We start from the raw sequence: 52,914 nt of genomic DNA, 5'->3' as shown, positions 1-52,914 counted from the left end.
CCTCCCCCGCAGGAGGGCGCGGGCTCGCCGGTGCGCGGCCCGTCCTTCGACGGCGGCGGCAGGCCGGGCGGACCGGGCCCGCGGGGTCCCTCCAGCGGCACGGTGGACATCGTGAACGCGTACGAAGCCACCGCGGACTGCACGGGCGCGGTGACCCAGAGCCAGACCGTCACCTTCGAGGTCTCCAGCATCAACTCCGACGGTGAGGTCTCCACCGTGAAGGGCACCACCGCCTCCACGTCGGAGCTGGTGGACGGCGCTCCGCCCCGCCAGAAGAGCACGCAGGCGGACGTGATGCGCACGCGCACGGACGCGGACGGCACGGTGGTGAAGTCGGTGCGGCTGGAGGGCTCGCTGTCCGTCGCGTTCTCCCCCGACACGCCGCCGGTGCGCACCATCGACGGCGCGTACACGGAGACGGCGCTCGACGGCACGCAGGGCACCGTCATGCTGGCGGGCATCGTCCGGCCGTCGCGCGACGTGTGCCCCTGGCCCACGGGCGGCACGCTCACGCGCACCACCGCGGACGGGGAGAGCCACGTGCTCGTCTTCGGTCCGGAGTGCGGCGACGCCACGCTCGATGGCGCGGAGCTGAGCCTGCCCGACCGCTGCGAGCGCGGCGGCGGCCGCCACTAGCCTCACGAGGTGTCGCGGTCCGGGGGACCTCCCGAACCCCTCCCCCGAACGTCCCCCGGGCCGCGAGCCTCAGCCCCGCTTCGTCATGTCGAACAGCGCGCGGGCCTGCGGCCCCAGGAACCCGTCGAACCCTCCCGAGCGCTGGGCAATCTCGAAGTACGCATACGGCCATGCGCGCGTGCCTCCGCCCCGGAGCGTCAGGGGCAGCGGGGCCGCGTGCGTGGCCGTCTGCCTCAGCGACGTGCCGGGCGCGCCCTCGATGTCTGTCTTCATGGGCACGCCCGCCTCGCGCATGCGCCGCTGCCACGCCTCCACGTCATCCACCGCGCCGGTGAAGTGGTTCACCTTGCGGCCGAAGGCCAGCAGCCAAGCGCCGTACTGCGTCTCCTTCTCCAGCTCCAGCAGCGCGGCCTCGTCCGGAGGCGGCGGCGCCGTGAACCACGCCGCGAGCGCCTCCACGTCCTCCGGCGGCGGCGGATCCACCGGCAGCGCGGCGAGCAGCTCGCGGGCGCGCGGCGACAGCTCCTCCGACTTCAGCTCGGACAGGAAGACGCGAGGCAGCCCTTCCGGGTGCGCCAGGTAGATGGCGGACAGGTGCGCGTCCGGGAACGTGTACGCGCCGGCCGGCCGCCAGCCGAGCCGTTCGAACACGCGGGAGAAGAGGGCGATGCCTCCCTCCGGCCGCGCGAGCGTGCGGAACGCGACGTGGTCGTTGCGGAAGCGTCCTCCGGACAGCGCCACGAAGGTGCGCGCGAAGGGGACTTCGGAGGCGTAGCGCTCCCACAGCAGGTCCAGCAGCCGCGAGGCGTCGGAGGCGGAGGTCGTCATGCGCGGCATCCTATGCCGCGGGTCCCTCCCCTCAAGGGCCACGCGGCATGCCGGCGCGTGTTCAGCGCAGCTCCACGCCGAGCCCGCCGAAGGTCATGGCCTCCAGGTGGCCGCCGTCTCCGGAGTGCGTCATCGGCGCCTCCGCGAGCCCCACCGCCACCAGCGAGTCCCCGTCCGCGTCCACGCCCAGCAGGTGGAAGTGGCGGTCCTGTCCCTCGGGGCCGGGCCGCTGCGTGCGCACCGTCTGGCCGTCGGCGGACGCGAGCGCGAGCAGGGCCCCGGCGCCGCGCGAGATGCTCATCCCGCCGTCCCACCGGTCCCACCCGGAGGCGCCCACGGCGACCAGCCCCGCGTCCGTCCAGCGCAGCGCGGAGAAGTGGTCCGCGCGGCCCGTGTCCACGCGGTGCTCGAAGCGCAGGGCGCCCGAGTCCAGCGCCCACACGCCCAGGTAGCCGTCGTAGGGCGTCATCCGGTCCTGCATGCCCGGCGCGGACGGGTACCAGGCGATGGTGCCATCCGCCGCTTCCGTCACCACGGTGCCCGCGAGCGCCACTTCGCCGCCGCGCACCGCCATGTCGAAGACGACGAACTCCGCCGCCCGGGTGGGCACGAAGACGTGCGTGCCGACGCGCGTCCCCACGGGCGTGAAGGCCGTCACGGCGAAGGGCTGGCGTTCGGTGTCCACCGGGCTGGTGACGTCTTCACCGGAGCGGCAGTGCACGGAGGTGAAGTCGTTGAACGTGCGGCTGGAGGCCATGCAGCGGGAGCTGTTCCAGGTGCGGCCCACCGCCAGCTGGCCCTCCGCGTCCACGGCGAGCAGGGGCCGGAGCGCGGCCTCGCGCCAGCGGAACTCGTCGTACGCCCAGGCGGCCGGCTGCGTGGAGTGACGTCCGTCGACGACGCGGGTCCACTGCTCGCGGTAGCGCCCGTCCGTCCACTGGAGCGTCATCAGCCCCGACGCCAGCTCCTGGGTGTCAGGCCCGCCTTCCGGGACGGCCACGAGCGACAGGAAGGCCACGGCCACGTCCTCGCCGCGCGCCTCCGTGCGCAGCCAGCCGTCGGTGAGGGCGTGGACCCAGGGGGACTTCATGCGGAACGCCGGGGAGGGCAGGGTGCCTCCCAGGTCGGAGCCGGGCAGCGTCGCGGGCGCGGGCAGCGGCTGCCGCGACAGCACCTGCCCCTCCGCGGACAGGCGCACCAGGTCGAAGGCCTCCGCCGTCGCGCTGGTGCGCTCGACGCCCAGGGTGCACTCCCCGGACGGGTGCACGGTGAAGTCGCTCAGGAGCTCTCCCGCCGCGGCGTCGAACCGCCACAGCGGCGTGCCGTCCCGGGCGGACACGGTGAGCCGGCGGGTGTCCCGGCCTTCCGCGTCCCGCGTCGTCTCCAGCACGAAGGTGCGTCCGGAGGCCCGCCGCACCTTGAGCCCACCGAACCCCGTGCGCGGCTTCACCGCCGAGGACGGCGTGCCCTGCTCGAACGCCCGGGTGAGCCCGGGCACCGCGCAGTCCGCGCCCTCGCAGGGCGACGCGGTGCCGTCCGTTCCGTGGCAGGCGGAGGCGCCCCACGACAGCAGGGCGCCCAGCAGGTACCGCGTCCGACGGAGGTCCATGGCTCGCATGCCTCCTCATACGGAGGCACGCGGCCCGGCGGGTCGTGCCCGCCGGTCCTTTCGCCTGCCCGGGGGGGCCACCGCCCCCGGGTTCATGCGTCGCGAACCGGTCCGACTGTCGGACAGGTTGGCGCGAAGGGTTCCCGGGGCGGGGGGCGTCGTTCCGCGCCCCGGGAGGGCATCCGCTACGGCACCGACACCGCCTGGAGGGCGGCGCGGCTGGGCGCCTCATCCCCCGTGACGCTCACCACGAGGCGCTGGAGGCAGCCCGCGAACTCCTGCTTCAGCGCGTCCGCCGTCACCGCCTGGAGGTGCGCGGGCGCTGGGCCAGCGCCTCCACCGGGAAGCCGCGCACGCGCGCCTGCAGCAGCGCCGTCACCCAGGCGTCCGTGGAGATGAACGACACCGCCTGCTGCGCCAGCAGCCGCGCCCGGGCGAGCTCCAGGTCCTGCGCGGACACCTCCTTGGAGAACGCCGCCAGCGTCTCACGCAGCGACCCCACGCCCTCGCTCAGCCGCTGCGCGTCCAGGCTGCCCTCCAGCAGCAGGTGCGCCGCGCCGCCCCGGCCAACCCAGGGCTGGGCCCCGAAGCCGTACGACGCCCCCGTCCCGGAGCGCGTCCGCTCGTAGACCGCCACCTCCAGCAGCTCCGCCATCAGCGCGTAGCGCGCCTCCAGCTCCGGCGTGGCCGTGGGCAGCCGGCAGGCCAGCTGCACCTGACCCTGGGAGGCCCCGGGGCGCGCGGTGAAGAGCGTGCTCACGTTCGCGGACGCGGCGGGCAGCACCGGCGCCGGCGGCACGGCCACCGGCTGCGGCTTGCCCCGGCTCCAGTCGCCCAGGTACTTGCGCACCAGCGGTTCGACCTCCTTCACGTCGAACTCCCCCGCCACCACCACCACCGTGTTGCCAGGGCGGTAGACGTCCTCCAGCCACGCCTGCGCCTCCGACCAGGACACCTTGCCCATCTGCGCGCCCGTCGCCTCGTTGGCGTAGGGGTGCGTGCCGTAGAGCGCGTGCATCAGGTTCCGGTGCGCCAGCACCTCCGGCCGCGTGTCCACCGCCTCGCGCCACGGCTGCACCTGCTCGCGCCAGTAGCGCACCACGTCCTCCGACGTGCGGGTGGTGGACAGGTCCTCGGCGAGCATCGCCAGCATGTTGCCCACGTTGCCCGCCGTGCCGGCCATGTCCACGCGCACGTGGTCCAGCTCCGTGCGGGTGCCCGAGTGCAGGCCCCAGTCGCTCAGGTGGCCCTCGAAGTACGACTCGCGGAAGGCGCCCCACTTCGCCAGGTCCGCCACGCCCGGCTTCTCCCCGTGCGCCGTCCCGCCGCCCAGCGCCGCGCCCACCCGCACCACCGGCAGGCCCGGACGCGGCACCAGCAGCACCTCCATGCCGTTCTCCAGCTTCAGCACCTGCACCGGGGCCGTGGTGGCCGTCAGCATGGACGGCGTGACGCGCTCGCCGCCCTCCACCGCGGGCTCGCCGCCGGGCAGCTTCGCCAGCACGGGGACCGCCGTCGGGGCCGCGCTCTCCCCGGGCCGCACGAGGAGGGCGTGCGCCCGGTCGCGCTGGAGCCACTGGTACGCGAAGTCCGTCACCTTGCCGCCGTCCAGCCCCATCAGCGCCATCTGCGAGCGCGTGTACGAGCGCACGTCCGTCGTGAAGTGGGTGAGCAGCGCGCGGCTCTTCGTGCGCGCCAGCAGCCGCTCCGACTCCAGCACCATGCTGGTCACCACCTGGCGGCGCAGGGACTGGAAGTTGAACTCCTGGCCCAGCACGTTGCCGGCTTCAATCTCCCCGGTCCACGTCTTGTAGACCTGGTCCAGGACCTTCTCCGCCGAGCGCTCCGGGTGGTCCCCGCGCGACAGGTGCACGCGCACGATGAGCAGCGACGCGCGGGTGCCGGGCACCAGGCTGGTGGAGATGCCCGCGATGTCGCCGTCGTTGCGCACCGCCTCCCAGAGCTTGTTGTCCAGGCTGACCTCCACGAAGTCGTGCAGGGCGCTGGCCTCGTCGAAGGCGCGCGGCAGCACCCACGACAGGTACAGCTCCGGCGACGGCACCGCCGCCGCGTACACCGGCAGCGTCTTGCTGACCGGCGCGACCGGGGGCTCCGCGCGCTTCGCGGGCATGCGCGCGTCCTGGGCCAGCGGGGCGCCGGTGCCCACCCACGCGGACGGCAGGTTCTGCTGGAGCGTGGCCTCCACCTCCGCCAGGTCCACGTCCCCGGAGATGACCAGGGTGACGTTGTCCGGACGGTAGTGGGCGCGCGCGAAGCGGTGCGCGTCCGCCAGGGTGAGGGCGGACAGCGACTCGTGCGAACCCGCCACGGGCCTCGAGTACGGGTCCCCCGCCGGGAAGGACGCCGCGTGCACCCAGCTGTACACCTGGCCCACGTAGCCCGTCTCGTTGCGCTGGCGCAGCTCGTTGCGCACCACCTCGCGCTCCACCGCGAAGACCTCCGGGCTGACGTTGGAGAGCGGCGACGACAGCCGCTCGCCCTCCAGCTTCACCAGCGTGGCCAGCGACTCCTTGGGGGCCACCTCCTCATAGGCGGTGTAGTCCAGGCTGGTGGAGGCGTTGGAGTGGCCCGCGCCGGAGGCGTTGAGCCGCGCCCGCACGGACGGGCCGTTGGCGGGACGCGCGCGGAAGGCCAGGTGCTCCACCAGGTGCGCCAGCCCCTCCTTGCCGCCCGGATCGCTGGAGCTGCCCGCGCCCACCACGGCGACCACCGCCACCACCGGCGAGCGCGCGTCGCGCTCCACCACCACGCGCAGGCCGGACGGCATGCGGAAGTCGCGCAGGGGGAAGGACACGTCGCGCATGACGACCTGCCCGCGCGGCGGAAGCGTGGCGCAACCGCCCAGCGTCAGGGACAGGGAGGTCAGCGCGGCCACGGCCAGGCGCGACGCGCGGAAGGGACCCGACAGGAAAGACATACGACTCCAGGTACGGACCCGGAGGCAGCCCACGCGGGGCGCACGGCCCCACGCCTCCCCCCGGGCGGGAAATGAATGGATGCAGGTGTGAATGGCCGGGGAGACAAAGCCTGACGGAAGACAGGCCGGAGCGGCAAAGGCAGACGACGGCCGGTTCATAGCATTCCCGCCACGGGCTCGTCACCCTCCCCCCCTTCCCAGCAGGGGATGGCAGGAATTGCAGGGAGCCCGGGCTCCGTCGTGGCCACGGTCCTCCGGCTAGGATGCGGGCCATGTCCCGTCCGCCGCGCACCGTGCTGCCGCTGCTGGCCTGCGCCCTCTGCGTCTCCTCCTGCTACTGGCTCGACACCCTGCCCAGGGCCTCGGGCGAGTGCGTGGGCACGCATCAGGGGCGGCGCGTGCACTGGCCTCTGCGGGAGGAGTCCTCGCTGGCGCACCGCTCCGCGCAGGGCGCGCTGCCCGACACCTTCATCGACCTGGACTACACGCCGGACGGCGAGCCGGTGCTGGAGGGCTTCGGCGTGGACATCCACCTGGTGGAGGGCGCCCGGGTGGAGGAGGACCGGACGGTGGGGCTCCGCCCGCGGGAGGGACAGCTGGTGCCCGAGGAGCCGTCGCTGGTGACGCGGTGGGTGGGGAACATCGGCGGGGCGTCCGGCTACCTCGCCTCGCCCGGGGTCCCGGTGGAGGGCTCGGTGACGCTGGACGAGCTGTCGGGGGTGGCCGCCGAGGGAAGCTTCCTCTACCGCTACTCGGATGGCGGCGCGCTGACGTGCACCTTCGAGGTGATTGAAGCCTCCAGCGAATGACGCGGTGGGACTGACGGGACGGGTGGGGGGCCTGGTTAGGATGGGCGGATGCCTCGACTCCTGTCCCGCACCGCGCTGCCGCTGCTGGCGTGCGCCCTGTCCACTGCCGCCTGTGACTCCGTTCCGAAACCCGAGGGTGAATGCCGGGGCTCCCACGGCGCCCAGAGCGTGGTGTGGCCCATCGACACGAACGCCGTGATGTCCGCGTACTCCCACTACGACGGGACGCAGGGCACGCAGCTCAGCCTGGCGTACACGCCGGACGGCGCCCCCGAGCTCGCGGGCTTCGGCGTGGACATCCTGATGCCCGGAGAGCCCACGGTGACCGCCGGGGCGTCGACGCTGAAGCTCCTGCGCCAGGGACAGGCCCTGGTGGCCGAGGACCCGTCCCGGATCCGCGAGTGGCGCGCGCACGTGGGCCCCGCCACGGACGGCTTTCCCGCCGCGTCCGGCGTTCCGGTGGAGGGGACGCTGACGCTGGACCGGCTGGTCCAGGGGGATGGCGAGGCCCAGGGCCGCTTCGTCTACCGCTATGAGGACGGCGGCGAGCTGACGTGCACCTTCAACATCACGGACCGGGTCTACACCGACGACAGCGATTGGGGCGGCGGCGGCGGTGGGGGCTGGGACGACGACGATGACGACGACTGAGCCGCGCGGCGCGGCCTGCTAACCTTCCGGCCATGGGCGTCCACGACTACCGATGCAGCGTCTGCGGTCCTCCCACGTCGTACGCGTGCGGTGAGAAGACCGGCAAGGAGTGCGAGGAGGACGGCATGGGCGATGACGAGGCCATCCTGGACCTGTTCTTCTTCGCCGCCGCCGAGGCCCCGGAGGACGCCGACGCCTTCGAGGAGGCCCGGGGCCGCGCCCGGCGCACGCGGACGCAGCCCTTCGGCTACGACTGGGGCGAATGGGAGTTCGTCCCCAGCCTCAACTACCGGCAGCTGCTCATGGATGACGACGACGCCACGGGCGTCTGGCGCATCGAGCCGTTCGACGAGGACGAGAGCGACGGCAACCCCGTCTCGCTGGTGGTTCCGGAGGACGAGCGCGTCTGGGTGGTCAACTACTGCTCCAACTGCCATCCGCTGTTCGCGGAAGGAAAGCATCCCCCGGACGAGCCCTGTCTGGAATACCTCCGCGCCGTCGCGGAGAACCTGGAGCTGGACTTCGACGGCGTGAAGGGAAGCGCGGACAAGGCGGGCTTCATCGCCACCGTGCGGGAGCGGGTCGCGCGGAGGCGGCCGGTGTCCCGCTGAGCGCCGCTCACCCGGTGGAGACCCGCGCGGCGGCGGCGCGGAGGTCCTCCGGGAGGTTGGCGACCCAGTCGGTGACCTCCTCCAGGTGCAGCGTCTCCTCGCGCAGGACGTCGCGGAAGGCGTCCACCAGGTCGGGCGGTCCCAGCTCCTGGGCCAGGTCCACGAGCAGCGCCCAGCCGGCGTTGTTGAGGATCTCCGAGATGAGGACCGCGCGCAGCGCGTCCTGGAGCGTGGCGCACGGGTCGTCCACGGCCCGCAGGAGCCCATGCGTCCGCGGGTCGGCGCCGTCCCCGGGCACCGTCAGCTGGGCCGCGTCCATCCCCAGCCGGTAGAGGCACTCACGGATGAGGTTCAGGTGGTCCAGCTCCTGGTTGTGCAGCTCCACCAGCCGCTCCGGCGTGGGGCCGCCCGGGTAGCTGCCCAGGGCATGGGTCTTCACCAGCAGGCCCGCGTAGAGCCGCGAGCTGGTCCGCTCGAAGGCGAGCCGCTCCCGCAGCTGGGCGACGAAGATGAGGGGCGTGGGGTGATCCGCGGCCTGGAGGGCACTGCCCACCACCTCCTTGAAGTCCGGCAGGTGCAGCTCCCCCAGGTGCCCCGCGATGCGCATCAGGTTCACGCGCAGGAACCTCACGGCGCTGCCGGAAGGCGGCAAGGGCGAGTGACGGAACAACTCCTCCCGGGCCACCTGCTCCAGCTCCTCGACGCTGAGCCGTGTCGCCGTGTGCTTCAGTCCCCAGTCACCCTCTTCACCAGAAGACATCGCGGCCCTCCCCACGGGCATGCCTTCCAGCGCGATGGCCCGGAAGGGGGGCACAACGTGGAAACGATGCGCCGCCTCCGCCATTGGTACTGGGGTGCTATCGCGCCGCCGCCGGGGCGGAGCCCAGGGACTCGCGCAGCCTCGCGATGTCACGCGAAGGTGGCGCACCGAACATCCGGCTGTACTCGCGGCTGAACTGGGACGGGCTCTCGTAGCCCACGGAGTGGCCGGCCATCGCCGCGTCCATGGCCTGCGCCAGCATCAGGCGCCGGGCCTCCTGGAGCCGCAGCTGCTTCTGGTACTGCAGCGGGCTCATCGCGGTGACGGACTTGAAGTGGTGATGGAGCGCGGACGGGCTCATGTGGACGGCGCGCGCCAGCCGCTCGATGCGCAGCGGCGCGGTGTAGTGCTCCTTGAGCCAGTGGATGGCGCGGGTGACGGACTCCCGGCGGCTGTCCGCCACGGCGATGCGCCGCAGCCGTTCGGAGTTCTCCCCGGACAGCAGCCGGTAGAGGATCTCTCGGATGACCAGCGGCGCGAGCACGGGGATGTCGCGCGGCGTGTCCAGCAGCCGCACCAGCCGCGCGGTCGCGTCCAGCAGCGGCGCGCCCACGGGGCCCAAGGCCAGGCCCCGCACCATGTCCGCGGGGCCGGGCGCGTCCAGCTCCGCCTCCATCATCAGGCTGCCCAGCTGCCCGGGCTCCAGGTCCAGCCGGAAGCACAGGTAGGGCGCGGCGGGCGAGGCCTCCACCACCTGCCCCGTGATGGGCAGGTCCACCGAAGCGACGAGGCACTGGTCCGGGCCATAGACATACAGCTCCTCGCCCAGGAGCACCTGCTTGCGGCCTTGCGCGACGATGCAGAGCGCCGCTTCCTGCAACGCGTGCAGCGGCGTGGTGGGCCGGGAGGCGCGGATGAGCACCACGCGGGGGATGGCGGTGGCGTGGATGCCGTCCGTGGGGGTGTGGCGCTCCAGGAGCGTCGCCAGCTCGGACAGGTGCGGGCCCAGGGCGGAGTCGGGACGGATCGTCGGCATGCACGCCCGTTCTAACCCCGGTCCGGACCGGGTGCTCGTGCAGGAATGGGCAAGAGTCCGCGAGCATCCGGATACCGCCGTCCCCGCGCTCCTTGAGAGGGTGCGTTCATCCCCGGCGCCCTTCGTGCCGGGCCTTCAAGCGAGGACGAAACGATGACGACGGACATCCAGGGCAAGGTGGTGGCCATCACCGGAGCGAGCAGCGGCATTGGCGAGGCGACGGCCCGGCTGCTCGCCGCGCAGGGCGCCAAGGTGGTGCTGGGCGCGCGCCGCACGGACCGGCTGGAGACGCTGACGGGCGAGCTGCGGTCGAAGGGCGGCGAGGCTCGCCACAAGGCGTTGGACGTGACGAAGCGCGAGGACGTGGACGCCTTCGTGGCCTTCACGCTGAAGGAGTACGGGCGGCTGGACGTGCTCATCAACAACGCGGGGGTGATGCCGTTGTCGAAGCTGGACGAGCTGAAGGTGGACGAGTGGGACCGGATGATCGACGTGAACATCCGGGGCGTGCTGCACGGCATCGCGGCGGGGCTGCCGGTGATGAAGCGTCAGAAGTCGGGACAGTTCATCAACCTGTCTTCCATTGGAGGGCACTCGGTCGTTCCGACGGCGGCGGTCTACTGCGCCACGAAGTACGCGGTGATCGCCATCTCCGAGGGGCTGCGCCAGGAGGTGGGCGCGGACCTCCGGGTGACGGTGATTTCGCCGGGAGTCACCACGTCGGAGCTGGCGGAGAGCATCAGCGACCCGGCGTCGCGCGAGTACATGCGCGAGTTCCGCAAGGACGCGATCCCCGCGGACGCCATCGCCCGCGCCATCGGCTACGCCATCAGCCAGCCCGCGGACGTGGACGTGAGTGAGATCATCATCCGCCCCACGTCCAGTCCGTACTGATAGTGGATTGGCGGCGTGTCAGCCGTCGTATAGGGTGGCGGGCGTCGTTCAGAGGGGGAGCCCATCCAATGCCAATGCTGAAACGCCCGCTGTCTGCCTTCATGCTCGGTGCCTGCCTGTTCTCGCTGGCTGCCTGTGATTCCAGTGACGAGCCCGCCCCTGACGCGGGCAGCACCGTGGACGCTGGCTCTGGCCCGGATGCGGGCTCGGACGCCGGCACGGTGGAACAACCGCCGCCGGTCATCCCGGGGGGCCATACGCTGCTGACGCCTTCGTCGGAGAGCCAGACCCTTGCCTGGTCCGGGGATCCCGGGGAGGAGAGGTCGCTTCAGTTGGCCTTCGTGGCCCATGCCGGGCGGCACTATGACTTCACCACGGAGGGGCGGAGGCCTGACTTCTTGCTGTTCTTGCGTGACGCGGCGGGAGTCCTGCTCGACCGGCTCGACTACACGACCAACACCCCCGTCACCTGGCACTGGTCCGGACTCACGGAGGGGGCCGTCTACACCGTGGAGCTCAGGCAGCTTTATTCCGAAAGAGGGGATGCGCTGGTCTTCCGCTTCGTGGACCAGGGCCTGGATGACCATGGTGACCTGCCTCTCACGGCGACTCCGTGGGGTCCCCTGGCGCAGCCCCGGACGGGCCTGGGCGAGCATTCCGGTGAACAGGACGTGTTCTCCTTCGAGACCCTGGCGGACCACGTCTACGCCAGCGACTGCACCTTCCCGACCGAGGGCTGGAGGCTGACCTTCTTCAACCTCGACGGGCGGTATTACAGCGTCGTGGACGATGTCCTGCTCGAGCGGACGCAGGCCACGGCCTTCAAGTCCCCAGGCGGGCCGCACCTCGTCGCCATCCAGAACCGGGGCCCGGCTCCGTCCTCCGAACCGTACAGCTGCCTGTTGAAGGACCAGGGCCCGGAGGACCATGGAGACAGGGTCGAGACGGCGACCGAGCTGCCCCTCGGGACGGCGTCCGTGCCGGGGGAGCTCGACTTCGTCGAGGACGTCGACGCCTTCCTCCTGGGCGTCCTGCCCGGGCACTTCTACCGGGCGTCCTGCACCCTGGAGGGCTCAACGCCTTGCAGCGTCCATGTGGAGAACGGGTTCGAGCAGCCCGAGCCGCAGCCCCAGGTGTCCTTCAAGGCGTTGGCGTCCACTCATCACGTGTGGACGAATGGCCCCCGCGCCGCTCCGGCCCGGTGGGTGGATCTCCCCTACACCCTCCAGTTCGAGGACCTGGGCGCGGATGACCACGGCGACACCGCGGCCACGGCGACGCCGCTCCCGGCGCCGCCACGGACCATCCAGGCCCACTTCACCGCCCGCATCGACCGTGACGTCTTCTCCTTCCAGGCCACCGCCGGTCAGCACTACCAGTTCAGCTCGCCGTGGAGGGAAGGCCAGGGGCAGGTGCTCTCCCTCATCACCGCCGCGGATGGCTTCTCGGAGGAGGCGCCCCGCACGCAGGTCGGCTCGCGCTGGGTCCAGGACTTCACGGCCCCGAGGACGGGGACCTACTTCATCGAGCTCTATGGGAGGGTCGAAGAGAACGTGGGCGATTACACCTTCCAGTTCGAAGCGCTGACCCCCTGATGACCCCAACCCTGCCCGTGATGAAACAACTCCTGTCTGCCTTCATGCTCGGCGCCTGTCTGTTCGCGCTGGGCGCCTGTGATTCAAACGCCAACCCCTCACCTGACGCGGGACCTGGCGTGGACGCCGGGACCGTCACCGAGCCGGATGCGGGCCCGGATGCCGGTTCGACGGTGGTCATCCCGGAGGGCCATACGCTGCTGACGCCGTCGGAGACGGAGGTCCACAGCGTTGCGTGGGATGGCGTGGAGACACCACTCCGGTTCGCCTTCGTGCCCCAGGCCGGGCACCACTACGACCTCATCGTCGAGACCGGTTCGGATGGCTACGTCCTGGAGCTGCGGGACGGGGCAGGGAAGTCGCTCGACTACGGCATCCCGAACCGGGGCGTCAGCTCCACCCCCCATGCGTGGCATTGGTCCGGGCTCACGGGGGGCGCAGTCCATACGGTGGAGGTCACGTGGTACTCCGAGTACTCCGAGGCCCCCGTGGCGCCCTTCTCCTTCCGCTTCGTGGACATGGGCCCGGACGACCACGGCGACCTCTATGCCACGGCGACGCCCTGGACGCCCTCGGAGCAGGTCCTGACGGGGTCCGGTGAGCACTGGGGCGAGCGGGATCTGCTCTCCTTCCAGACGGTGGCGGGCAACGTCTATGCGCTCGAGTGCACCTTCCCCACCCCTTACTGGGAGCTCGCCATCCTCAACTCGCGCGGGCAGGACTACGGCCCCACGGACAACTTCGCCACCGAGGAGACCCAGGCCGCCACGGCCTTCAAGTCTCCGGGGGGCGTGTTCTACGCACTCATCGAGGACCAGCAGGACAACACCTCCACCCAGCCCTACACCTGCGTCTTGAAGGACATGGGGGCGGAGGACCACGGGGACACCGTGGAGACCGCCACCGTGCTCGCGGCGGGCACGGCGTCCGTGCAGGCGAAGATGGAGACCTTCACGGACAAGGACGTCTTCTCCCTGGGCGTCGTGGCCGGTCACTCCTACCGGGTGTCCTGCACCATCGACGGTAACAAGCAATGCGAGGTCTGGAACATCGAGCCGGGCAGCACCTCCCCGGGGCCGTCGGGCAGCGACCGCACCGTCACGGTCTTCACGGCGTCCCAGGCCACGCACTTCGTGCGCGTGAACATCAGTCCGGTCGTCCCGACGCGCTGGGTGGAGGGCCACTACACCCTCCAGTTCGAGGACCTGGGCACGAACGCCCCCTGATGGACCCACGCCGCGGTCCCGGGACACCTGCCCGGGACCGTGGCGCTCGCGTCACATGTTGCGACGGTACTGCCCGCCCACCTCGTACAGCGCGCGGGACAGCTGGCCCAGCGTGCACACCTTGCAGGCGTCCATCAGCGCGCCGAACACGTTGCCGTTGTCCAGGGCCGCGCGGCGCACGGCCTCCAGCGCGGCGGGCGCCGTCTTCGCGTTGCGCTTCCAGAAGGCGTCACGCGCGGTGATGGCGTAGTCCTTCTCGTCCTTCGTCGCGCGAATCACCTCCGGCGGCGTCACCGTGGGCGAGCCCTTGGGGTCCAGGAAGGTGTTCACGCCGATGATGGGCAGCGTCCCGTCGTGCTTCTGCATCTCGTAGTAGAGCGACTCCTCTTGAATCTTGGAGCGCTGGTACATGCGCTCCATCGCGCCCAGCACGCCGCCGCGCTCGGAGATGGCGCGGAACTCGTTGAGCACCGCCGCCTCCACCAGGTCCGTCAGCTCCTCGATGATGAACGAGCCCTGGTTGGGGTTCTCGTTCTTCGACAGGCCGAACTCCTTGTTGATGACCAGCTGGATGGCCAGCGCGCGCCGCACGCTCTCCTCCGTGGGCGTGGTGATGGCCTCGTCGTAGGCGTTCGTGTGCAACGAGTTGCAGTTGTCGTTGAGCGCCAGCAACGCCTGCAGCGTGGTGCGGATGTCGTTGAAGGCAATCTCCTGCGCGTGCAGGGACCGGCCGGACGTCTGGATGTGATACTTCAGCTTCTGCGACCGGTCGTTGCCGCCGTACTTGTCCCGGATGGCCTTGGCCCAGATGCGGCGGGCCACGCGCCCCAGCACCGCGTATTCCGGGTCCATGCCGTTGGAGAAGAAGAACGACAGGTTGGGCGCGAAGTCGTCGATGTGCATCCCGCGCGACAGGTAGTACTCGACGAAGGTGAAGCCGTTGGCCAGCGTGAACGCCAGCTGGGAGATGGGGTTCGCCCCGGCCTCAGCGATGTGGTAGCCGCTGATGGACACCGAGTAGAAGTTCCGCACCTTCTGGTCGATGAAGTACTGCTGGATGTCGCCCATCACGCGCAGGGCGAACTCCGTGGAGAAGATGCAGGTGTTCTGCGCCTGGTCCTCCTTGAGGATGTCCGCCTGCACCGTGCCGCGCACCGCCTGGAGCGTGGACGCGCGGATCTTCGCGTAGACGTCCGCCGGCAGGACTTCATCACCGGACACGCCCAGCAGCAGCAGCCCCAGCCCGTCGTTGCCCTGGGGCAGCTCACCCTGGTAGCGCGGACGCGGCAGGCCGCGCTCCTGGTAGAGCGCGTCGATGCGCTTCTCGACCTCGTCCACCTTGCCGTTCGCGCGGATCCACTTCTCGCACTGCTGGTCCACCGCGGCGTTGAGGAAGAAGCCCAGCAGCATGGGCGCCGGGCCGTTGATGGTCATGGACACGGAGGTGGACGGGTCCGCCAGGTCGAAGCCGGAGTAGAGCTTCTTCGCGTCGTCCACGTTCGCGATGGACACACCCGAGTTGCCCACCTTGCCGTAGATGTCCGGCCGGTGGTCCGGGTCCTCGCCGTACAGCGTCACCGAGTCGAACGCCGTGGACAGGCGCTTCGCCGGCAGGCCGCGCGACACGTAGTGGAAGCGCTTGTTGGTGCGCTCCGGGCCGCCCTCGCCCGCGAACATGCGCGCGGGGTCCTCGCCCTCGCGCTTGAGCGGGAAGACGCCCGCGGTGAACGGGAAGGCGCCCGGCGCGTTCTCCCGCAAGAGCCACGTCAGGATGTCGCCCCAGTCCTCATACTTCGGCAGGGCAATCTTCGGCACGCGCAGGTGCGACAGCGTCTCGCTGATGAGGTCCAGCTCGATGACCTTGTCGCGCACCTGGAACTGGTACTTGGACGCGGCGTAGCGCTTCTTCGTCGCGGGCCACTCGGCCAGCAGGCGCCGGCAGTCCGCGTGCAGGCGGCTCTCCAGGTCCTGGTACAGCGCCACCAGGTCGCCCAGGTACGCGGGCTCGCCCTCCACGCGCTCCGTCACCTGCACCACGTCGCCAGCGTCCTTGGGCTCGACGATTTCGAGCTTCTTCTTGCCCACGTTCTGGCGCAGGGCCTGGATGGTGCCGTGCAGCTGGTACATGCGCCGGGCGATGGCGGCCTGGGCGCGCACGAAGCCGTCGTAGCCCTCGCAGGCTTCGACGATCTCCGCCAGGTAGCGCGTGCGCTCCGGGGGGATGATCCACTTCTTCTCGCTCATGCCGGGCGTGAGGGAGAACCGGCTGTCCAGCGTCGCGCCCGTCTTCTTCACCAGCGCGTCGATGATGGCCCGGTACAGCGTGTTCATGCCCGGGTCGTTGAACTGCGACGCGATGGTGCCGTACACGGGCACCGCGTCGTCGTTCAGCGTGAAGGCGTTGTGGTTGCGCTTCCACTGCTTCTTCACGTCGCGCAGCGCGTCCAGCGACCCGCGCTTGTCGAACTTGTTGATGGCGATGACGTCCGCGAAGTCGAGCATGTCGATCTTCTCGAGCTGCGTCGCCGCGCCGTACTCGGCCGTCATCACGTAGAGCGCCACGTCCGAGTGCTCGGTGATTTCCGTGTCCGACTGCCCGATGCCGGAGGTCTCCACCACGATGAGGTCGAAGCCCGCCGCCTTGCAGACTTCAATGGAGTGGGCGACGTGCCGGGACAGCGCCAGGTTGCTCTGGCGGGTGGCCATCGAGCGCATGTAGACGCGCGGGTTGTCGATGGCGTTCATGCGGATGCGGTCGCCGAGGAGCGCGCCGCCGGACTTGCGCTTGGACGGGTCCACGGAGAGCACCGCCAGGGTCTTGTCCGGGAAGTCCGCCAGGAAGCGGCGCACCAGCTCGTCCACCAGGCTGGACTTGCCGGCGCCGCCCGTGCCCGTGATGCCCAGCACGGGCACCCGGGGGGCGTCCGCGACGGCGGTCTTCATCGCGGCGCGCAGTTCCTCGCCCGCGTCCGCGAAGTTCTCCGCGATGGTGATGAGCGACGCGATGCGCTCCGGCTCGCGCGGGAGCGGCGTCTTCAAGAGGCCCTTGTAGTCCGCCGGGCGCTTCTCGAAGTCACATTGGGAGATGAGGTCGTCGATCATCCCCTGCAGGCCCATGGCGCGGCCGTCGTCCGGGGAATAGATGCGCGCGACGCCGTACTGGTGCAGCTCCTCGATCTCCGAGGGGAGGATGGTGCCGCCGCCGCCGCCGAACACCTTGATGTTCGCGCCGCGCTCGCGCAGCAGGTCAATCATGTACTTGAAGTACTCGACGTGGCCGCCCTGGTAGGACGTGAGGGCGATGCCCTGGGCGTCCTCCTGGATGGCGCAGTCCACGATTTCAGCCACGGACCGGTTGTGGCCCAGGTGGATGATCTCCGCGCCGGAGGACTGCATCAGGCGGCGCATCACGTTGATGGCCGCGTCGTGTCCGTCAAAGAGGCTGGCGGCCGTGACGATGCGGACGTGGTGGCGGGGCCGGTACGGCTGGGGAGCGGTGGTCGGTTGGGGGTGTCGCACGGGCGTACACTAGGAGTGCGGTGCAGGCCCGGCAAGCGATTGAGACAGGCGTTGGCCTTTGAACGACGCGGTTTGTCAGGCCTGCGATTGCGGCAGGAACGCGCCCAGCACACGCAGTGCGGCGGAGGTGGGCGTCGCGCGTCCTTCGCGTACGGCCTGCTCCAGGACAGGCACCAGGGCGGCCACCTCGGGGTGCGCCCGCAGGGCTGCTCGCAGGCCGTCGTGCACCATGGCCCACATCCAGCCCACCTGCTGCTGGGTGCGCCGGTGCTGCAGTTCTCCAGAGGCCTCGCGCTTCGCGACGACGTCCTCCACGGAGGCCCACAGCGTGTCGATGCCGGTGCCCTCCATGGCGCTGCACGTGGTGACCACCGGCTCCGCGCCGGGGCGCATCAGGTGCAGGGCGGCGCGGTACTCCGCGCGGGCCCGCGTGGCGCGCGGCAGGTTGTCGCCGTCCGCCTTGTTGATGGCCACCATGTCCGCGACTTCGAGGATGCCGCGCTTGATGCCCTGCAATTCGTCCCCGGCGCCCGCGAGCATCAGCACCAGGTAGAAGTCCACCAGGTCCGCGACCAGGGTCTCGGACTGGCCCACGCCCACCGTCTCCACCAGCACCACGTCGAAGCCCGCGGCCTCGCACAGCAGCAGCGTCTCCCGCGTCTTGCGCGCGACGCCGCCCAGCGTGCCGCTGGAGGGGCTGGGGCGGATGTACGCGGCCGGCTCCCGCGCCAGCCGGTACATGCGCGTCTTGTCGCCCAGGATGCTGCCGCCCGTGATGCTGCTGGACGGGTCGATGGCGAGCACCGCCACCTTGTGGCCGTTGCCCACCAGGTGCATGCCCAGCGCGTCGATGAAGGTGCTCTTGCCCACGCCGGGCACGCCGCTGATGCCCACGCGGCGGCTCCTGCCGGTGTGGGGCAGCAGCTTCGTGAGCACCTCCTGCGCGAGCCCGGCGTGCTTCGGGTGCTCGCTCTCCACCAGGGTGATGGCGCGCGCGAGCACCGCCCTGTCGCCCGCGCGCACGCCGTCCACGTAGGTGTCCGCGGGCAGCAGCTTCACGCCGCCTCCTGCTCGGCGGCCAGCTTGTCGAGCAGCTCGATGGCGGCCTTCGCGATGACGGTGCCCGGGCCGAAGATGGCGGCGGCGCCCGCGGCGCGCAGCGCGTCGTAGTCCTGGGGCGGGATGACGCCGCCCACCACGACCATGATGTCCTCGCGGCCCAGGGCCTTGAGGGCGTGCTTGAGCTGCGGCACCAGCGTGAGGTGGCCCGCGGCCAGCGACGACGCGCCCACCACGTGCACGTCGTTCTCCACCGCCTGGCGCGCGGACTCTTCCGGCGTCTGGAACAGCGGGCCAATGTCCACGTCGAAGCCCAGGTCCGCGAACGCGGTGGCGATGACCTTCTGCCCGCGGTCATGGCCGTCCTGGCCCATCTTCGCGATGAGGATGCGCGGCCGGCGGCCGAAGCGCGCCAGGAAGTCATCCGCCTTCGCCCGCGCCTCCGCGATGCCCTGCGCCTGTCCCGCTTCCGCTGAATACACGCCCGTCACCCCGCGCACGGTGGCCTCGTAGCGCCCGTAGACCTTCTCCAGGGCGTCGCTGATTTCGCCCACGGTGGCCTTCGCCCGAGCCGCGTCGATGGCCAGCGCCAGGAGGTTTCCCTCGTTGCGCCGGCCCGCCTCGGTGAGCGCGTCCAGCCGGCGGCGGACCTCTTCGCCATTGCGCTCCGCGCGCAGCTCCCGCAGGCGGGCAATCTGCGCCTCGCGCACGGCGGAGTTGTCCACCTTGAGGATTTCGATGTTGTCCGCGCGCTCCGGCGGGTACTTGTTCACGCCGATGATGGCCTGGCGTCCGGAGTCGATGCGCGCCTGGGTGCGCGCGGCGGCCTCCTCGATGCGCAGCTTGGGCAGGCCCGCTTCAATGGCCTGGGTCATGCCGCCCAGCGCCTCCACCTCCTGGATGTGGCCCCAGGCCTTCTGCGCCAGCTCGTGGGTGAGGCGCTCCACGTAGTAGCTGCCGCCCCATGGGTCGATGACGCGCGTGGTGCCGCTCTCCAGCTGGAGGTAGAGCTGGGTGTTGCGGGCGATGCGCGCGCTGAAGTCCGTGGGCAGCGCGATGGCTTCATCCAGCGAGTTGGTGTGCAGGCTCTGCGTGTGGCCCTGCGTCGCGGCCATGGCCTCCACGCAGGTGCGCACGACGTTGTTGTAGACGTCCTGCGCGGTGAGGCTCCAGCCGGACGTCTGGCAATGGGTGCGCAGCGCCAGGCTCTTGTCGCTCTTGGGGTTGAAGCCCTTGATGAGGCGGGCCCACAGGAGGCGGGCCGCGCGCATCTTGGCCACCTCCATGAAGAAGTTCATCCCGATGGCCCAGAAGAACGACAGGCGCGGGGCGAACGCGTCCACGCCCAGGCCGGCGGCGAGCCCGGCGCGCACGTACTCCACGCCGTCCGCGAGCGTGTAGCCCAGCTCCAGGTCCTGCGTCGCGCCGGCCTCCTGCATGTGGTAGCCGCTGATGCTGATGCTGTTGAAGCGCGGCATCCGCTCCGCCGTGAACTTGAAGATGTCCCCGATGATCCGCATCGAGGGACCGGGCGGATAGATGTACGTGTTGCGGACCATGAACTCCTTGAGGATGTCGTTCTGGATGGTCCCGCTGAGCTGCTCGGGCTTCACGCCCTGCTCCTCGGCCGCGACCACGTAGAGCGCGAGCACGGGGAGGACGGCGCCGTTCATCGTCATCGACACGCTCATCTGGTCGAGCGGGATGCGGTCGAACAGGATGCGCATGTCCTTGATGGAGTCGATGGCGACGCCCGCCATGCCCACGTCACCCGCGACGCGCGGGTGGTCGCTGTCGTAGCCGCGGTGCGTGGCCAGGTCGAACGCGATGGACAGGCCCTTCTGACCGGCCGCGAGGTTGCGGCGGTAGAAGGCGTTGGACGCCTCCGCCGTGGAGAAGCCCGCGTACTGGCGCACCGTCCACGGCTGCTGCACGTACATGGTGGAGTAGGGGCCGCGCACGAAGGGCGGCAGGCCCGGCAGCGAGCCCAGGTGCGCCACGCCCTCCAGGTCCTCGCGGGTGTAGAGCGGCTTCACCGGGATGCCCTCGGGCGTGTCCCAGGCCTCCGCGGCGCGCCTGGCAGTGCGCGCGTGGGCGCGCTGCTTCTCGACGGCCGGCGCGGGCGTCTGGGTTTCGGGGGCGTCGAAGGCGACGCGGGAGAAGTCCGGAACGGTGGGGCGCATCAGGCCACTCCCAGTTGCGTGTGCAGCGTCTTCAGGAGCTGGAACAGGTCCGCTCCCGCGTAGAGGAAGAGGTCCACGCCGGCCGCGCGGAAGGCGGCCTCGTGTTCACCGGGGCGGCCCGCGACGGCGACCGTGCGGGCGCCCTTCGCCTTGAGGGCCGCGACAAAGACAGGCACGGCCTCCGGGTAGAGGGCATCCGGACCGGAGAGGACGGCCAGCGCCGTGCCCGCCTTCGCGAACAGCTCCGCGGCGGCGTTCGCGTCCGCGAAGCCGTGGTGCTCGTCGGGCTCGATGCCGCCCACCGCGAGCACGTTGGAAATCCACGTGGAGCGCGCGGTGTGCTCGGCCACGGTGCCCAGGTTCGCCATGAAGGCGCGCGGGCGGACGCCGTGCGCCGCGTGGTAGCAGTCGCTCGCGTCGCGCAGGGACTCGAAGGCCTCCGCCACGCGGACGGGCTGGGGCGGGGTGACGGCGCCTTCACTGTTCGCGGGCGCGGCCGGGCGGGCCTCGCGCTGCACGGGGGCTTCGTGGAGGTGGGGGAACTCGCTGACGCCCACGATGGGGAGCTTGCGCGTGCGCACGGCCTTGTCGCGCGCGGCGCGCGTCTCCGTGAGGACGCGGGCCACGTCGCCCTGCGCGATGGCGCGGGAGAGGCCGCCCAGCGCTTCGATGCGCTGGAGCTCCGTCCAGGCCGCGCGGGCGAACTCGCCGGTGAGCTGCTCCAGGTAGTAGCTGCCGCCCGCGGGGTCCGCGACGCGGTTGAGGCTGGACTCGTCGCGCAGGATGAGCTGCGTGTTGCGCGCGAGCCGCCGGCCCAGCTCGTCCGGCGTGCCCAGGGGCTCGTCGAAGGGGGACGTGCTCACGCTGTCCGCGCCCGCGACGACGGCGGCGAAGGACTCCGCGGTGCCGCGCAGGATGTTCACCCACGGGTCGCGCCGCGTCTTGGTGGCGCTGGCGGTGCGAGCGTGCAGCGCCATGGCCTGCGACTCCGGCGCACCGCCCGAAGCGGCGACGACCTTGGACCAGAGCAGCCGCGCCGCGCGCAGCCTGGCGATCTCCGGGAAGAACTGCCCGCCCACGGACAGCGCGAACTGCATGGACCGCGCGGCCTCACCGGGGGACAGGCCCGCGCGCTCCAGCTCGCGCAGGTACTCCACGCCGGTGCGATGCTCCACGCCAGCTCGTGCACGGACGTGGCGCCCGCGTCCGCCCAGGGGCGCGACGACACCAGCAGCGCGCGCAGGCCCGGAGCGTCCTTGAGCAGTGACGTGACGAGGGGCGCGGCCTCCGCCAGCGTGCGGGCCACGTCCACCTTCGCGGCGCCGTGGCGAGCGAGCGCCGCGATGGGGTCGATGCCCAGGCTGCCGCGCAGGGCCTGCTTCGCGGCGCCGGCCTTCTTCGCCAGCACCTCCAGCAGCAGGGACGCGGGGCGGAGCACGTCCGCGGTCGGCTCCAGGTGCACGGGCGTGCGGTCCAGCGGCACGTGCGCGAGCAGCCGCGCCAGCGTGGCCTCATCCTTCACGTCCAGGCCGAGGGGCGCGTCCAGCAGCAGCCACACGCCCTGCGTGGCCGCGCTCCAGGTCGTCGCGCAGCACCTCGGCGGTCGCGGCCACGTCGGGGCCCGCGTACTCCTGGCACAGGAGCCAGCCGCCCTCGGTGTGACCCAGGGGCTGGGTGCCACGCACATAGGGCGCGACGCCAGGCGGTTCGGCCGGGGGCGGGGCGTCCTGGGGGGTGTAGAGGGGCTGGAGGGACAGGCCGCCTTCGAGAGGCGACTGGAGCACCGTGAAGGGCTTGCCCTTGAGGTCCTTGTCCACCAGCCGGCGCCACTCCTCGACGGAAGGGGGCGGGAAGTCCGCTGCGGTAAGAGGCACGTCAGCCATGCCCCTCCCATAGGCGCATTGCCCGCCCCGGGGCAATGGGATGGTGACGCCGCCCGCGCCGTACGCCCTGTACTGGGCGTCGGGCGCAACCTCAGGCGAATATTCAAGTTAAGTCGTTTAATTCGATTAAATCAGATTAAGCGGCTTTAGCGCGTATGTTTACTGCTGGTAGGGATTGGACGTCCCGGGAGTCGCACACCCATTGGCCCGGGACATCCCCCTTGCATGGAGGCGATGTGATGAAGCGTCAAAGCCTGTTCCTGGCCCTGCTGGTGCTGCCGCTGCTGGCGTGCGGTGGCGTGGACGTCGCGTCGGAGGACGTGGCGCCGGAAGTGGAGATGGGCAGCGTGGAGTCGCAGCTGCAGCCCAACTGGGCGTCGTGCAGTGGAGACTCGGACTGCACCTCCAACCGCTGTGGCTGCAACGGCGGCACGACCCGCGTGTGTCTGCCGAACGACACGTACCCGAAGCAGTGTGGCAACTGGACGGCGTGCACCAGCGATTCGCAGTGCACGTCCAACTGGTGCGGCTGCAACGGTGGGCAGGTGAAGGTCTGCCTGCCGAACAGCAGCTATCCGAAGACCTGCACCTGAGCCGTCCGCGCCGCCGCCCGCCCACCGGGCGGCGGCGCCCGGGGTCGAAGCCCGACCTTCGCAAGCCTGGCCTTGAAGGCCAGCTCGCGCTGGACGTGGGCGGCGGCGGATGGGCCCGGTTCCTGGTGATGCCCACGTCCTTCTGGGTGAAGCTGCCGATGATGATCGTCGGTTCCATCCTGGTGTTCACGGCCGTCATCGTCATCAGCGTCGCGAGCTCGAGCGCCCTGGACTCGGCCACGGACTCAACGCCAGACGTCCGGGTGGGCCCGGGCGAATGACTCGAAGTCGCGAGGAGCGCGGCCGGTGACCCGGAGCACGGTGTCCGTCACGCGGTCCTCTGCCCCGTCGCGGATGAGCCCGTCGAGCATCGTGAGCAGCCGCGCGTAGGTCTCCGGCATGCCGGAGGCCTGGAGGTGCCGCTGTGCCTCCTCCGGCGTCGCGTGCACGTGCCGGATGGCGCGGCCCGACACCCGGGACAGGATGGCCGCGACGTCGTCGTAGCTCAGCGCCTGGGGCCCGGTGATGACGTGCGCGGTGTCATGGGACACGTCCTCCGCGAGCGCCCGGACGCCCACCGCCGCGATGTCCCCCGCGTCCACGAAGCCCACCCGTCCCTGGCCGGTGGCGGTCACCAGCGTGCCGTCGCGCCGGAGGCCGGCGTCGTGATGGTGGCCGGGGTTGGTGAAGTTCTGCATGAACCACGAGGGCTGGAGCACGCTCCACTCCGGCGCATGCGTGCGCAGGAAGTGGTGCACCTGCCCCAGCCCCGGGCCCCCCTCCGCAACGGCGGACGCGGAGAGCAGGACGACCCGACGCACGCCGCCGGCCAGCGCGCGCTCCAGGACGGGAATCATGAGGGCGGACGGGTCCTCCACCAGCCCGGGCGCGAGGACGTACATCCGGTCCACGCCCTCCAGCGCGGCCCCATGCGTGGACGGGTCCGCCCAGTCGAAGCGCACGTGCTCCGCGGCGGCGACGGGCGGCCGCGGGTCGCGCGTGGCGGTGCGCACCGTGAAGCCCTCCGCCGTGAGCCCCGCCGCGATGGGACGTCCCGTGTTGCCGGCCGCTCCGATGACGAGGATGCGCATCATGCCTGCTCCCGGGTGAAGGACTCGAAGGTGCCCCGGGGCGCGGCCAGCGGGTTCCAGTACTCGCGGTAGTGCGCGATGCGGCCGTCGCGCACCTGTATCCGCATCACGTAGTCCTGTTCGTAGGGGAGGTTCCCGGGCTGCAGCGTCGCGGTGCCGTGCACCTCCAGCCAGCCCGTCTGTCCATCCGCGCCCGGGTAGCGCCGGGCGTTCGTGAAGGTGAGCCCCTGGAAGTGCTGCGTGATGGACGCGAAGTAGGCGCGGATGGCGGAGCTGCCCTCCAGCCGCGCAGGCCCGCCGAGCGAGGGGGCATAGGGGAACTCGACGACGGCGTCATCCGTGAAGAGGGCGAGCCAGCGCTCGACGTCCGTGGCGATGAGCGCGAGGTGCGCGTCCATCAGCCGGTCCAGGTCAGGAGAAGTGCGGTCCACGTGCTGCCTCCAGCAAGAGGTGATGGACCAGGAATAGGGCGTCCGTTATGGACGCTCCATGTCACTGCGTCCAAAAGAACTGTCTTTCCGTCCAATGCCTCCGGACGAAAAGACCGACGTGGTCTCCGACGTGCTGGAGACGCTGCGGTTCAAGACGCTGCTCTTCGGCCGCTTCGAGCTGGGCGCGCCCTGGGCGGTGCGCATGCCCCGCAAGGCCAACGCGTCCTTCTACGTGGTGGCGCGCGGAAGCCTGCGCCTCCAGGTGGAGGGCACGGCGAAGCCGGTGTTCCTGTCCGCCGGGGACGTGGTGCTGCTGCCCCGCGCGCCCGCGCACGTGCTGGATGACGGCGGCCGCCGCGCCCCCGCCGCGAGCGACTTCGTCCCACCGCAGCAGCTCCGCCCGCCCACCACGCGGCTGGGCGGAGCAGGGCCGCTCACCACGCTGGTCACCGGCTGCTTCCAGTTCGGCGTGGACCCCGAGCATCCGCTGCTGCGGGCCTTCCCCTCCATCATCCGCCTGTCCACGCAGGAGGGGCAGGGGACGCCGTCGCTCGCCGCCACCGTGCAGCTCATCACCGCGGAGACCGCCCTGCCGGGGCCGGGGAGCGCGCTGGTGCTGGGCCGGCTGGCGGACGTGCTGCTCGTCCATGCGCTGCGGGCCCAGACGGCGCTGGCGGGAGCGCGGCAGGCGGGGTGGAAGGCGCTGGCGGATCCAGCCATCGGGAACGCGCTCTCGCTGATGCACGAACAGCCCGGCACGCCCTGGACGGTGGAGCGGCTGGCGCAGGCCGTGGGCGTGTCGCGCTCCGGGTTCGCCGCGCGCTTCCACGCGCTGGTGGGCGAGACGCCCCTGCACTACCTGTCCCACTGGCGGATGATCCGCGCCGCGCGCTGGCTGCGGGAGTCCACCGACAGCCTGGACACCATCGCCGAGCGCGCCGGCTACGAAAGCGCGCCCGCCTTCAGCAAGGCCTTCAAGCGGCGCTGGGGCGTGGGCCCCGGAGCCTACCGGCGCGCGCCCACCGACGGTGAAGCCGGCGGGCTCCGTGTCGACCTGTAACAGCCGCTGACGAAAGGAGAGGCTGTCCGCGCGTCAAGCTTCAGCGCGAGCCTTCAGTAATAGCAGCGCCAGTAATCGTACCCTTCCCCGTCGCAATAGCAGTAGGCATGGCCCACACCTCCGGGGCGAATACACGTACGCGGGTTGGCCCCAGAAGAGGGACAGGCCATGCCATCCAACACATCGCACTCGAGCAACACCGAGGCGTTGACGTCGGCATCCGCGTGAGGCGCCGTCTGGCTCGTCGTGTCCTCCGCGGACGTGGGCTCCATGGCGCCACCACAGCCAACGAGCAGCCCGAACATCAACGCTGAAACAATTCCTCGCATGTGTCCTCCGGTTTGAGAGCCATTGCGAGGGTAGCATTGCTTTGCGGTCAAGCTCAATATTCGAGCAATGTGTCGCAGCACGTCAGAGCCATGCCTGACAGGGTGTCCTGACAGCCCCGGCGCAGGGTCGGAATCTGGACGGGGCAGGCGCAAGCCCCGTCTTCAGCGGCCAGGCGTTATTGACTTTCAGGTCGCGCATAATCTGTAAATCAATATTTCTCCTCCAGGATCCTCCCCATGCATCCGGGCCTCAAGCGCTGCTTCGTCTCCGTTGCCGTGGTGTCCACGCTGTGTGCCGGGCTGACCGCTGCGGCGGATCCGCTGACGGGGGTGTACCGGGGCGAGGTGTATTCGCAGCCGAACGCGGTGAACGCGTACTCCACCTGGCTGGGCTTCGACGTGAAGATGGGCCAGGGGCACCAGGCGAAGGACTCGTGGGGCAACATCGAGAACCCGGGCTGGCAGCTGGGCGCGTGGCGCACCTGGGTGAAGGCGAAGGCGGGCCGGCGCTTCAACTACTCGGTGGCGATGTTCCCCAGCGGGCAGGGCACGCTCGCGTCGTGCGCGGCGGGCTCGTATGACCAGCGCTTCAAGAACCTGGCGACCCACCTGGTGGCCTACGAGCTCCAGGGGACCATCATCCGCCTGGGCTGGGAGTTCAGCGGCAGCTGGATGCCCTGGTACTCCGGCAACGGCCAGCAGGCGAACTTCGCCGCGTGCTTCCGCCGCATCGTGACGGCCATGCGCACGCAGCAGCCGAACGCGGGCTTCGAGTTCGACTGGAACCCGAACTACGACATCTCCGCCGCGGACCTGAGCGCCACGTACCCGGGCGACGCTTACGTCGACTACATCGGCCTGGACATGTACGACCAGGGCTGGAACGGCGCCTATCCGATTCCGGCGGGCTGCACGGGCTCATGCGCGCTCACGCGGTGGCAGTCGGTGTGGAACGCGCAGTTCGGCCCGGCGCTGACGAAGTTCAAGAGCTTCGCCCAGGCGCACAACAAGCGGCTGTCCGTGCCCGAGTGGGGTGTCAACGACGCGGCCACGAACGGCGGCGGGGATGACACGTACTACGTGCAGCAGATGCTGGCGTTCATCTTCGACCCGGCGAGCAACGTGGGCTACCACTCGTACTTCGACATCCAGGCGGCGGACGGCCACCACCAGCTGTCCAGCGCGGACGCCAACGGCGGCAATACCTTCGTCACCGAGTTCCCCAACGCCGCCGCTGTCTTCAAGAATCACTACGCGGGCCTGAACCCGCAGCCCGCGCAGCTGTCCACCACGAAGGCCACGGTGAGCCCGGCGACGGTGACGCGCGGCCAGTCCTTCAACGTGACAGGCACCGTGACGTCGCCCACGGCGCGCACGCTGGTGGTGAAGTATGAGATCCGCAACGCGGGCAACTCGGCGCTGGTGTCGGAGCGTTCGTACACGGCGCAGGCCTTCACGGCGGGCCAGACGCGCAGCTACACGTCCGCGTTCACCATCCCCACGTCGCTGAGCGCCGGCACCTACCGCGTGGACACGCTCGTCTACACGGCGGACTGGTCGCAGACGCTGCTGTACCGCAACGACACGACCTTCACCGCGAACTGATGGGGGGCCGGGGCCGCCTGGGGGCTGACGGCCCCATCGTTTCCGCCCATTCGAGCAGGTGACGGACGAGGACTTCCGCTCGCGGCTGGACACCCACCTGTTCGGGGGGATGAACGTGACGCGCGCGGCGCTGCCGGTCTTTCGCGAGCAGCGCTCCGGGCACGTCATCCAGGTGTCGTCCATGGGAGGCCGCCTGGCGACGCCGGGGCTGGGCGCGTACCCGGCCGCGAAGTGGGCGTGGGGGCTTCTCCGAGGTGCTGGCCAAGGACCTGTCGCTGTCCACCGACTTCCCGGAGGCCCGAGGGCCCGCCCCGCGCCTGTGACGGCTACCAGAGGTTGCGGCCGTCCACGAACTTCACGCGCACCGCGTCCAGGTTGAAGTCGTCGAACAGGCGCGCGTTGAGGCCCACCTTGAACTGGCCGGGCACGGGCGCGTTGTTCTCCCAGACGGGGATGTCCGACCACGTACCGCAGCCGCACTTCTGGCAGTGGTGGTGCACGACGGGCGCGTTGCGGTCGTAGGGGGCCACCTGGTCGCGGCTCGTGAACTTCACCTGCTCCGGAGGGTAGTAGGCCCAGAGCATGCCGCGCTTGGAGCAGAAGGTGCAGTTGCAGCGGGTGATGTCCCTGGGCGGCGCGGTCACCTCGAACCGCGTCGCGCCGCAGTGACAGCTTCCCTTCAGGGGCGTGGCTTCGCTCATGCCGCCATCATCCGGAGCGCCGCGCTTCCTGGAAGCAGGGTGCGCGGGCGGTGTTCGTGCGTCGACGCTCGCACCGGGAGCGCGGGCGGCCTCCGCCTGCCTTGACAGGCTTGGGGACAGTCGTGAGGATGCAAATCATTATCAACTTGGAGCCAAGAGACGGGGCCACGCGGTGGTCGCGGTGCTGAGCCTCGCCGCGCTGTGCTTCTGCGTGTCCGCGGTGTCGTGGCTGGCCTGTGGCGGACGTGCGCGGTGGGCGGCGTCGGTGCCGGGGCTCGCGTCGCTGGGGTGCTGCCTGGCCGGCTTCGGGCCGGTGGCGGGGCTGCTGGTGTTGGGGGTGCTGGCGATGACGGCGGCCTCGGTGTTGGTGCTGGTGCTCGCTCCCCGGCTACCGGGCGCGCGCCTTCGCGTGGGCGAGTGGCGGTGCGGGCTGGTGCCCGTGGTGCTGATGGGCGTGGGGCGATGAGCGCGGGGCGTGGGGACAAGGCCGCGAACCACTCCGTGGCTCGGACGCTGGCGGTGGTGGTGGGGGCGCCGCTGGTCGCCTTCGCGGTGGGGGCGGCGGTGATGGCCTTCCTGCCGGTGTCGGGGCCATGGGCCTTCGCGCTGGGCTTCCACGGGGTGCTGCCCGTGTGGGTGGGGCTCGCGTGCACGCTGCCGCTGGCACGGGATGGCAGGGTGGCGTGGGGAGTGTGCCTGGCGGTGGTGGTGCCGGTGGCGGTCGCGCTGATGCTTCGAGGCCCGCGATGAAGCTGTCGCCCCGGACGTTCCGCATCCAGTTCGACCTGCACGCGTGGGCGGGCGTCGTCGCCAGCCTGTTCCTGTTCGTCATCTTCTTCTGCGGTGTCTTCGCGATGTTCCGCGAGGAGCTGGAGGTGTGGCAGGAGCCCGCGCTCCACGTCGCGCCGCCCTCGGAGTCGCCGCCGTCGTTCGACGCGATGCTCGCGCGGGTGAAGGAGCAGGGGCCGCTGCCGCGCGGCGCGCACGTGGGGCTGCTCACGCACGAGGAGACGCGCTTCATCACCGCGTACCTCTTCGAGCCCGCCGGGCTGCGAATGGTGTGGCTGGATCCGCTCACCGGCACCGCGCTGCCGGAGCGCAGCCGGCTGGCCAGCGAGCTGTACTGGATGCACTTCTTCTACCGGGTGCCGTGGGGGATGGAGTTCACGGGGCTGGTGTCGGTGGCGCTGCTGGTGGCGCTGGTGAGTGGCCTGTGGATCCACCTGAAGGACCTGCGGGCGCAGTGGTGGCGTTTCCGGCCCACGGTGAAGCCGCGCTTCTCCGCGTCGGACGCGCACAAGGTGCTGGGCGTCTTCGGGTTGCCGTTCACCGCGATGCTGGCGTGGACGGGGGCGGTGTTGTGTCTGGCGGGCCTGGCGGCGCAGGGCTTCGGGAGCGCGGTGTACCGGGGGCAGGCGGACCGGGTGGCGCGGCTGCGTGGCTACAGCGTGCCGGTGCGGGAGGCGTCGGGGAAGGACGCGCCGATGCTGTCGCTGGATGCGGTGGTGGACCGCGCGCGTGCGTCGGTGCCCGGCGCGGAGGGGACGCCCCGGTACGTGGAGCTTCACGACCACGGTGATGCGCGCGGCTGGGCGGGCGTGTACTTCCAGCTGTCACCGCTGGGGCCGGACCACTTCGCGCATGTGGATACCGTGAAGGGGGAGACGTTCGGGACGAGCGTGGAGTCCCGCACGCCGAACTTCAGCTTCGAGCGGCTCCTCTTCGACCTGCACGCGGGCCGGTTCGCGGAGGCGCTGATGAAGCCGCTCTACGCGCTGCTGGCGCTGGCGCTGTGCGCGGTGCTCGTCACGGGCAACCTCATCTGGCTGGAGCGTCGCGACCCGTTGCGCACGCGCCGGGGCAACCGCGTGCTGGAGCGGCTGACGGTGGGCGTGTCCGCCGGGCTCGCGTTCGGCACGGCGGTGTACTGCGCCGCGAACCGCGTGCTGCCGTGGACACTGGCGCGGCGAGGGGACTGGGAGTTCGGCCTGTTCCTGGGAGCGTGGGCGTTCGCGGTCGTCATCGCGCTCGTGCCGAGCGGTTCATCACGGCGCGTGGGCAGCATGCTGTGCGCGGCGGCCGCGGTGCTATTCGGCGCGGTGGTGGTGGGCGACGGGGTGACGCAGGACGCGAACCTGTTCACGGCGCTGTCGCGGGGGATGCCCCCGGTGTTCGTGGCGGAGGCGTTCCTGGTCGCGATGGCGCTGGGTTGCGGCGGGCTCGCGTGGGGACTGCGCAGGCGCAAGGCCGCGGAACCTGTACGCAGTGGAGATGCGCCCGAAGGGCCCTTCGTCAAAGCGTAACCGGAGGGTCTGTCATGCGCGCGAGACGCGCCGTGCCTCGGCCTCCACGCTGTCCGCCTCCCGGCCGATGCGGTCCCTCCAAACCTGTCCGACAGTCGGACAGCTTTCCGCTGGCTGGATGACGCAGGTGCCCCCGTAGAGGCTTCCGAACCTGTCCGACAGTCGGACCGGTTTCCACTGACCACGGGGGCCGTGGGCTCCGGTCAGCGGGCTTCCGAATCTGTCGGACAGTCGGACAGGTTTCCTCAGCTCGGATGGGGCGGGGCCCCCAGTCGCGGTCGTCCCAACCTGTCGGACAGGTTTCCTCAGCTCGGATGGGGCGGGACCCCCAGCCGTGGTCGTCCCAACTGGTCCGACAGTCGGACCGGTTCGCGACGTGTGCCGCTGACGGGGCGTCTCCGCTGGGTTCTCACCTTCTCATCCCTGGAGCAGAACGCGTGGCTGAGGGGCTGAGGTCCCGGGAGGAAGTCCCCGTTGGCGCGTGACCGCGGGGCTTGTGATGGCCCGAGGCGTCGTATCCGGGAACGACATGGGGCCCTTCCTGGCGGAGACGTGCCAGGCAAGAGCCCCATGGATGCGGCTGGGGTGATGGCGTCAGGCTCCTTCCGGCGGTCGTGCTCCCGCTCCCGGAAGGGCCTGCCATCCTGCTCGACGGCTACCAGGTGTAGCCGACGGTGGCGGACGCGCGGCGGCGCTCGCCGTAGAAACAGGCCGCCGCGGAGCTGCACGAGGACACGTACGTCTTGTCCCCCAGGTTGGCGGCGTTGATGGCCGCGCGCCATGGGCCTCGCTCGTAGTGCACGTTTGCGTCCACCAGCGTGAAGCCCGGGACCTCCAGCGTGTTCTCGCGGTCCGCGTAGGAACCGCCCACGCCGCGCACTCCCGCCGCCGCGCCGAAGCCCCGCAGCGCGCCGTCCTGGAACGTGTAGTCCAGCCACAGCGACGCCAGCACCTCCGGCACGCCCACCGGGCGCTTGCCCAGCTCCAGGTCCGCGCCTTCCGTGATCTCCAGCGCGTACAGCGACGCGGAGCCAATCAGGCTCAGCCCGCGGATCAGCGTGGCGTTGGCCTCCACTTCGAAGCCGCGCGAGCGGACCTCTCCAATCTGCAGCTGGTTGAAGGCTCCGTCCGTGGTGACGAAGTTCTGGCGCTTCAGCTCGAACAGCGACAGGCCCACCAGCACCGGGAACGCGTCCGGCTGGTACTTCACGCCTGCCTCCACCTGCTGACCCTTCTCCGGCTCGAACACCGAGCCGTCCGACTTCGTCCCGGCCACGGGGTTGAACGACCGCGAGACGCTGACGTACGGCGCGACCCCCACGTCGAACCTGTAGAGCAGGCCCGCGCGGCCGCTGAAGGCGCTCTCGCTGCCGTCGTAGCTGGACGTGGGCAGAAGCGCGTTGTCCACGTCCAGGCCCACCCAGTCATGGCGCCCGCTCAGCACCAGGTTCAGCCGGTCGTTGAAGCGCAGCTGGTCCTGGAGGTAGACGCCCAGCTGGTCCTGCGTGGACCGGTTCAGCGTGTAGCGCGACTCCGTGGGCGCGTAGTCGCCGCGCACGGGGGTCAGCAGGTCCAGCGGCGCTCCCGCTTCGTAGCCCTGCTCGTCGTCCAGCCGGTAGTGCTTGAAGTCCACACCCGCCAGCACCGTGTGGCGCACGGGGCCGGTGGTGAAGCGCGCCTCGCCCTGGGTGTCCACCGTGAAGAGGTTCGCGCTCGGCCGGGTGACGAAGTTGCCTCGGGAGAGTCGCGCGTCCGCCGGCTCGCCCGCGTAGCCCACGCCGTAGAGCGTCTGGAAGTCCAGGCCCAGGTGCGCGAAGCGCAGGTTCTGCCGCAGGGTGAAGGTGTCGTTGAAGCGGTGGGAGAACTCGTAGCCCGCCCAGGACTGGTTGCGCTGGAAGTGGTCCAGGCTCTTGTCGCTGGTGAAGAGGTCGGTGGGGATGCGGCCGTAGGTCGCGTCCACCACGGTGCCCACGTAGGGCAGGAAGTTCTGCCCCTGCGTGCGGTCCGCCAGGAAGCTGCCGTGCAGCGTCAGCGACGTGCGCTCCGACGGCGCCCAGGTGAGGGCCGGCGCGATGAAGAGCCGGTTGTTGTCCGTCTCATCCACCTGCGTGCCGCCGCCGCGCGCCAGCGCCGTCACCCGGTAGCGCCAGTGGTTGCCCGAGTCGATGGCGCCGCCCAGGTCCACGCCCACGTAGCCGTTGGCGAACGTGTTGCCTCCGACCTCCACGTGCCGCACCGAGCCCTCCACGGGCGGGCGCTTGCCCACCATGTTGAGCAGGCCGCCCGGCGACGTGCCGCCGTACAGCACGGAGGCGGGGCCGCGCACGGCCTCCACCCGCTCCAGGCCGAAGGTCTCCAGCCGCCAGGTGGCGAAGCTGCTGGAGTAGAGCTGGAGCCCGTCCAGGAAGTAGCCGCCCTCCTGCGACGAGAAGCCGCGAATCAGGAACCAGTCGTTGCGCGGATCCGCGCCGAACGTCTCCGAACGCACGCCCGGCGTGTAGCGCGTGGCCTCCGTCACGGACTGCGCCTGCTGCGCGTCCATCTGCGCCCGGCCCACCACGGACACCGACTGCGGCGTCTCACCCAGCGCGGTGTCCGTCTTCGTGCCGCTGCCGCTGCGGCGCGCGGTGTAGCCCTTCACCGGACCGCTGGCGCGCTCGCTGTCCACCGTCACCGTCGGCAGGACGTAGAGCTCGTCGTCCCTCGGGTCTTGCGTGGCGGCCGGGGGCTCCTGGGGCGCGGCGGGCTCCTGCGCCAGGGCAGGGGAGGCGAGGACGGCGAACGAGGCGCCAAGCAGCACCCCCGGGACGAGGCGGCGCGGACGGCTTCGGTTCTGGATGGGCATGTTGAGAATGATTTGCGAAATCAGGGGGAGGGCCTGTCGCGTAACACGCGCCCCCTGACGCGGCAAGACGGGAGTGGCCCGGGAGGCGCCCACGCCCTCCCGGTCCTCCCGGCGCCACACCGGATGTCTGCATTCACAGCCCCGGGGAGGTGACTACCCGGAGCTGTCTTTCACGGCGCTCCGGAGCTCAGGCGCGCTCGACGCGGAGCTTCGCGGGCAGGCCGTTGAGGCTGGCCTCTTCTTCCGTGCCGGTGAGGCCCTGGGGGCCCACGTGGATCTCGGAGGCCAGCGTCTCGCGGGCAATCTCGTCGCGAGCCGCTTCGACGACGCGCTTCACGCGGTCATCGCCGTCCACCCACAGGCGGATGCGGTCGGTGTAGCCCAGGTTCATGTCCTTGCGGTTGCCCTGCACGCGCGCCAGCAGCTCGCGCACCAGGCCTTCGTCCACCAGGGCCTCGGTGAGCTGCGTGTGCATCACCACCACGCCCACGGCCCCGCCCGCGGCGGCGTAGCCCGGCTGCGCCTCCACCAGCGTCTCCAACTCCTCGGCCGGGAAGACCATGTCCTCGCCGCCCACGTTCAGGGCCACCTTGCCCGTCTGGAGCAGTTCCTGGTGCAGCGCGCGGCCATCCCCCGAGTCGAACGCCTTGCGCACCGGCGCGAGCTTGGGGCCCAGCCGGCTGCCCATGGCGCGCAGGTTGGGGCGCACGCGGTAGCGCACCACGTCCGCCTCCGGGCTGCCCGGCTCCACCAGCTTCACGGTGTGCACGTTCAGCTCGTCGGAGATGAGCGCCTGGTACACCGCCACGCGCTCCGTCAGCTCGCGGCGCGACAGGATGACGTCCGCGCGCGACAGCGGCTGGCGCACCTTGAGTCGGTTGTCCGTGCGGACCTTGAGGCCCAGCGACACCAGCTCGCGCACCGCGCCCATCTCCGCGGCCAGCCCCTCGTCGATGAGGCTTGCGTCCACGTCCGGGAAGCGCGCCAGGTGCACGCTCTCCGGCTGAGATGCGCCCCACGGCTTGCCCACCAGGTTGCCCCACATCTCGTCCGCGAAGAACGGGATGAAGGGCGCGGACAGCGCCGTGAGGGTGGTCAGCGCCTCGTAGAGCGTGAAGTACGCATCCTGCTTGTCCTGCTCGAAGCCCGGCGCCCAGAAGCGCTCGCGGCTGCGGCGCAGGTACCAGTTGGACAGCGCGTCCACCAGCGCCACCATCCGCTGGGCCGCGTCGTACACCTGATAGGTGTCCAGCGCCTTGGCCACGTCGCGCAGGGTGAGCTGCACCTCGGAGAGGATCCACCGGTCCAGCACCGGCCGGGCCTTCACCTCGCGCCAGCCCTGGCTCTTGCGGATGGCCAGCCACGGGGCCTCCGTGCTGCCCGCGTTGCCCTTCGCCGGGTGGAACCCGTCGATGTTCGCGTAGATGGTGAAGAACGAGTAGACGTTGCGCAGCTTGACCTGGAAGTCCTTCTGCAACAGCCGCACGTTCGCCAGCGAGTGGCGCGTGTTGGACCAGGTGGGGCTGGCCGCGTAGAAGAACCACCGGAACGCGTCCGCGCCCGGGGCCTTGGTGGCGGGGTCCTTGAGCACCACGCGCTCCGTGGGCGCCAAGCGGGGCACCTCCACCGGCATCACGTCCGCGCCGCGCGCGGAGGGCTTCACGCCCAGCTGCTGCAGTTCCTGCGGCGCCAGCAGCACCACGCGGCGCTTGAGCTTCTTGTGCACCTTCACCGTCACCGTGACGGGCGCGTCCGGCCGGTCCGGGCGGAAGAGCTGCACCTTCGCGCCCTCCTGCGTGTCCAGGCCCTCCAGGTCCTCGCGCGCGATGAGCGCCACGCCGGCTTCCGCCGGGACGCCGGCCTCCGTGGCGGTGAGCACCGCGAAGTCCATGCGCACCTCGTCCAGGATGATCTCCGGCGGGGTGTAGTTGCCCTTGGACTTGGACTCCTTCTTGCCCTCCTTGTCGGAGACGTGCCCCAGCACGATGCAGCTCTTGTACGGCATGGGCCACTCGCGCTTGGGGCTCAGGCCCATGCGCTTCTGCGTCTCCTCGTCGAAGAGGAGCGTGCTGACCATCAGCAGCGAGTAGAACCAGCCGCGCGTCTGGTCGATGGCCTCCGAGATGAAGTCCGCCGGGAACGCGCGGTTGAAGATGGCCTGCGAGCCTTCCGCGTGCGGGAAGCCCCACTGCGCGAAGGGCATGCAGCCGGAGTCGAACCACACGTCCACCACCTCCGGGACGCGCTGGAACTTCCCGCCGGAGCCGGCCTTCTCGTACGTCACCTTGTCGATCCACGGCTTGTGGACCAAGAGGTGCTCCGCGTTGGACTCGTGCGGCTTGCCGGCGAGGAACGCCTTCAGCTCCGCCTCCACGGCGGCCACGTTGTTGCCCGGCTTCTGGCGCAGCTCCGCGATGGAGGCCACGGCCTCCGTCTCACCCGTCTCCGAGTGGATCCACAAGGGCAGCGGTGTGCCCCAGTAGCGCTCGCGCGACAGGGCCCAGTCCACGTTGTTGTCGAGGAAGTCGCCGAAGCGGCCGTCCTTGATGTTCTCCGGGACCCAGTTGACCTGCTGGTTGTTCGCCTTGGCCTGCTCGATGACGGAGGTGGTGCGGATGTACCAGGCGGGGCGGGCGTACTGGATGAGGGGGTCCTCGTCCGCGCGCCAGCAGAAGGGGTACTCGTGGCGGTACTGCTCCGTGTGGATGAGCAGCCCGCGCTCCTTCAGGTTGCGCTGCAGGTCCTTGTCCGCGTCCTTCACGAAGCGGCCCACGACGAGCGGCACCTCCTCGGAGAACGTGCCGTCCGGCCTCACCGCGCAGCGCATCTGCAGCGCTTCCGGATCCGCGAAGCGCGTGGCGTCCTTGCGGTAGGCCTTGTAGTCGTCCTCGCCGAAGGCGGGCGCCGTGTGGACGATGCCCGTGCCGCTGTCCAGCGTGACGAAGTCCGCCGGAATCACGCGCCAGCCCACCGTGTCGGAGCCTCCGTCCTTCAGGGGCAGTGTGGCGTCCGCCTCCTTCGCGAAGTACGTGTCGAAGGGCGGCGTGTAGCGCTTGCCCACGAGCTCGCTGCCCTTCTGCGTGGCCAGCACGGGCAGGTCCTTCTTCAGCTTCTTGGCCAGCTCCTCGCGCAGCGCCGCGGCGAGGATGAGCTTGCGGTCGCCCGCGTCCACGGTGACGTAGTCCACGGACGGGTTGACGGCCGCGTACATGTTGGACGGCAGCGTCCAGGGCGTCGTCGTCCAGATGAGCAGCGACGTGTCCGGCGCGTCGCGCAGCGGGAAGGCCACGTAGACGCTGGGGTCGTCCACCGTCTTGTAGCCCAGGCCCACCTCCGCGGCGGACAGCGCGGTGCCGCCGCGCGGCCACCACCACACCACCTTGTGGCCCTGGTACAGCAGGCCCTTCTTGTAGAGCTCGGAGAGCGCCCACCACACGCTCTGCACGAAGCCCCGGTGGTAGGTGACGTAGGCCTCGTTGAGGTCCACCCAGAAGCCGATGCGCTGGGTCAGCCGCTCCCACTCGGAGGTGTAGCGGAACACGGACTCGATGCAGCGCTCCGTGAAGGGCTCCACGCCGTACTTCTCAATCTCCGCCTTGCCGTGGATGCGGAGCTCCTTCTCCACCTCCACCTCCACCGGCAGGCCGTGCGTGTCCCAGCCCGCCTTGCGCGGCACGTAGTGGCCCCGCATGGTCTGGTAGCGCGGGAACAGGTCCTTGATGACGCGCGTGAGGACGTGGCCGTTGTGGGGCAGGCCGTTCGCGGTGGGCGGGCCTTCGTAGAAGACGAAGCTGGGCTTGCCTTCGTTCGCCTTGAGCGATTTCTCGAAGATGCCGCGCTCCTTCCAGAAGGCCAGGATGCGGCGCTCCTCGGCCGGGAAGTCCATCTCCACGGGGACCGCGTTGAACAGGGGCGAGGGCTTTTCGGACATGGTGGCGTGCTTGATACCACCGGCCCGGCCCTTTGGCAGTGAATCCAGGGCCTTGCGAACCCGCCCGCACGCCGGTGGACAGATTTGCCTAAGCTGAAATACGTGTAATTCGAGCGTGGAGGGTGACACCCTGGCCGCTCCCCGGGCAGCCGCTGGAGGTCCCCCAAGTGACGCACGTCCCCCCGAAGCCATCCCTCTGCTTCCTGCTGTCGGCGCTGGTGCTGTGCCTGGGCGCGGGCACCGCGAGCGCGCAGGTGTCCCGGACGCTGAGCACGCCAGGCCCCACGGCGCAGGCGCAGAAGGTCTACAACCTGCTGACGGACCTGGAGAACCACAGCCGCAACGGCGGGACGAAGCAGACCATCATGGGGCAGCACTGCGAGGCCCAGAAGGAGGCCTACGCCGGTGAGTACTGGGTGAAGGTGGGGGACCTCTCCGGCCGCCGCCCGGGCTTCGTGGAGCTCGACTTCGGGCCGGGCAACTACCACGCGACGTACGCGGAGCCGTACGTGGACTATGCGGTGGGCTTCGCGCGCGACCGCTTCATCTACGGCGAGGGCATCGTGGGGTTCAGCTTCCACCAGTCCTACCCGGGCGCGTCGGTGAAGAGCTGGGAGAACACCTTCCGGCAGTCGTGGATGGACTCCAACTGGATGGGCCGGGTCATCAACTGGCAGGCCAACACGGCGGAGTACCAGGCGCTGCTGCGGGATTTGTCCTTCGCGGCGGACAAGCTCGCGTACCTGCAGCAGCAGGGCGTGCCGGTGCTGTTCCGGCCCTTCCACGAGATGAACAAGAAGGGGAGCGCGTCGCCGTTCTGGTGGGCGAACCAGGACCCCGCCCAGTACAAGCAGCTCTGGATCATCGCGCATGACTACATGGTGAAGACGCGCGGCCTGAAGAACCTCGTCTTCGTCTGGTCGCCGTATGAGTGGGACGGGACGTACGGCGGGGACCCGTGGAACTACTACCCGGGCAACGACCGCGTGGACGTGGTGGCCGTGGACATCTACCACGGCAATCCCTACTTCCCGGCCCAGTTCTACATGGGGCTCGCGGGCTACAACAAACCGCGCATGGTGGCGGAGACGGACAAGCTGCCGGTGCGATGGGGCGACAGCCGCTACGGCACGGTGTCCGAGTTGGACGCGCGCCCGTGGGCCATCTACTCCGTGTGGGGGGACTCGCTCGTCTACAACCTGGGCACGACGAGCCCCAACGACTGGAACGTGTCCAGCGGCTACAAGGCCATCAAGGACACGTATGGGTATTACAGCACGTACTGGCGCGTGCTGACCGGCGGGAGCAACGCGACCTACAACTGGGGCGCGCTGCGCTGAGCGGCTCGGAGCGTCACCAGTCCGTGGAGCGGTAGTCCTTGAAGAAGTTGCCCCAGACGCACTCGCCGGTGTTCACGGCGGTGATGACGGGGTCCACGATGCGCGCGGCCCCGTCGAGGATGTCCAGCGGGGGCTGGAAGTCCAGCTCCTGCACCTTGCGCTCGGCGTGCTGCGCGGGGTCCTCGTCGGTGACCCAGCCGGTGTCCACGGCGTTCATGAAGATGTTGTCGCGCGCGTAGTCCGGCGCGGACGTCAGCGTCATCATGTTCAGCGCGGCCTTGGCCATGTTGGTGTGCGGGTGCTTGTCCGTCTTCGTCCAGCGGGAGAAGCTGCCCTCCATCGCGGACACGTTGACGATGTGGCCCGGCCGCGAGCGGTCCTTCAGCATCAGCGGCTTCAGCTTCCCGCACAGGATGAAGGGCGCCACCGCGTTCACCAGGTGCACCTCCAGCATCTCCGCGGTGCGCACCTCCGACAGCCGCAGGCGCCAGGAGTTCGTGGCCCTGAGGTCCACCTGCTGGAGGTCCGCGTCCAGCCTGCCTTCCGGGAAGAGGGCGCGCGTGTCGCCCTCCTGCTCCATGGCGTAGGGCAACAGCGACAGCGCCGCGGAGGAGTGGATGCCCAGCGCGGGGTCGCTGCTGCGCCAGGTCGCCACGGGCAGGGAGGTGCTCCCCCCGTCGCCCGGGCCCAGCGCGGGCCGGAGCGCGGCGATGCAGGCCTCGTGGCCCGCGAGCAGCGGGCGCAGCTGCGGGGCAGGGTGCTGGCCTCGCGCAGTTCGCCCTCCAGCAGGTGCTGGTAGAAGCCCGGCGGCCGGCGCACGGTCTGCGCCGCGTTGTTGATGAGGATGTCCAGCCGCTCGTACGTCTGTTCGATGTGGCGCGCGAACAGCTCCACGCTGGGCGCGTGCCGCAGGTCCAGGCCGTGCACCTGGAGCCGGTGGGCCCAGTCCGCGAAGTCCGGCTCGCGCGCGTAGCGGTGCGCCGCGTCCTGGGGGAAGCGCGTGGTGGCGATGACCGTGGCCCCCGAGCGCAGCAGCATCAGCGACGCCTGGAAGCCAATCTTCACCCGCGCGCCGGTGATGAGCGCCACCTGGCCGGTGAGGTCCGCGCGCTGCGTGCGCCGGGCGTAGTTCAGGTCCCCGCACGGGATGCACATGGCGTCGTAGAAGAAGTGGAGCTTGCGGAACTCCGCCTTGCACACGTAGCACTTGCGCGGCACTTCCAGCAGGCGCTCCGGCACCGCTTCCGGCGGCGGCGGAGGCAGCGTGGGCAGGGTGAGCACCGGCGCCTTGCGCAGCATGCGGATCTCCGTGCCCGAGCGCACCGCGCGGTCGTTGGCGCGCTGCGCGTCCTTGCGCTCCTTCTTGAGCGCGTTCGCGAGCCGGACCTTCGAGGCCTTGTCCGGGTGGACGAGCCGGCCCGCGGCGGCCAGCAGGGCGTGGTGGTCCTCCTCCGGGATGCGGCGCAGCAGGACGCGGTGCTCGGCGAGCGTGCTGAGCAGCGCCGTGGCGCGGCGCACGTCCTCGGCGCGGATGTCGGGGGGCAGGGCCGGGTCGGACTCGGGCGACGGCGGCGGGAGGTTCTCAACGGCCAGGTTCTTCACGCCCTGGTGCTTACCTTCCCGGGGGCTCCAGGGGAAGGCGCGGCGCGAAGGGGCCTGGAGGGCGGGCAGGCGGGCCGGTCAGCCCAGGCCCAGGCGGGGGAGCGTCACCTCGCGCACGCGGGGGATGCGGAAGCGGTAGAGGAACGCGTCCGCGAAGTAGTGCGCCAGCACCACGCCGTTGGTGGCGAGGACGCCCAGCGACCACAGCGGCTGCTGCCGCAGGAGGAAGGCCGTGGCCGCGCCCCCTGTCGCCCCGTCCACCAGCGTGACGAAGGGGCTGTTGGCCACGCCCACCAGGATGATGGGCGCCATGAGGGCCAGCATCGCCGCCCACACGCGCGGGCCGCGCAGCCGGGCCGTGGCTTCCGAGGGCGTGGGCTGGAGCATCCGGCCGGTGAGGAAGAAGTACTCCAGGCCGTGGATGCCCGCGCTCAGGATGGCGCCCCACAGCGGCCACACGAGGTACACCGCCACCACCGCCACGTGCGCCAGGACGTACACGCGCCGCGGTCCGCTCTGGCCCGGAGGCCCGCGCAGCGCGAGCACCAGCCTGGCCGCGAAGACGCCCCAGACGGCGAGCAGCACCCAGGTGAGGCCATGCGGCAGGGAGCCGCCTTCCGCCTGGCCGATGTTGAGCATGGGCCGCGAGCCCAGGGCGCTGGTGACGGGCAGGGCCAGGGAGCGGAGCATCATCAGCGACAGCGCGACGGGCACGAACTGGCGCTGGAGCGTGCGCTCGGACTCGGACAGGGGCGGGGCGCCGGCGGCGCGGGCCCTCAGGCCGTGCAGCGCCCACAGCCCCTTCACCTGCGACAGCGTGTGGTGCGCGGCCAGGACGTGGATGCCCGCGCCCAGGAGCAGCGCGAGGAGCGGGGCGTACGTGTCCGCGTACCAGAGCAGCCCGAAAGTGAGCGCGAACACCGCCGACGAGCCGCCCACGAGCAGCCGGGACTGGGAGGGCGTGGTGTGCAGCAGCTCGCGCCGGGTGCCCACCAGCAGGAAGGTGAGGATGACGTGCGTGCCGTTGAGGAAGACGTACTGCGACGTCCACCGGCCGATGAGCTGGGCGAACCCCTGCGAGCCCTCGCCGGTGAGGCTCGCGAGCCACACGGAGGCGAGGAGCAGCAGCGTGGGCAGCAGCAGGATGCTCAGGTCCGCCCGGGGCGAGAAGAGCCACAGCCCCTGGAAGCGCAGGGACGCCGGGGCTTCGGAGGCTTCAAGCGCGGGGGCGGGCAGGGTGGACATGCGCGCGGCAGTATAGACGCGGGCGGGGCGGGGAGGCTCCAGCGGGCCTCCTCCCATGGTCAGCGGGCGGGGAGGCTCAGCGCGCCGCGGCCCGCGTCACGGAGGGGTCACGACGACTTCTTGAAGGTCTGGCTCCAGGTGGGCGCGACCTTCTCGATGAGCGTCACCAGCTCCGGAGGGATGTCTCCAGTGCCCGTGAGGGGCCGGACCTCCATCACGTCGTCGTTGCCCATGCCGCCCGGATAGCGGCGGGCCCATTCGATGGCCTCCTCCTTCGACGCCACCTCCAGCACGTAGAAGCCGCCGATGAGCTCCTTCGTCTCCGCGTAGGGGCCATCCTTCACGGTGGACTTGCCGCCCTTGAAGACGACGTGCGCGCCCGGGGAGGGGCTGAGGCCCTCGGAGGCGATGAGCACGCCCGCCTGGTGCATCTCCTCGTTGAATTTCATCTGCGCGATGAAGACGGCCTCGTCGAAGGGCGCGTCCGAGTGCGTGGGCTCGAGCGTGGAGGGGCGGGGGATGAGCATGAAGCGCATGGGGGTGACTCCTGGGGTGAGGGGGGCGTGGCTCCCCCCGCACGACGAATGGCCGTGCCGACAATCGACACGGATATCCCAGGAGCCAGGGCGCTTGAAGCACACCCTCCGGGCTCAGTTCGACCTGGCCATCTCCACGGCGTCCGCGCCCGCGGGCAGGCGGAGCGGGCTCGAAGGGTCGTTCACCGCGCGCCAGATGGCCTCCGCCACGTCGAGCGACCGGGTGAACGGCTCGGACTGCTGCCCCGTCCTCTTCTCGAAGATGCCCCGCACGAAGTCCGCGTACGCCTCCGGGACGGCGACGCCCTGGTCGCGCATCCGGGCCTGCGCGTTCTGCCCGAAGGGCGTCTCCGGGGACCGTCCCGGAATCACCAGGCTCACGCGCACATGGAAGGGCTGGAGCTCCAGCGCGAGCGACTCCGTGAACGCGTTGAGCGCCGCCTTGCTCGCGGTGTAGACGGCGAGCAGCGGGAGCGGCTTGAACGTCGTGCCCGACGACACGTTCACGATGACCCCCGCCTTCCGCTGCCTGAATTGGGGCAGGAACGCGTGGGTCACGGCCATCACCCCGAACGTGTTCGTCTCGAAGGTGGCGCGGACCGTCTCCATCGGGGTGCCCTCGAAGACGCTCATCAGGCCGACGCCCGCGTTGTTGACCAACACGTCGATGGGGCCGGCGGCCTCCACCAGCTCGCGGATGCTCTTCGGGTCGGTGACGTCGAGCGGGAGCACGCGCAGGTGCTCGGAGCGGGGCAGCACGTCTCGCGCGGCGTGCGCATCGTGGCGATGACCTTCCAGCCGCGCTCGAGGAAGGAGCGGGCGGTGTCGAGGCCGAAGCCGGACGAGCAGCCGGTGATCAGAATCGTCTTCATGGCGTCTCCTGGGGTGCGGGTTCCGGTGACGGATATACGGAGCGCCGTCCGGACCTGCTACAACAGGGAGTCCAGATTTCATTCGCAGGAGTCCGGCCATGGTGGATCCGCTGGCGGAAGTCGTGACGCTGCTCCAGCCGGGCGCCCCCTTCTCGAAGTTCGTCAGCGCCGCGGGCCGGTGGAGGGTGCGGCGCGCGGAAGCGGGGCGGCCCTTCTACTGCGCGGTCCTCATGGGGCGGAGCCGCCTCGCGGTCGACGGACGCGAGCCGGTCATCCTCGAGAAGGGGGACTTCGTCCTCATCCCCGCCGCGTTCGACTTCACGACGTCGAGCATCGAGCCGCCGAAGGGAAGGCACGACACCCCGCGCATCGTGCTGCCCGATGGTGAAATCCGGAACGGCGACTTCCAGGGCCCGCCCGACGTCCGGATGATGGTGGGGTACTGCGTCTTCGCCTCTCCGGACGCGAGCCTGCTCGTGTCGCTGCTTCCCCAGTTCGTGCACATCCGCGGCGAGCAGCGGCTCGCGACCCTCGTGGAGCTGGTGAGGGAGGAGTCCCGCGAACGGCGGCCCGCGCGCGAGGTCATCCTCGCCCGCCTCATGGAGGTGCTCCTCATCGAAGCGCTCCGCTCCACGGCGGGCACCGCCGCGTCGCCGGGCCTGTTGCGCGGGCTCGCCGACGAGCGCCTGGCCGTCGCGATCCGCCGGATGCACGAGCACCCGACCCGGGCGTGGACCGTGGCGCAGCTGGCGAAGGAGGCCGCGCTGTCGCGTTCGACGTTCTTCGAGCGCTTCAGCCGCGCGGTGGGCGTTGCCCCGATGGAGTACCTGCTCGGCTGGCGCATGGCCCTGGCGAAGGACCTGCTGCGGCGCAAGCAGGACGTCACCGTCGCCGAGGTCGCGGAGCAGGTCGGCTACAGCTCCGCGAGCACCTTCAGCGTGGCCTTCACCCGCCACGTCGGACAGCCGCCCACGCATTACGCGCGGGCACAGGCGGCGCCGTGACGCTCCTCTTGAGAGCAGCCGGGTGGACGGGCCCCGGGCGGACACCCCGGAGGGACGCCGGACGCGGCCCCATGGGTCGGACCCGGGTGGTAGAGCTGTTGCGCCATGGATGATCCAACCGACAGGGACACGGAGCGCCGCCGGGAGCCTCGCAAGCCGAAGCCCCCCCGGAAGGTGTCGCCGCGCTACCTGGAGAACGCGGCGCTGCACTACCTCAAGCGCTACGCGGCCACGGTGAGCCAGCTCAAGCGCGTGCTGATGCGCCGGGTGGACCGCTCCGTGAAGTTCCACGGCGGCGACCGCGCGGAGGGCGCGGGCTGGGTGGACGCGCTGGCGGAGAAGCTCATCCGCAACGGCCTCATCAACGACCGGGCCTACGCGGAGACGCGCGTGCACTCGCTGCGCGCGTCCGGCCGCAGCGCGCGCGTCATCACCCAGAAGCTGCGCATGAAGGGCGTGGCGCCGGAGCTGGTGCAGGAGAAGCTGGCGGAGGCCACCCAGGACGTCTCCGAGGACGCCGCCGCCCGCATCTGGGCGCGCAAGAAGCGGCTGGGCCCCTACCGGCGCGACCTCAGCACGCGCGCGGAGCACCGCCAGAAGGACCTGGCGGCGCTCGCGCGCGCGGGCTTCTCCTTCGCCATCGCGAAGCGCATCGTCGACGGGACGGCGGACGACCTGCCGCCCCGCGACTGAAGGCCCTGGGGCCCGGGAGAAACACAGCGGCCCGGCACCTTCCCCGAAGGCACCGGGCCGCGGAGCCCTGCTTGTCTGGCGTTGACTACTCCTGGAGGTGCGTGACGGTCAGCGCCGGGTCAGCGGCGATCTCCGCCTCCGTGTAGCGCCGGTCCACCCACTGCTTCTGGGAGAACATCGCCGTCTGGTCCGCGTACCAGGGCGAGGCTGGGTTCGAGGACTGCGAGTACGTGAGCACGGACTTCGCCACGGGGCCCGCGTCCGTGAAGGACACGGCCATGACGAAGCTGGAGCCCAGGATGGGCTCATAGGTGCCGTCCGGCAGGATCTGGTTGGCGATCTGGTTGAAGCACCCCTCGTCATGGCTGCAGCCGTGCACCGGGTAGAAGATGCCGTTCTTGCGCTTGCCCTGCACGGAGCCCGTCGCCGCGTCCAGCGCGACGCCGCGCTCGCGCAGCGTGCGGATGGCGGTGCCCAGCGCCTGGGCCACCTGCGGGTTCAGGGTGTTGAGCGTGCGCGGCGTGTTGACGGGGTCGTTCGCGCTGAAGGGCACCACGTACGGCCCGCCCGTGACGGCCACCGCGTTGAAGACGAACACGCGCCAGAGCAGCTCGCCCCGGCTGTCCACGTCGCCCTTGAGGTCCCACGCGGCTAGCACGGGGCAGGCGGGGCGCAGGTCCTCGAAGGTGAGGTCCGGCATCAGCACGTAGGGCGTGCGGCGGCACAGCGCCACCGCGGCGTCGCGCAGCAGCTCTCCGGAGTGGTTGCGGTTGTTGAACATCACCGTCTGGAGCTGCTCCAGCGTGAAGCGCTGGCCCTCCAGGCCGTCCGTGCCCGCCAGGCGACCCTGCACCATCTTCAGGCCCAGGCGCGTGCGCAGGCTGCGCGGGTTCCTCTCACCACCCAGGATGCGCGGGAAGCCGGTGAGCGGCTGGGCGGGGTTGGGCAGCCAGTAGCTGTCGTTGGAGTTGGTGACGTAGTCGGCGCGCTGGAGGCGCGGCAGGCTCCCGGGGCCGAAGATGCCCGGCTCCACCGCGTCCGCGTCGGCGCCCAGCGCGCAGTCGGAGCGCGAGCCGTCCAGCACCGGCAGCCCCGCGGACTGGAGCACCAGCAGCGGGATGGGGGACAGCACGCAGCGCGAGAGCTTCGCGTCGCTGACGTGCGGCACCACGCTCATGTCCGCGTAGTACGCGCGGCCCTGCGCGTCCGCGGCGAGGGTGTTCACCCACGGGATGCCCTGCCAGGTGTCCTGCGCCGTGCGCAGCTCGTCCACGTCCGCCGCGCGGTCCATGGCGAAGAAGGCGTCCAGCAGGCGCAGGTTGGTGGCGTTGGCGTCGTGGAACGCGTAGCCGGTGAGGCCGTTCCACGTCATCAGGCCGGAGGGGTACTCCAGCATGGGGCCCAGGTGCGAGCGGTAGAAGGTGTGCTGGCGCGGCGTGAGCGTCCCGTCCGCCTCCTTCGCCTGCACCGTTACGGTGCGGGTGGTCATCTCGCGAATTTGCCCGTCGTACAGGTACTTCGTCGGAGCGCCCGGGACGAGCTTCAGCTCGAACGGGGTGAAGCGGTACGCGGTGGAGACGGTGTGGCTCCAGGCCAGCGTCTCGTTGTGGCCAATCAGGATGGCGGGCACGCCCAGCAGGCTCACGCCGCTGACGTTCAGCTTGCCCGGCACGGTGAGGTGCGCCTCGTAGAAGCGCTCCGAGCCCTCCCAGGGGAAGTGCGGGTTGGCCAGCAGCATGCCCTTGCCGTTGCGCGTGGCCTGGGCGCCCAGGCCGAAGGCGTTGCTGCCCAGGCCCAGCGACTCGGAGCTCGGGAAGACGTCGCGGTCCAGCGACGCGGGCACGGGCACGGGCAGCGGCAGCGTGCCGTCCGGCAGGAGGGACGGCGGCTTCGCGTCCACCAGCGCGTCCAGGAAGTACAGCGAGCTGGCGAAGAGGCTCAGCTGGTAGTAGCGCAGGTACAGGTCGCGCTCGGTGATGGGGCGCACCCACGCGCCGCCCCGGCAGCGCGCGTCCGGCAGCGCGTCCACGCCGGTCTGCGCGAGGTAGCGGTTGATGCCCGCCGCGTAGCCCCGCACCAGCTCGCGCGCGTCCGGGGAGGGCCCCAGGGGCGGCGGCTTCGCCAGCAGCGCGTCCACCGTGCCGTCGTCCACGATGGCCTGGTAGAAGTAGTCGCTCTTGAGGTTGTTGTACCGGCTGCCCAGGGCCGCCAGGTACTCGCCGTCCGGCCCGAAGTAGCGCGAGCGCTGCGCGTTCACGGTCACCAGCGCGTCCATCAGCTCGCAGAAGTTGTCCTGCGCGAACGCGTAGCCGTAGCCGTAGCCCACGCCCGCGAAGTCGTCCGCCAGCACGTGGGGGATGCCGTGCGCCGTCCTGCGCACCGTGGCGGAGAGGCTGCCCGCCGCCAGCTTCACCGACGCCTTGGGGCCTTCCGGCGCCGGGGGCGTCGCCGTGCGCGGCTCACAGGCGGTGGCCAGCAGCAGCGCCGTCAGCGGCAGCAGCCGGGCGCCGCCGGTCCTTCCGTTACGTCCGTCCATTCGAGGGGTCCTTTCCCGGTGGGGAGAAATTCCCTCCTAATTGTAGAAACGCATCATTCCTGGATCGCGCCTTCGCGGGCCGAGCGGAATTCCGTGTTTGCGTGTATGGCTCGGCGTCGGGAGCCCGGGGTGCCGGCCATGGCGCGCGGGCCCGGTGTTTCACGAAAGGAAACCAGCACATGAAACGGATGTTCGCGGGCGCGCTCGTCGTCGCGGCGTTGGGGACCCTGGGGTGCGGTGGGGCGAAGGCCTCCGGGCCGGGCGCGGAGGCTGGCGCGAGCGCAGGCACGGCGCGGCAGTCGGTGGAGGACCTGCGCGGGGGCTTGAGGGCGGCGGACCAGGCCATGTCGGACGCGGCCCAGAAGTCCGGCTCGGCGCAGGCGTTCGCGGACTTCGTCGCGGACGACGCGGTGCTGCTGGTGGACGGCGTGTACGCGCAGAAGGGCAGGGAGGCCATCCGCGCCTGGCTGGCCGCGCACCCGCTGGAGGCGGAGGGCAAGGTGCGCTGGACGCCGGTGCGCTGGGACGTCAGCGCGGACGGGACGCTGGGGTACTCGCTGGGCAACGTGTCGGTGGAGTCGGGCGGCACGTCGGTGCGGCCGGCCGGGCGCTACCTCACCGCGTGGAAGCGCCAGCCGGACGGGCAGTGGCGCGTGGTGGTGGCGGTGCACAACGCCTCCAAGACGGCGATGACGCCGCCGCGGGCTTCACGCCGTCGTCCACGCTGCCGGCCCCGGAGCCGCGCGCGATGGCGCCCGCGCAGGTGCTGGAGGAGGCGAAGGCCGCCGACCGCGCCTTCTCCGCCCGGTCCACGTCCGAGGGCATGGGCAAGGCCTTCACCGCCTGGGCCGCCGAGGACGCGGTGCTGCCGCTCGGGTCCGCCGGCATCTTCGGCCATGACGCCATCGCGAAGGCGTACGCGCCGTTCACGCTCGATAAAATCGACCTGCGCTGGGAGCCGGTGCTGGGGGACGCGGCGGGCTCCGGCGACCTCGCGTACACGGTGGGCCGCGCCGTCGCCACCGGCAAGAACGAGCAGGGCCAGCCGGAGGTGGACCACGTGAAGTACCTCACCGTCTGGCGCCGGCAGGCCGACGGCCAGTGGCGCTACGTCGCCGACGGCGGCAACTCCAGCCCCGGCCCGCAGGGGCCGTGAGGCCCGCGGTCAGCCCTTGAAGACATGTTCGCGGTGCCACCTCAGGTAGCTGGGGTGGGGCCGCCATTCAGGGCGCTCCGGCAGCCGCAGCCGGCGGTGGGGCTGGACGAGCCGGCCCAGGTCCTCGGGCACGCCGCGGGTCGCCAGCAGGACCCGGTGCTCGTCGTCGATGGAGACGAGGCCCCGGTCGAACATCCAATGCACCGTGCCCGTCAGGGCCAGCCCGTTGCGAACGGAGTCGGGGCCGTGTGACGCCACGGGCTGGATGTGCGCCGCCTGGACCTCCGGCCGCCCGCCGCCGTTGATGAGCCTCAGCCCGGAGATGGCGCAGGTCTGTTCATAGGCGCGGCGCACGTTGTGCCGGAAGGCGTCGTCCCGGAAGGGACGTGAGATGACCAGTTGTTCCAGCGGCCGCGCCGGATAGACGGCAGGTGGCTCCGCGACGCCAGGGGCGGGCAGCTCCCACGGGGCGTAGTCCCGGCGGAAGCCCAGGCGCGTGATGAGCTCGAACTCCGCGTCCTCCAGGGGACGGACCGCCCGGCCGAAAGCGCCCTTGTTCGTGCTGCCATCCGCCTTTCGCAAGGCCTCCTCGTAGTAGCGATCGCCCTCCCGGAATGGCACGGCGTGGTCGAACTCGAGGAAGTCCTCGATGAGCGCGTAGAAGTGTCCGGGCTGGGTCCTGTCCTCTTCCACGGCGTGGACCTTCGCGACGGCGAAGTAGGCCTGCCGCCCGTTCGAGCTTCTGGGGCCGCTGGCCCTGCGGGGCTCGTAGTAGAGAATCAGCTCACCGACGGCGGCCTCCACCTGTCGCAGATAGGTGCGCGGGAAGTGGTAGCGCACCTCGGGCTGGTCGTCATACGCCGAGCCTTCCGAGGTGGTGAAGACAGCCTTCGCCATGGGCTCCCTGTCCAGGTCGCGGAAGCACCAGGTTAGGGCCGGGCATCCGGGGTGTACATGCCCACGAGCCCCGGAGCCGCCCGTCACGGCCGGCCCCTCGCCGGGCATGTTCCGGCAATATTCCGTCAATAGCTGAAATAACTGTTTAGTCTTGTAATCCGGAGTGCCGCGCCGCATGAAGGACGCTCCCCCGTGATGAGGAGCTCCCCCTTCATGCGTTCCCTCCGGTTCATGCGTCGGCTGTCACTTCCGCTCATGCCGCTGCTCGCGCTCGCGGCCTGCGGTCCCTCCGAGCCCGTCACCTCCGAGCCTCCCGCGCTCACCGCGCAGGAGGCCGCGCTCACGGAGTTGCTCACCAACGGCACCTTCGGCTCCGGCACGGTGGCGCCGTGGTGGAACAACGCCAGCACGCAGTCGTATGTGGAGAGCGGCAGGTGGCGCGTGGACGTGGCGGCGAACACGGCCAACCCGTGGGACGCCATCGTCGGCAGAGCGGCCTGACGCTCACCGCCGGGAAGACGTACACGCTGGCGTTCACCGCCACCGCCACGGCCACCATCACCGCGCGCGCCACCGTGCAGCAGGAGGTGGCGCCGTACGCGTCCACGCTCACGCAGTCCATCACGCTGGACGGCACGTCGCGCCGGTTCACCTTCCCGTTCACGTCGTCGTTCTCGTCGGGCCAGGGGCAGGTGACGTTCCAACTGGGCGGCCGCGCCAACGCCGTCACCGTGCGGCTGGATGACATCTCCCTCACCACGGAGGGCGGCACGGGCTCCGGCCCGGTGGCGATGACGAGCGGCTTCTACGTGGACCCCAACTCCAACCCGGCGGTGTGGGCGCGCAACAACAGCGGGGACGGCCGCGCGGCGCGCATCAACACGTCCATCGCCTCGAAGCCCATGGCCCGCTGGTTCGGCAACTGGAACAGCGACATCACCCAGGCGGTGTCCAGCTACGTGGCCGCGGCGGACGCGGCGGACAAGCTGCCGGTGCTGGTGGCCTACAACATCCCCGGCCGTGACTGCGGCAGCCACTCCGGCGGCGGGGCCGGCAGCCCGGACGCGTACCGCGCCTGGATTGCCGCCTTCGCGGCGGCCATCGGCAACCGGCCCGCGGTGGTCATCGTGGAGCCGGACGGCGTCGCGCAGCTGGACTGCCTCCCCAACGACACGGAGCGCGCCACGCGCCTGAGCCTGCTGCGCTACGCCTCCGAGCAGCTGCGCGACCGCGCGCCCAACACCTGGACGTACCTGGACGGCGGCAACGCGCACTGGATTCCCGCCGACACCATGGCGCAGCGCCTGGAGTCCGCGGGCGTGCGCAACGTGCGCGGCTTCTCCCTCAACGTCTCCAACTTCTACCCCACGGCGGAGTCCACCACGTACGGCAACGCGGTGAACGCCGCACTGAACAGCCGCTACGGCTACACGCGGCAGTACGTCGTGGACACCAGCCGCAACGGCAACGGCTCCAACGGCGAGTGGTGCAACCCCGCGGGCCGCAAGCTGGGCGTCCCCTCGCAGACGGGCGGCGGCGCGGAGCTGCTCCTGTGGGTGAAGACGCCGGGGGACTCGGATGGCCAGTGCGGCATCGCGCCGGGCACGCCCGCCGGACAGTTCAGCCCGGACCTGGCCACCCGCCTCATCGACGGCACCTGAGCCCTCCTCGCACCCGTTCTCGAAAGGACCCGACGACATGACGATGGATCCACGGTGGCTGCGGGCCCTGGTGCTGGGCGTGGTGGTGGGCGGCGCGGCCTGCGGACCGGAAGACGCGATGGAGCCAGCCCTGGCACGGTCCGAAGCCGAGGCCACGGCGCTGCCCACGGCGGGCGGCGGCATCTTCATCACGGCCGCGGAGCTGACCCGCGCGAGGACGCGGGCCACCGCCACGACGGAGCCGTACGCGGAGAACGCTCGCATCCTGAAGGGCCGCGCGGATGCGGCGCTGACGGCCACGCCCAGGCCGTTCCGGATGACGGACGTCTCCACCATCACCTACCACTGGTGCTCGCCGGACACGGACGGCATCGACAACTCGCTGGCGGACGCGACGGGCAAGTTCACGGACGACGCGGACCGGATGCGCACGCTGGCGCTCCAGTACGCCGTCGGCGGGGACTCGAAGTACGCGGCGCGCGCGGCGCTGTTCCTGAGGACGTGGGCGTCGCAGCACACGCCCGTGAACCTGCACGACCTGCACGTGGACTACGCGGCGGCGAAGCTGGACGGCCAGACGACGGACTACTGCTCTGACCGCCCGTGGAACTTCGCGTTGGATGGCATCTTCCAGGCTTACGGCCTCATCAACGCCAGCGACGCGTACGTGCTGCTCAAGCGCAACGGCTACGCGCTCTCCGCCGCCGACGACACCGCCGTGCGCGAGTGGCTGCGCAAGACGGCGGAGGCGGTCAACTCCAGCTTCCAGGCCTGGACGCGCTGGGCGGACGCGCACCCCACCTCCAGCGCCTTCACCCGCTACCGCTCCGACAACCACCTCAGCTGGGGCCTCGCGGGCCTGATGGCCGCGTCCGTGGCGCTGCAGGACAACGCGCTGGCGGGCTACGTGATGGACGGCACGGCGTGGACGGACCGCCGCAACGGCGCGTACGCGAACCCGTCCTTCATCAAGGACGTCATCAACCGCGCCATCGAGTCCGGCACGGGCACGGCCAACGAGGGCCGCGTCTACGAGGAGAAGATCCTCCGGGACCCGCCCATCGGCTACTCGCTCTTCCACCTGTGGGCCCTGTCGCTCATCGCGCGCGGCGCGGAGGTGAACTACGCGCGGCCGGGCTTCTGGGACTACGCGGGCGCGGGCGGCGGCAGCATCCACAAGGCGTACACGCGCTACGCGGCCTTCATCCTGGGCGAGCGCGCCTCGCCCCAGGCCTCGGAAGGCCCGCCGAAGGACTACCGGTGGCTGTACGAGCTGGGCTTCACGAAGTGGCGGGAGGCGCGGCTGAAGAGCGTCATCCAGGTGGGCACGCGCAACCAGTACATCCTCCAGAGCATCGGCCCCGTCACGCTGGTGGTGGGCGAAGCCCTCTAATCAGGCCGACAGGCGATCATGGATACATCCGACGCGCAATCATGGTGTGGAGGTGTCCACGTTCAAGCGACGCACGTGCCCCCTCTCAGGGGCGCGTGTGTCGCTTTCACGGGCCACAGCGCATGCGAAGGGGCGTCGCCGCAGAAGTAGAGGAACTCGGGGCGTAGGCCCCGGAGGAGCCGGTGGCGCGCGGTTCACCGGACCGGTGGGTCTGGGTCGCCAGAAATCAAGCAGGCCGCGTCGCACGTCGCCCCATGGGGTCGTCCGCGGGAATTGATGGGTATCTCGCTGTCGGGCTCCATTGAGACAGCCTGTCCGAGGGCGCGGGGGGCAGCGACAGGCGCCGCATGGGCTTGCACGTGGAAGCCAATGCCACGTTCCTCAACGCAGGAGATTGCCTCCAGCCCCCCATCCTGCTCGGTAGCGAAGAGCTGGTCGCTGGAACCACGCGTCTCAATGCAGGAGCCCCCCTCGAATGCCGCGGCCTGTCCGGTAACTGATAGGGGATTGTCAGGCGCATGCGTCTCAACGCTGGTGAGCGCCTCGGGCGCGTCGTCCTGTGCCGAGGTCGACCCGGGCGCGCCGAGGATGCACTCCTGAGCGTGAGGCGCCTCGGGAGCGACTTGCTCCTGAGGACGTGGGGCGAATTGGTCGAGCACCCGCGCATCACACGTCTCCAGCAACACCGGCAGTTGGTGCTGAAGCGCCTGCATGTTGCGATCACTCACAGCATGCATCGCGCAGATGGCCCATTCGCGCAGCGGCTCACCGCCCATGAAGGGCAGCAGCCGGGCCCCAATGCCCCTGAAGGCCCGTTGCAGCGACTGGATGAGGAGCAGGTGCCCGGGACGTG

At 70.7% G+C, this 52,914-nt stretch carries 38 protein-coding genes and 6 pseudogenes; 22 read left to right on the top strand and 22 right to left on the bottom strand.

What is annotated here, in order from left to right; genetic code table 11:
• The coding region (locus ACLEQD_RS01365; protein WP_410381114.1) for a hypothetical protein at nt 1–636 on the top strand (636 nt) is incomplete at its 5' end.
• Between the two features lie 69 nt (nt 637–705).
• Here the strand turns inward: ACLEQD_RS01365 and ACLEQD_RS01360 are convergent.
• From ACLEQD_RS01360 to ACLEQD_RS01350, 3 genes are all read right to left on the bottom strand, one after another.
• Entirely contained in the window at nt 706–1,464 is a 759-nt protein-coding gene (locus ACLEQD_RS01360; protein ID WP_410381112.1) for a DUF1338 domain-containing protein, read from the bottom strand.
• Nucleotides 1,465–1,525: 61 nt separating this feature from the next.
• Nucleotides 1,526–3,073, bottom strand: coding sequence for a hypothetical protein (locus ACLEQD_RS01355; protein WP_410381110.1), 1,548 nt, complete (start codon nt 3,071–3,073; stop codon nt 1,526–1,528).
• Nucleotides 3,074–3,371: 298 nt separating this feature from the next.
• Nucleotides 3,372–6,011 carry a M16 family metallopeptidase gene (locus tag ACLEQD_RS01350; protein ID WP_410381109.1) on the bottom strand — a complete coding sequence of 880 codons (2,640 nt, stop codon included), beginning with the start codon at nt 6,009–6,011 and terminating at the stop codon, nt 3,372–3,374.
• Between the two features lie 272 nt (nt 6,012–6,283).
• Here ACLEQD_RS01350 and ACLEQD_RS01345 point away from each other — a divergent pair, with 272 nt between their 5' ends.
• The 3 genes from ACLEQD_RS01345 to ACLEQD_RS01335 are packed head-to-tail and all read left to right on the top strand — an operon-like array spanning nt 6,284 to nt 8,082.
• Entirely contained in the window at nt 6,284–6,820 is a 537-nt protein-coding gene (locus ACLEQD_RS01345) for a hypothetical protein (protein WP_410381107.1), read from the top strand.
• Nucleotides 6,821–6,868: 48 nt separating this feature from the next.
• Nucleotides 6,869–7,471 carry a hypothetical protein gene (locus ACLEQD_RS01340; RefSeq protein ID WP_410381106.1) on the top strand — a complete coding sequence of 201 codons (603 nt, stop codon included), beginning with the start codon at nt 6,869–6,871 and terminating at the stop codon, nt 7,469–7,471.
• Nucleotides 7,472–7,503: 32 nt separating this feature from the next.
• On the top strand, nt 7,504–8,082 hold the full coding sequence (locus tag ACLEQD_RS01335) for a hypothetical protein (protein ID WP_410381104.1): 579 nt from the start codon (nt 7,504–7,506) through the stop codon (nt 8,080–8,082).
• Nucleotides 8,083–8,089: 7 nt separating this feature from the next.
• Here the strand turns inward: ACLEQD_RS01335 and ACLEQD_RS01330 are convergent, their stop codons facing one another.
• The gene (locus tag ACLEQD_RS01330) at nt 8,090–8,842 is read right to left on the bottom strand and encodes a hypothetical protein (protein ID WP_410381103.1); all 753 of its coding nucleotides are present in this window, start codon (nt 8,840–8,842) and stop codon (nt 8,090–8,092) included.
• 97 nt (nt 8,843–8,939) lie between these two features.
• Nucleotides 8,940–9,878 (bottom strand): AraC family transcriptional regulator N-terminal domain-containing protein, encoded by a 939-nt coding sequence (locus ACLEQD_RS01325; RefSeq protein ID WP_410381101.1) that lies wholly within the window; start codon nt 9,876–9,878, stop codon nt 8,940–8,942.
• 153 nt (nt 9,879–10,031) lie between these two features.
• On the opposite strand from ACLEQD_RS01325, the gene ACLEQD_RS01320 reads away from it, so the two are divergent.
• The 3 genes from ACLEQD_RS01320 (at nt 10,032) to ACLEQD_RS01310 (ending at nt 13,593) form a co-directional block, all read left to right on the top strand.
• A complete protein-coding gene (locus ACLEQD_RS01320; RefSeq protein ID WP_410381099.1) occupies nt 10,032–10,772 on the top strand; it encodes an SDR family oxidoreductase in 741 nt (246 codons plus the stop codon).
• 332 nt (nt 10,773–11,104) lie between these two features.
• On the top strand, nt 11,105–12,367 hold the full coding sequence (locus tag ACLEQD_RS01315; protein WP_410381098.1) for a hypothetical protein: 1,263 nt from the start codon (nt 11,105–11,107) through the stop codon (nt 12,365–12,367).
• 17 nt (nt 12,368–12,384) lie between these two features.
• Nucleotides 12,385–13,593 (top strand): hypothetical protein, encoded by a 1,209-nt coding sequence (locus ACLEQD_RS01310; RefSeq protein WP_410381097.1) that lies wholly within the window; start codon nt 12,385–12,387, stop codon nt 13,591–13,593.
• Between the two features lie 51 nt (nt 13,594–13,644).
• Here ACLEQD_RS01310 and ACLEQD_RS01305 read toward each other — a convergent pair whose 3' ends face one another.
• From ACLEQD_RS01305 to ACLEQD_RS01290, 4 genes and pseudogenes are all read right to left on the bottom strand, one after another.
• Nucleotides 13,645–17,112, bottom strand: a complete 3,468-nt coding sequence (locus ACLEQD_RS01305) for a methylmalonyl-CoA mutase family protein (protein ID WP_410381095.1) — start codon at nt 17,110–17,112, stop codon at nt 13,645–13,647.
• Nucleotides 17,113–17,187: 75 nt separating this feature from the next.
• Nucleotides 17,188–18,171, bottom strand: a complete 984-nt coding sequence (gene meaB, locus ACLEQD_RS01300; RefSeq protein WP_410381093.1) for a methylmalonyl Co-A mutase-associated GTPase MeaB — start codon at nt 18,169–18,171, stop codon at nt 17,188–17,190.
• Nucleotides 18,168–20,354, bottom strand: coding sequence for a methylmalonyl-CoA mutase (gene scpA, locus ACLEQD_RS01295; RefSeq protein ID WP_410381091.1), 2,187 nt, complete (start codon nt 20,352–20,354; stop codon nt 18,168–18,170). The genes meaB and scpA overlap by 4 nt, the downstream gene beginning before the upstream one ends.
• Nucleotides 20,354–22,237 (bottom strand): annotated as a pseudogene (locus ACLEQD_RS01290) (methylmalonyl-CoA mutase family protein). The gene scpA and the pseudogene ACLEQD_RS01290 overlap by 1 nt, the downstream one beginning before the upstream one ends.
• Before the next feature lie 239 nt (nt 22,238–22,476).
• Between ACLEQD_RS01290 and ACLEQD_RS01285 the strand changes: the two are divergent.
• Nucleotides 22,477–22,830, top strand: coding sequence for a hypothetical protein (locus ACLEQD_RS01285; protein WP_171416946.1), 354 nt, complete (start codon nt 22,477–22,479; stop codon nt 22,828–22,830).
• Nucleotides 22,831–22,925: 95 nt separating this feature from the next.
• A complete protein-coding gene (locus ACLEQD_RS01280; protein WP_410381089.1) occupies nt 22,926–23,111 on the top strand; it encodes a hypothetical protein in 186 nt (61 codons plus the stop codon).
• Here the strand turns inward: ACLEQD_RS01280 and ACLEQD_RS01275 are convergent.
• Together ACLEQD_RS01275 and ACLEQD_RS01270 are read right to left on the bottom strand one after the other, a co-directional pair.
• Nucleotides 23,076–23,924 carry an NAD(P)H-binding protein gene (locus ACLEQD_RS01275; RefSeq protein ID WP_410381087.1) on the bottom strand — a complete coding sequence of 283 codons (849 nt, stop codon included), beginning with the start codon at nt 23,922–23,924 and terminating at the stop codon, nt 23,076–23,078. The genes ACLEQD_RS01280 and ACLEQD_RS01275 overlap by 36 nt on opposite strands.
• The gene (locus ACLEQD_RS01270; RefSeq protein WP_410381085.1) at nt 23,921–24,352 is read right to left on the bottom strand and encodes a nuclear transport factor 2 family protein; all 432 of its coding nucleotides are present in this window, start codon (nt 24,350–24,352) and stop codon (nt 23,921–23,923) included. Before ACLEQD_RS01270 ends, ACLEQD_RS01275 begins: the two co-directional genes overlap by 4 nt.
• A gap of 94 nt (nt 24,353–24,446) precedes the next feature.
• Between ACLEQD_RS01270 and ACLEQD_RS01265 the strand changes: the two genes are divergently transcribed.
• The 3 genes from ACLEQD_RS01265 (at nt 24,447) to ACLEQD_RS01255 (ending at nt 27,725) form a co-directional block, all read left to right on the top strand.
• A complete protein-coding gene (locus ACLEQD_RS01265; protein WP_410381083.1) occupies nt 24,447–25,412 on the top strand; it encodes a cupin domain-containing protein in 966 nt (321 codons plus the stop codon).
• A 566-nt stretch (nt 25,413–25,978) separates the two neighbouring features.
• A complete protein-coding gene (locus tag ACLEQD_RS01260; protein WP_410381081.1) occupies nt 25,979–27,346 on the top strand; it encodes a glycoside hydrolase family 26 protein in 1,368 nt (455 codons plus the stop codon).
• Between the two features lie 58 nt (nt 27,347–27,404).
• On the top strand, nt 27,405–27,725 hold the full coding sequence (locus tag ACLEQD_RS01255) for an SDR family NAD(P)-dependent oxidoreductase (protein ID WP_410381079.1): 321 nt from the start codon (nt 27,405–27,407) through the stop codon (nt 27,723–27,725).
• On the opposite strand, the gene ACLEQD_RS01250 is transcribed toward ACLEQD_RS01255, so the two are convergent.
• The gene (locus tag ACLEQD_RS01250; RefSeq protein WP_410381078.1) at nt 27,673–28,047 is read right to left on the bottom strand and encodes a GFA family protein; all 375 of its coding nucleotides are present in this window, start codon (nt 28,045–28,047) and stop codon (nt 27,673–27,675) included. The genes ACLEQD_RS01255 and ACLEQD_RS01250 overlap by 53 nt on opposite strands.
• 172 nt (nt 28,048–28,219) lie before the next feature.
• Here ACLEQD_RS01250 and ACLEQD_RS01245 point away from each other — a divergent pair, with 172 nt between their 5' ends.
• The 3 genes from ACLEQD_RS01245 to ACLEQD_RS01235 are packed head-to-tail and all read left to right on the top strand — an operon-like array spanning nt 28,220 to nt 30,350.
• Nucleotides 28,220–28,513 carry a hypothetical protein gene (locus ACLEQD_RS01245; RefSeq protein WP_410381076.1) on the top strand — a complete coding sequence of 98 codons (294 nt, stop codon included), beginning with the start codon at nt 28,220–28,222 and terminating at the stop codon, nt 28,511–28,513.
• A complete protein-coding gene (locus ACLEQD_RS01240; RefSeq protein WP_410381074.1) occupies nt 28,510–28,797 on the top strand; it encodes a hypothetical protein in 288 nt (95 codons plus the stop codon). The genes ACLEQD_RS01245 and ACLEQD_RS01240 overlap by 4 nt, the downstream gene beginning before the upstream one ends.
• Nucleotides 28,794–30,350 carry a PepSY-associated TM helix domain-containing protein gene (locus ACLEQD_RS01235; RefSeq protein ID WP_410381072.1) on the top strand — a complete coding sequence of 519 codons (1,557 nt, stop codon included), beginning with the start codon at nt 28,794–28,796 and terminating at the stop codon, nt 30,348–30,350. Before ACLEQD_RS01240 ends, ACLEQD_RS01235 begins: the two co-directional genes overlap by 4 nt.
• Nucleotides 30,351–31,005: 655 nt before the next feature.
• Here ACLEQD_RS01235 and ACLEQD_RS01230 read toward each other — a convergent pair.
• Together ACLEQD_RS01230 and ileS are read right to left on the bottom strand one after the other, a co-directional pair.
• Entirely contained in the window at nt 31,006–33,195 is a 2,190-nt protein-coding gene (locus ACLEQD_RS01230; RefSeq protein ID WP_410381070.1) for a TonB-dependent siderophore receptor, read from the bottom strand.
• Nucleotides 33,196–33,382: 187 nt separating this feature from the next.
• Nucleotides 33,383–37,126 (bottom strand): isoleucine--tRNA ligase, encoded by a 3,744-nt coding sequence (gene ileS, locus ACLEQD_RS01225; RefSeq protein WP_410381068.1) that lies wholly within the window; start codon nt 37,124–37,126, stop codon nt 33,383–33,385.
• Nucleotides 37,127–37,293: 167 nt separating this feature from the next.
• On the opposite strand from ileS, the gene ACLEQD_RS01220 reads away from it, so the two are divergent.
• Entirely contained in the window at nt 37,294–38,466 is a 1,173-nt protein-coding gene (locus tag ACLEQD_RS01220; protein ID WP_410381066.1) for a glycoside hydrolase family 26 protein, read from the top strand.
• A gap of 13 nt (nt 38,467–38,479) precedes the next feature.
• On the opposite strand, the pseudogene ACLEQD_RS01215 reads toward ACLEQD_RS01220, so the two are convergent.
• The 5 genes and pseudogenes from ACLEQD_RS01215 to ACLEQD_RS01195 all read right to left on the bottom strand — a co-directional run.
• Nucleotides 38,480–40,068, bottom strand: a pseudogene (locus tag ACLEQD_RS01215) (SDR family NAD(P)-dependent oxidoreductase).
• Nucleotides 40,069–40,146: 78 nt separating this feature from the next.
• A complete protein-coding gene (locus ACLEQD_RS01210; RefSeq protein WP_410381064.1) occupies nt 40,147–41,313 on the bottom strand; it encodes a hypothetical protein in 1,167 nt (388 codons plus the stop codon).
• A 107-nt stretch (nt 41,314–41,420) separates the two neighbouring features.
• On the bottom strand, nt 41,421–41,849 hold the full coding sequence (locus ACLEQD_RS01205; protein WP_410381062.1) for a YciI family protein: 429 nt from the start codon (nt 41,847–41,849) through the stop codon (nt 41,421–41,423).
• A gap of 114 nt (nt 41,850–41,963) precedes the next feature.
• Nucleotides 41,964–42,608 (bottom strand): SDR family NAD(P)-dependent oxidoreductase, encoded by a 645-nt coding sequence (locus ACLEQD_RS01200; RefSeq protein ID WP_410381060.1) that lies wholly within the window; start codon nt 42,606–42,608, stop codon nt 41,964–41,966.
• A gap of 53 nt (nt 42,609–42,661) precedes the next feature.
• Nucleotides 42,662–42,721: pseudogene (locus ACLEQD_RS01195) on the bottom strand (hypothetical protein); the annotation flags it as partial.
• Nucleotides 42,722–42,819: 98 nt separating this feature from the next.
• On the opposite strand from ACLEQD_RS01195, the gene ACLEQD_RS01190 reads away from it, so the two are divergent.
• Together ACLEQD_RS01190 and ACLEQD_RS01185 are read left to right on the top strand one after the other, a co-directional pair.
• Entirely contained in the window at nt 42,820–43,725 is a 906-nt protein-coding gene (locus ACLEQD_RS01190; RefSeq protein WP_410381058.1) for an AraC family transcriptional regulator, read from the top strand.
• Between the two features lie 105 nt (nt 43,726–43,830).
• Nucleotides 43,831–44,418, top strand: a complete 588-nt coding sequence (locus tag ACLEQD_RS01185) for a regulatory protein RecX (RefSeq protein WP_171419945.1) — start codon at nt 43,831–43,833, stop codon at nt 44,416–44,418.
• An 85-nt stretch (nt 44,419–44,503) separates the two neighbouring features.
• On the opposite strand, the gene ACLEQD_RS01180 is transcribed toward ACLEQD_RS01185, so the two are convergent.
• On the bottom strand, nt 44,504–46,954 hold the full coding sequence (locus ACLEQD_RS01180; RefSeq protein WP_410381055.1) for an acylase: 2,451 nt from the start codon (nt 46,952–46,954) through the stop codon (nt 44,504–44,506).
• 179 nt (nt 46,955–47,133) lie between these two features.
• On the opposite strand from ACLEQD_RS01180, the pseudogene ACLEQD_RS01175 reads away from it, so the two are divergent.
• Together ACLEQD_RS01175 and ACLEQD_RS01170 are read left to right on the top strand one after the other, a co-directional pair.
• A pseudogene (locus tag ACLEQD_RS01175) lies at nt 47,134–47,598 on the top strand (YybH family protein); the annotation flags it as partial.
• 104 nt (nt 47,599–47,702) lie between these two features.
• Nucleotides 47,703–48,110, top strand: coding sequence for a YybH family protein (locus ACLEQD_RS01170; protein WP_410381053.1), 408 nt, complete (start codon nt 47,703–47,705; stop codon nt 48,108–48,110).
• A 9-nt stretch (nt 48,111–48,119) separates the two neighbouring features.
• On the opposite strand, the gene ACLEQD_RS01165 is transcribed toward ACLEQD_RS01170, so the two are convergent.
• Nucleotides 48,120–49,007 (bottom strand): HNH endonuclease, encoded by an 888-nt coding sequence (locus tag ACLEQD_RS01165; protein WP_410381052.1) that lies wholly within the window; start codon nt 49,005–49,007, stop codon nt 48,120–48,122.
• Nucleotides 49,008–49,220: 213 nt separating this feature from the next.
• Here ACLEQD_RS01165 and ACLEQD_RS01160 point away from each other — a divergent pair.
• Both ACLEQD_RS01160 and ACLEQD_RS01155 read left to right on the top strand, forming a co-directional pair.
• Nucleotides 49,221–50,668 (top strand): annotated as a pseudogene (locus ACLEQD_RS01160) (glycoside hydrolase family 6 protein).
• Between the two features lie 37 nt (nt 50,669–50,705).
• Nucleotides 50,706–52,061 (top strand): alginate lyase family protein, encoded by a 1,356-nt coding sequence (locus tag ACLEQD_RS01155; protein ID WP_410381050.1) that lies wholly within the window; start codon nt 50,706–50,708, stop codon nt 52,059–52,061.
• 194 nt (nt 52,062–52,255) lie between these two features.
• Here the strand turns inward: ACLEQD_RS01155 and ACLEQD_RS01150 are convergent.
• A pseudogene (locus ACLEQD_RS01150) lies at nt 52,256–52,914 on the bottom strand (GntR family transcriptional regulator); the annotation flags it as partial.

The sequence above is a fragment of the Corallococcus sp. 4LFB genome (assembly GCF_046520365.1).
GTDB classification, from domain to species: Bacteria; Myxococcota; Myxococcia; order Myxococcales; family Myxococcaceae; genus Corallococcus; species Corallococcus caeni.
Note: the sequence above shows the minus strand (reverse complement) of the source record. Positions and strands in the feature narration are given on the sequence as shown.

Coding starts and splice junctions, on each gene's coding strand:
- ileS (WP_410381068.1), bottom strand. CDS start 37,126: ATGTCCGAAAAGCCCTCGCCCCTGTTCAACGCGGTCCCCGTGGAGATG.
- ACLEQD_RS01350 (WP_410381109.1), bottom strand. CDS start 6,011: ATGTCTTTCCTGTCGGGTCCCTTCCGCGCGTCGCGCCTGGCCGTGGCC.
- scpA (WP_410381091.1), bottom strand. CDS start 20,354: ATGCGCCCCACCGTTCCGGACTTCTCCCGCGTCGCCTTCGACGCCCCC.
- ACLEQD_RS01360 (WP_410381112.1), bottom strand. CDS start 1,464: ATGACGACCTCCGCCTCCGACGCCTCGCGGCTGCTGGACCTGCTGTGG.
- ACLEQD_RS01205 (WP_410381062.1), bottom strand. CDS start 41,849: ATGCGCTTCATGCTCATCCCCCGCCCCTCCACGCTCGAGCCCACGCAC.
- ACLEQD_RS01320 (WP_410381099.1), top strand. CDS start 10,032: ATGACGACGGACATCCAGGGCAAGGTGGTGGCCATCACCGGAGCGAGC.
- ACLEQD_RS01190 (WP_410381058.1), top strand. CDS start 42,820: ATGGTGGATCCGCTGGCGGAAGTCGTGACGCTGCTCCAGCCGGGCGCC.
- ACLEQD_RS01355 (WP_410381110.1), bottom strand. CDS start 3,073: ATGGACCTCCGTCGGACGCGGTACCTGCTGGGCGCCCTGCTGTCGTGG.
- ACLEQD_RS01330 (WP_410381103.1), bottom strand. CDS start 8,842: ATGTCTTCTGGTGAAGAGGGTGACTGGGGACTGAAGCACACGGCGACA.
- ACLEQD_RS01210 (WP_410381064.1), bottom strand. CDS start 41,313: ATGTCCACCCTGCCCGCCCCCGCGCTTGAAGCCTCCGAAGCCCCGGCG.
- ACLEQD_RS01345 (WP_410381107.1), top strand. CDS start 6,284: ATGTCCCGTCCGCCGCGCACCGTGCTGCCGCTGCTGGCCTGCGCCCTC.
- ACLEQD_RS01230 (WP_410381070.1), bottom strand. CDS start 33,195: ATGCCCATCCAGAACCGAAGCCGTCCGCGCCGCCTCGTCCCGGGGGTG.
- ACLEQD_RS01335 (WP_410381104.1), top strand. CDS start 7,504: ATGGGCGTCCACGACTACCGATGCAGCGTCTGCGGTCCTCCCACGTCG.
- ACLEQD_RS01325 (WP_410381101.1), bottom strand. CDS start 9,878: ATGCCGACGATCCGTCCCGACTCCGCCCTGGGCCCGCACCTGTCCGAG.
- ACLEQD_RS01250 (WP_410381078.1), bottom strand. CDS start 28,047: ATGAGCGAAGCCACGCCCCTGAAGGGAAGCTGTCACTGCGGCGCGACG.
- ACLEQD_RS01240 (WP_410381074.1), top strand. CDS start 28,510: ATGAGCGCGGGGCGTGGGGACAAGGCCGCGAACCACTCCGTGGCTCGG.
- ACLEQD_RS01285 (WP_171416946.1), top strand. CDS start 22,477: ATGAAGCGTCAAAGCCTGTTCCTGGCCCTGCTGGTGCTGCCGCTGCTG.
- ACLEQD_RS01340 (WP_410381106.1), top strand. CDS start 6,869: ATGCCTCGACTCCTGTCCCGCACCGCGCTGCCGCTGCTGGCGTGCGCC.
- ACLEQD_RS01260 (WP_410381081.1), top strand. CDS start 25,979: ATGCATCCGGGCCTCAAGCGCTGCTTCGTCTCCGTTGCCGTGGTGTCC.
- ACLEQD_RS01275 (WP_410381087.1), bottom strand. CDS start 23,924: ATGATGCGCATCCTCGTCATCGGAGCGGCCGGCAACACGGGACGTCCC.
- ACLEQD_RS01170 (WP_410381053.1), top strand. CDS start 47,703: ATGGCGCCCGCGCAGGTGCTGGAGGAGGCGAAGGCCGCCGACCGCGCC.
- ACLEQD_RS01265 (WP_410381083.1), top strand. CDS start 24,447: ATGCCTCCGGACGAAAAGACCGACGTGGTCTCCGACGTGCTGGAGACG.
- ACLEQD_RS01155 (WP_410381050.1), top strand. CDS start 50,706: ATGACGATGGATCCACGGTGGCTGCGGGCCCTGGTGCTGGGCGTGGTG.
- ACLEQD_RS01165 (WP_410381052.1), bottom strand. CDS start 49,007: ATGGCGAAGGCTGTCTTCACCACCTCGGAAGGCTCGGCGTATGACGAC.
- ACLEQD_RS01180 (WP_410381055.1), bottom strand. CDS start 46,954: ATGGACGGACGTAACGGAAGGACCGGCGGCGCCCGGCTGCTGCCGCTG.
- ACLEQD_RS01235 (WP_410381072.1), top strand. CDS start 28,794: ATGAAGCTGTCGCCCCGGACGTTCCGCATCCAGTTCGACCTGCACGCG.
- ACLEQD_RS01185 (WP_171419945.1), top strand. CDS start 43,831: ATGGATGATCCAACCGACAGGGACACGGAGCGCCGCCGGGAGCCTCGC.